Annotated in this window: 50 protein-coding genes, 3 tRNA genes and 1 pseudogene (2 of these 54 cut by a window edge); 29 read left to right on the top strand and 25 right to left on the bottom strand. The window is 74.5% G+C overall.

The window, feature by feature from the left end; all coding sequences use genetic code 11:
* The 5 genes from AUV08_RS04200 to AUV08_RS04180 form a co-directional block, all read right to left on the bottom strand.
* Positions 1-1,188, bottom strand: partial view of a TrkA C-terminal domain-containing protein gene (locus tag AUV08_RS04200; protein WP_061873110.1) — the 5' portion only. 378 nt of this gene lie to the left of the window's left edge; only the first 1,188 of its 1,566 coding nucleotides appear in the window; the start codon lies at positions 1,186-1,188; the stop codon falls past the left edge of the window.
* Between the two features lie 31 nt (positions 1,189-1,219).
* Positions 1,220-2,197, bottom strand: coding sequence for a 1,4-dihydroxy-2-naphthoyl-CoA synthase (locus AUV08_RS04195; RefSeq protein ID WP_061867152.1), 978 nt, complete (start codon positions 2,195-2,197; stop codon positions 1,220-1,222).
* A gap of 408 nt (positions 2,198-2,605) precedes the next feature.
* Positions 2,606-3,226 carry a hypothetical protein gene (locus tag AUV08_RS04190; protein ID WP_157554061.1) on the bottom strand — a complete coding sequence of 207 codons (621 nt, stop codon included), beginning with the start codon at positions 3,224-3,226 and terminating at the stop codon, positions 2,606-2,608.
* Positions 3,227-3,481: 255 nt separating this feature from the next.
* The gene (locus tag AUV08_RS04185; RefSeq protein WP_061867182.1) at positions 3,482-5,728 is read right to left on the bottom strand and encodes a S9 family peptidase; all 2,247 of its coding nucleotides are present in this window, start codon (positions 5,726-5,728) and stop codon (positions 3,482-3,484) included.
* Positions 5,729-5,830: 102 nt separating this feature from the next.
* Positions 5,831-7,321, bottom strand: coding sequence for an NCS2 family permease (locus AUV08_RS04180; RefSeq protein WP_061873109.1), 1,491 nt, complete (start codon positions 7,319-7,321; stop codon positions 5,831-5,833).
* Positions 7,322-7,386: 65 nt separating this feature from the next.
* Between AUV08_RS04180 and AUV08_RS12155 the strand changes: the two are divergent.
* Positions 7,387-8,244, top strand: a pseudogene (locus tag AUV08_RS12155) (MFS transporter); the annotation flags it as partial.
* 64 nt (positions 8,245-8,308) lie between these two features.
* Positions 8,309-8,686: an MFS transporter gene (locus AUV08_RS12150; RefSeq protein WP_061873107.1), complete on the top strand. Its 378-nt coding sequence runs from the start codon at positions 8,309-8,311 to the stop codon at positions 8,684-8,686.
* Between the two features lie 21 nt (positions 8,687-8,707).
* On the opposite strand, the gene AUV08_RS04165 is transcribed toward AUV08_RS12150, so the two are convergent.
* The gene (locus AUV08_RS04165; protein WP_036316705.1) at positions 8,708-9,181 is read right to left on the bottom strand and encodes an Lrp/AsnC family transcriptional regulator; all 474 of its coding nucleotides are present in this window, start codon (positions 9,179-9,181) and stop codon (positions 8,708-8,710) included.
* 188 nt (positions 9,182-9,369) lie between these two features.
* On the opposite strand from AUV08_RS04165, the gene AUV08_RS04160 reads away from it, so the two are divergent.
* Genes AUV08_RS04160 through AUV08_RS04150 form a run of 3 tightly spaced genes read left to right on the top strand, consistent with a single transcriptional unit; the run spans position 9,370 to position 13,108 of the window.
* Positions 9,370-10,572: a thiamine pyrophosphate-dependent enzyme gene (locus tag AUV08_RS04160; protein ID WP_036339448.1), complete on the top strand. Its 1,203-nt coding sequence runs from the start codon at positions 9,370-9,372 to the stop codon at positions 10,570-10,572.
* 2 nt (positions 10,573-10,574) lie between these two features.
* Positions 10,575-11,624 carry an alpha-ketoacid dehydrogenase subunit beta gene (locus tag AUV08_RS04155; RefSeq protein ID WP_061867147.1) on the top strand — a complete coding sequence of 350 codons (1,050 nt, stop codon included), beginning with the start codon at positions 10,575-10,577 and terminating at the stop codon, positions 11,622-11,624.
* The gene (locus tag AUV08_RS04150; protein WP_061867146.1) at positions 11,621-13,108 is read left to right on the top strand and encodes a dihydrolipoamide acetyltransferase family protein; all 1,488 of its coding nucleotides are present in this window, start codon (positions 11,621-11,623) and stop codon (positions 13,106-13,108) included. Before AUV08_RS04155 ends, AUV08_RS04150 begins: the two co-directional genes overlap by 4 nt.
* Positions 13,109-13,234: 126 nt before the next feature.
* Here AUV08_RS04150 and AUV08_RS04145 read toward each other — a convergent pair whose 3' ends face one another.
* Positions 13,235-14,095, bottom strand: coding sequence for a phosphatase PAP2 family protein (locus AUV08_RS04145; protein WP_061867145.1), 861 nt, complete (start codon positions 14,093-14,095; stop codon positions 13,235-13,237).
* Between the two features lie 110 nt (positions 14,096-14,205).
* Here AUV08_RS04145 and AUV08_RS04140 point away from each other — a divergent pair, with 110 nt between their 5' ends.
* The 6 genes from AUV08_RS04140 (at position 14,206) to AUV08_RS04115 (ending at position 22,942) form a co-directional block, all read left to right on the top strand.
* Positions 14,206-14,892, top strand: coding sequence for a hypothetical protein (locus AUV08_RS04140; protein ID WP_041104933.1), 687 nt, complete (start codon positions 14,206-14,208; stop codon positions 14,890-14,892).
* Between the two features lie 80 nt (positions 14,893-14,972).
* Positions 14,973-16,046, top strand: a complete 1,074-nt coding sequence (locus AUV08_RS04135) for an o-succinylbenzoate synthase (protein WP_036318002.1) — start codon at positions 14,973-14,975, stop codon at positions 16,044-16,046.
* 227 nt (positions 16,047-16,273) lie between these two features.
* Positions 16,274-18,430, top strand: a complete 2,157-nt coding sequence (locus AUV08_RS04130; protein WP_170721456.1) for a PhoX family phosphatase — start codon at positions 16,274-16,276, stop codon at positions 18,428-18,430.
* A gap of 116 nt (positions 18,431-18,546) precedes the next feature.
* Positions 18,547-20,484, top strand: coding sequence for a 2-succinyl-5-enolpyruvyl-6-hydroxy-3-cyclohexene-1-carboxylic-acid synthase (gene menD / locus AUV08_RS04125; protein WP_041104939.1), 1,938 nt, complete (start codon positions 18,547-18,549; stop codon positions 20,482-20,484).
* Positions 20,481-21,881 carry a geranylgeranyl reductase family protein gene (locus tag AUV08_RS04120; RefSeq protein ID WP_036318070.1) on the top strand — a complete coding sequence of 467 codons (1,401 nt, stop codon included), beginning with the start codon at positions 20,481-20,483 and terminating at the stop codon, positions 21,879-21,881. Before menD ends, AUV08_RS04120 begins: the two co-directional genes overlap by 4 nt.
* Positions 21,878-22,942 carry a polyprenyl synthetase family protein gene (locus tag AUV08_RS04115; protein WP_041104941.1) on the top strand — a complete coding sequence of 355 codons (1,065 nt, stop codon included), beginning with the start codon at positions 21,878-21,880 and terminating at the stop codon, positions 22,940-22,942. The genes AUV08_RS04120 and AUV08_RS04115 overlap by 4 nt, the downstream gene beginning before the upstream one ends.
* A 43-nt stretch (positions 22,943-22,985) precedes the next feature.
* Here the strand turns inward: AUV08_RS04115 and AUV08_RS04110 are convergent, their stop codons facing one another.
* From AUV08_RS04110 to rarD, 3 genes are read right to left on the bottom strand one after another with little or no spacing between them, the layout of a single operon-like run.
* Positions 22,986-23,483, bottom strand: a complete 498-nt coding sequence (locus AUV08_RS04110; protein WP_041104943.1) for an HIT family protein — start codon at positions 23,481-23,483, stop codon at positions 22,986-22,988.
* Positions 23,480-23,974 (bottom strand): hypothetical protein, encoded by a 495-nt coding sequence (locus AUV08_RS04105; protein WP_061867144.1) that lies wholly within the window; start codon positions 23,972-23,974, stop codon positions 23,480-23,482. The genes AUV08_RS04110 and AUV08_RS04105 overlap by 4 nt, the downstream gene beginning before the upstream one ends.
* A 9-nt stretch (positions 23,975-23,983) precedes the next feature.
* On the bottom strand, positions 23,984-25,003 hold the full coding sequence (rarD, locus tag AUV08_RS04100; RefSeq protein ID WP_061867143.1) for an EamA family transporter RarD: 1,020 nt from the start codon (positions 25,001-25,003) through the stop codon (positions 23,984-23,986).
* Positions 25,004-25,145: 142 nt separating this feature from the next.
* Here rarD and AUV08_RS04095 point away from each other — a divergent pair, with 142 nt between their 5' ends.
* Together AUV08_RS04095 and AUV08_RS04090 are read left to right on the top strand one after the other, a co-directional pair.
* The gene (locus AUV08_RS04095; RefSeq protein WP_061867142.1) at positions 25,146-26,564 is read left to right on the top strand and encodes an FAD-dependent oxidoreductase; all 1,419 of its coding nucleotides are present in this window, start codon (positions 25,146-25,148) and stop codon (positions 26,562-26,564) included.
* A gap of 41 nt (positions 26,565-26,605) precedes the next feature.
* A complete protein-coding gene (locus tag AUV08_RS04090) occupies positions 26,606-27,901 on the top strand; it encodes an MFS transporter (protein ID WP_061867141.1) in 1,296 nt (431 codons plus the stop codon).
* Positions 27,902-28,097: 196 nt separating this feature from the next.
* Here the strand turns inward: AUV08_RS04090 and AUV08_RS04085 are convergent, their stop codons facing one another.
* Positions 28,098-28,601, bottom strand: a complete 504-nt coding sequence (locus tag AUV08_RS04085; RefSeq protein WP_036317679.1) for a hypothetical protein — start codon at positions 28,599-28,601, stop codon at positions 28,098-28,100.
* A 40-nt stretch (positions 28,602-28,641) separates the two neighbouring features.
* Positions 28,642-29,130 (bottom strand): YajQ family cyclic di-GMP-binding protein, encoded by a 489-nt coding sequence (locus tag AUV08_RS04080; protein WP_002856881.1) that lies wholly within the window; start codon positions 29,128-29,130, stop codon positions 28,642-28,644.
* A 209-nt stretch (positions 29,131-29,339) separates the two neighbouring features.
* Between AUV08_RS04080 and AUV08_RS04075 the strand changes: the two genes are divergently transcribed.
* Positions 29,340-29,421, top strand: a tRNA-Tyr gene (locus AUV08_RS04075).
* A gap of 220 nt (positions 29,422-29,641) precedes the next feature.
* Complete coding sequence (locus tag AUV08_RS04070; protein ID WP_061867140.1) at positions 29,642-31,402, top strand: AMP-binding protein; 1,761 nt, start codon at positions 29,642-29,644, stop codon at positions 31,400-31,402.
* Positions 31,403-31,417: 15 nt separating this feature from the next.
* Here AUV08_RS04070 and AUV08_RS04065 read toward each other — a convergent pair whose 3' ends face one another.
* Together AUV08_RS04065 and AUV08_RS04060 are read right to left on the bottom strand one after the other, a co-directional pair.
* Positions 31,418-31,882, bottom strand: a complete 465-nt coding sequence (locus AUV08_RS04065) for a hypothetical protein (protein WP_041103583.1) — start codon at positions 31,880-31,882, stop codon at positions 31,418-31,420.
* Between the two features lie 205 nt (positions 31,883-32,087).
* Complete coding sequence (locus AUV08_RS04060; protein ID WP_044659543.1) at positions 32,088-33,116, bottom strand: DNA-3-methyladenine glycosylase; 1,029 nt, start codon at positions 33,114-33,116, stop codon at positions 32,088-32,090.
* Positions 33,117-33,278: 162 nt separating this feature from the next.
* Between AUV08_RS04060 and AUV08_RS04055 the strand changes: the two genes are divergently transcribed.
* The 3 genes from AUV08_RS04055 (at position 33,279) to AUV08_RS04045 (ending at position 37,440) form a co-directional block, all read left to right on the top strand.
* Positions 33,279-34,844 carry a pyridoxal-phosphate dependent enzyme gene (locus tag AUV08_RS04055; RefSeq protein WP_036317690.1) on the top strand — a complete coding sequence of 522 codons (1,566 nt, stop codon included), beginning with the start codon at positions 33,279-33,281 and terminating at the stop codon, positions 34,842-34,844.
* 61 nt (positions 34,845-34,905) lie between these two features.
* Positions 34,906-36,165: a cystathionine gamma-synthase gene (locus AUV08_RS04050; RefSeq protein ID WP_078025945.1), complete on the top strand. Its 1,260-nt coding sequence runs from the start codon at positions 34,906-34,908 to the stop codon at positions 36,163-36,165.
* A gap of 66 nt (positions 36,166-36,231) precedes the next feature.
* The gene (locus AUV08_RS04045; protein ID WP_061867139.1) at positions 36,232-37,440 is read left to right on the top strand and encodes an amidohydrolase; all 1,209 of its coding nucleotides are present in this window, start codon (positions 36,232-36,234) and stop codon (positions 37,438-37,440) included.
* A 40-nt stretch (positions 37,441-37,480) separates the two neighbouring features.
* Here AUV08_RS04045 and AUV08_RS04040 read toward each other — a convergent pair whose 3' ends face one another.
* Entirely contained in the window at positions 37,481-38,110 is a 630-nt protein-coding gene (locus AUV08_RS04040) for a hypothetical protein (RefSeq protein WP_060974118.1), read from the bottom strand.
* 309 nt (positions 38,111-38,419) lie between these two features.
* On the opposite strand from AUV08_RS04040, the gene AUV08_RS04035 reads away from it, so the two are divergent.
* From AUV08_RS04035 to AUV08_RS04005, 7 genes are all read left to right on the top strand, one after another.
* Positions 38,420-40,540 (top strand): DEAD/DEAH box helicase, encoded by a 2,121-nt coding sequence (locus tag AUV08_RS04035; RefSeq protein WP_061867138.1) that lies wholly within the window; start codon positions 38,420-38,422, stop codon positions 40,538-40,540.
* Between the two features lie 87 nt (positions 40,541-40,627).
* Positions 40,628-40,699 (top strand) — tRNA-Thr (locus AUV08_RS04030).
* Positions 40,700-40,759: 60 nt separating this feature from the next.
* Positions 40,760-40,833 (top strand) — tRNA-Met (locus AUV08_RS04025).
* A gap of 89 nt (positions 40,834-40,922) precedes the next feature.
* Positions 40,923-41,216 carry a hypothetical protein gene (locus tag AUV08_RS04020; protein WP_061867137.1) on the top strand — a complete coding sequence of 98 codons (294 nt, stop codon included), beginning with the start codon at positions 40,923-40,925 and terminating at the stop codon, positions 41,214-41,216.
* Between the two features lie 40 nt (positions 41,217-41,256).
* Complete coding sequence (locus AUV08_RS04015; RefSeq protein ID WP_061867136.1) at positions 41,257-41,706, top strand: MaoC family dehydratase N-terminal domain-containing protein; 450 nt, start codon at positions 41,257-41,259, stop codon at positions 41,704-41,706.
* Positions 41,706-42,197 (top strand): MaoC/PaaZ C-terminal domain-containing protein, encoded by a 492-nt coding sequence (locus AUV08_RS04010; RefSeq protein WP_061867135.1) that lies wholly within the window; start codon positions 41,706-41,708, stop codon positions 42,195-42,197. Before AUV08_RS04015 ends, AUV08_RS04010 begins: the two co-directional genes overlap by 1 nt.
* The gene (locus AUV08_RS04005; protein WP_061873106.1) at positions 42,194-43,393 is read left to right on the top strand and encodes a UDP-N-acetylmuramate dehydrogenase; all 1,200 of its coding nucleotides are present in this window, start codon (positions 42,194-42,196) and stop codon (positions 43,391-43,393) included. The genes AUV08_RS04010 and AUV08_RS04005 overlap by 4 nt, the downstream gene beginning before the upstream one ends.
* A 197-nt stretch (positions 43,394-43,590) precedes the next feature.
* Here AUV08_RS04005 and asd read toward each other — a convergent pair whose 3' ends face one another.
* From asd to mshD, 7 genes are all read right to left on the bottom strand, one after another.
* Positions 43,591-44,763: an aspartate-semialdehyde dehydrogenase gene (asd, locus tag AUV08_RS04000; RefSeq protein WP_061867133.1), complete on the bottom strand. Its 1,173-nt coding sequence runs from the start codon at positions 44,761-44,763 to the stop codon at positions 43,591-43,593.
* 10 nt (positions 44,764-44,773) lie between these two features.
* The gene (locus AUV08_RS03995) at positions 44,774-45,004 is read right to left on the bottom strand and encodes an NF038396 family protein (RefSeq protein WP_061867132.1); all 231 of its coding nucleotides are present in this window, start codon (positions 45,002-45,004) and stop codon (positions 44,774-44,776) included.
* Position 45,005: 1 nt separating this feature from the next.
* Positions 45,006-45,566, bottom strand: a complete 561-nt coding sequence (locus AUV08_RS03990) for a dihydrofolate reductase (RefSeq protein WP_061867131.1) — start codon at positions 45,564-45,566, stop codon at positions 45,006-45,008.
* A 22-nt stretch (positions 45,567-45,588) separates the two neighbouring features.
* A complete protein-coding gene (locus AUV08_RS03985) occupies positions 45,589-46,419 on the bottom strand; it encodes a thymidylate synthase (RefSeq protein ID WP_061867130.1) in 831 nt (276 codons plus the stop codon).
* A gap of 82 nt (positions 46,420-46,501) precedes the next feature.
* Complete coding sequence (locus AUV08_RS03980; RefSeq protein ID WP_036337891.1) at positions 46,502-46,858, bottom strand: GNAT family N-acetyltransferase; 357 nt, start codon at positions 46,856-46,858, stop codon at positions 46,502-46,504.
* A gap of 59 nt (positions 46,859-46,917) precedes the next feature.
* On the bottom strand, positions 46,918-47,928 hold the full coding sequence (locus AUV08_RS03975) for an NUDIX hydrolase (protein WP_061867129.1): 1,011 nt from the start codon (positions 47,926-47,928) through the stop codon (positions 46,918-46,920).
* Positions 47,929-48,065: 137 nt separating this feature from the next.
* Positions 48,066-49,019, bottom strand: coding sequence for a mycothiol synthase (mshD, locus tag AUV08_RS03970; RefSeq protein ID WP_061873105.1), 954 nt, complete (start codon positions 49,017-49,019; stop codon positions 48,066-48,068).
* A 101-nt stretch (positions 49,020-49,120) separates the two neighbouring features.
* On the opposite strand from mshD, the gene AUV08_RS03965 reads away from it, so the two are divergent.
* From AUV08_RS03965 to AUV08_RS03955, 3 genes are all read left to right on the top strand, one after another.
* The gene (locus AUV08_RS03965) at positions 49,121-49,927 is read left to right on the top strand and encodes a hypothetical protein (protein ID WP_223247462.1); all 807 of its coding nucleotides are present in this window, start codon (positions 49,121-49,123) and stop codon (positions 49,925-49,927) included.
* A gap of 187 nt (positions 49,928-50,114) precedes the next feature.
* A complete protein-coding gene (locus AUV08_RS03960; RefSeq protein WP_036337900.1) occupies positions 50,115-50,783 on the top strand; it encodes an FABP family protein in 669 nt (222 codons plus the stop codon).
* Positions 50,780-51,976 (top strand): folate-binding protein YgfZ, encoded by a 1,197-nt coding sequence (locus AUV08_RS03955; RefSeq protein ID WP_041103565.1) that lies wholly within the window; start codon positions 50,780-50,782, stop codon positions 51,974-51,976. Before AUV08_RS03960 ends, AUV08_RS03955 begins: the two co-directional genes overlap by 4 nt.
* 13 nt (positions 51,977-51,989) lie before the next feature.
* Here AUV08_RS03955 and AUV08_RS03950 read toward each other — a convergent pair whose 3' ends face one another.
* From AUV08_RS03950 to AUV08_RS03940, 3 genes are all read right to left on the bottom strand, one after another.
* Positions 51,990-52,742: a hypothetical protein gene (locus tag AUV08_RS03950; protein WP_041103564.1), complete on the bottom strand. Its 753-nt coding sequence runs from the start codon at positions 52,740-52,742 to the stop codon at positions 51,990-51,992.
* On the bottom strand, positions 52,739-53,770 hold the full coding sequence (locus AUV08_RS03945) for a 6-phosphofructokinase (protein WP_061867126.1): 1,032 nt from the start codon (positions 53,768-53,770) through the stop codon (positions 52,739-52,741). Before AUV08_RS03945 ends, AUV08_RS03950 begins: the two co-directional genes overlap by 4 nt.
* An 88-nt stretch (positions 53,771-53,858) precedes the next feature.
* Positions 53,859-54,923: a PspC domain-containing protein gene (locus tag AUV08_RS03940; RefSeq protein ID WP_061867125.1), complete on the bottom strand. Its 1,065-nt coding sequence runs from the start codon at positions 54,921-54,923 to the stop codon at positions 53,859-53,861.
* A gap of 96 nt (positions 54,924-55,019) precedes the next feature.
* Between AUV08_RS03940 and AUV08_RS03935 the strand changes: the two genes are divergently transcribed.
* Positions 55,020-56,170, top strand: the 5' portion of a protein-coding gene (locus AUV08_RS03935; protein WP_061867124.1) for an ATP-binding protein. It continues 109 nt past the right edge of the window; the window shows 1,151 of its 1,260 coding nt (coding positions 1-1,151); its start codon is at positions 55,020-55,022; its stop codon lies off the right edge, out of view.

The raw sequence follows: 56,170 nt of genomic DNA, 5'->3' as shown, positions 1-56,170 counted from the left end.
CGTTCGGCCGATCGCACCGAGGGCGAGGCCGACGAGGATGCACCCGGCCGCCGGGCCGAGGGAGAAGGAGGCCCCGCCCGGAAGCGGGATCGTCACCATGCCCAGCAGGTAGCCCAGCGCCATGCCCGTGCCCAGGGAGATCCAGTCCAGGTTCGAGAGCCCCCGGGTCGAGTTGCCGAAGAAGTCGCGCACCGCCTCCATCCGCGGCGCGGTGGTCACGATGAGCACCCGGTCGCCGACCTTGAGCTCGGTCTGCGGGGTGGCCAGCGACTCGACGTCGTCCCGCCGCAGCCGGGCGACGTCGGTGCCGAAGCGCTCGCGCAGGGACAGCGTGCCCAGGCGGCGGTCGGCCAGGGCGCGGGCCGTGACGATGACCATGGAGGTCTGCAGCGGGTTCATCACCTGCGCCGGGTCGGCGCCGGTGCGGCGGCCGAAGGCCTGCACGGCCGCGTCGATGTTCTTCTCCGTGCCGTCCAGGACGACCTCGTCCCCGGGTTCGATCCGGTCGGCGGAGCCGGCGATCCGGGCCACGCCGCCGTGGCGCAGCGCCACCACGCGCACCAGCCCCTCGGAGATCCCGGGGATCTCCCGCACGGCGAGCGCGGAGGTGGCGACCGCGGCGGTGAAGCGCAGCTTGCCGTCGGTCACCGGCGCCGGATCGCGCGGGGAACTGCTCCACGGGCGGGCGGCGAGCACGGTGATCGCGATGATGGTGCCGACCACGCCCACCAGGTAGGACAGCCCGTAGCCCACGGCGGGGGCCTGCCCGCCGGTGAGCTGGTTCGCCAGCGCCATCGCCGGCGTCGCGGTGAGCGAACCCGTCCACACGCCGATCGCCGTCGGCAGGTCCAGGTTGAGCAGCGCGGCCAGGGGGTGCACCGTGAAGGCGGTGAGGATCACCACGACGACGGCGGCCAGCATCAGGGGCAGGTTGCCGCGCAGGTCCCGGAAGAACACCTTGCCGGCGCCGAGCCCGATCAGGTAGGCGAACAGGGCCAGGCCGAAGCTCTGGAACAGGGCCAGCCGGTCGCCGACGTCGGGCAGCACCGCCCCGACGAGCAGGCCCACGAACAGTGCTCCCGAGGCGCCGAGGCGGATCTTGCCCAGGGGGATGGTGCCGACGGCGGCGCCCAGGGCGACCGTGGCCATGAGGACGAGGATGGGCTGGTCGTTGAGCAGTGCGAGCATGGGCGGGTCTCCGTCCTGCCGTGGTGGTCGGTCAGAAGTGGTACGGGAAGGCGGACCAGTCCGGGTCGCGCTTCTGCAGGAACGCGTCCCGGCCCTCCACGGCCTCGTCCGTCATGTACGCCATGCGGGTGGCCTCGCCGGCGAACACCTGCTGGCCTGCCATGCCGTCGTCGGGAAGGTTGAACGCGAACTTGAGCATGCGCAGGGCCTGCGGGGACTGACGGTTGATGTCCGCGGCGTACTCGAGGGCGACCTCCTCGAGGCGCTCGTGGTCCACGGCCTCGTTCACCGCGCCCATGGCCACCATCTCCTCGGCCGAGTACTCGCGGGCGGTGAAGAAGATCTCGCGGGCGCGCTTCTGGCCCACCTGCCGGGCGAGCAGGGCCGAGCCGTAGCCGGCGTCGAAGGAGCCCACGGTGGCGTCCGTCTGCTTGAACTTCCCGTGCTCGCGGGAGGCCAGGGTCAGGTCCGCGACCACGTGGAGCGAGTGGCCGCCGCCGGCCGCCCAGCCGTTCACGACGGCGATGATCGCCTTGGGGGAGGTGCGCATCAGGCGCTGGACCTCGAGGATGTGGAGGCGTCCGGCGCGGGCCGGGTCGATGGTCTCGGCCGTCTCCCCCTCGGCGTAGCGGTAGCCGTCGCGGCCGCGGATGCGCTGGTCCCCGCCGGAGCAGAACGCGTGGCCGCCGTCCTTGGGGGAGGGGCCGTTGCCGGTGAGCAGCACCGTGCCCACGTCCGGGGTCATGCGCGCATGGTCGAGGGCGCGGTAGAGCTCGTCCACGGTGCCGGGCCGGAACGCGTTGCGGACCTCGGGGCGGTCGAAGGCGATGCGCACCGTGGGCAGGTCGCGCACCCACCGGCCGTCGGCGTCGCGCTCCACCTGGCGGTGGTAGGTCAGGTCCTCGAAGTCGAAGCCCTCGACCACGCGCCAGCGCGTGGGGTCGAAGATGTCGGAGACCTGTTCGGGCAGGCGGTCGCGGTCCGGGTGCTCGGGGCTGTGCGGGGTCATGGCATCGAGTCTAGGTGTCCCCCGGACCCCCACCGCTCGAGGTGATGTGTGTCACCGTGGGGGACGGGGGCCGGCGACGGTGCCCGGACGCGGGCGGGCGCCGCCGTGGGCTCCTCGCTCAAAACGTCTGGGCGAACTCAGGAGAGAAACGCAGCACGCTTTTCCAGATTATTCCATCAAATCCTGTCGCATCCACCACTTCAACCTGCCCTTTAAAACACCCGTTTCCCGAATGAAAGTGTTCTGGGAAATTCCCAGTTCCCAAATAGAATCGGGGCTCGAGGGGAAATTGACTAAGCGCCCGGGTGTGCGAAGCCGACCAAGTGCTCGTGTGGCAACAGGCCATCGGCCAGCTTGTGTACCAGAGGCGCGAGGGCGGCTGGGGTCTCCTCCCTGAATCGGACGACCTCAGCAGGCAAAAAAGGTCAGGCCGGTGAGGAAGATCTGCTGGGCCGTCGTTCCATCGGTGGACGCGAAGTACAGAGTGAAGGAGTTGATCGGGCCGGCGTAGGTGACCACGGACCGGTTCGCCTCGGTGTCGGACCTGACCTCACTGGCTGACACGGCCCTCACGGGCGATCCGGTCGTCCCGTTGCCCTGCAGGGGGGGGCCGTTGGTCACGCTGGTGGGTTCGGGGTCGAGCACGATGGCGTCACGGTACTGATTGCGCAGCCAGTCGACGTCGGCAATCGTGAACTGGAGGTTGGTCACGGGGCGGCTGAACGTGATCGTGAGTCTCTGCCCGCCAGAGCCGGACTGCTGGAGCAGCAGACCGTCCGCCCTCAGGTCTCCGAGTCCGTTGTAGCCCTGGTTGATGCCGCCGGCCGAGGTGAGGTTCTCGGGCCTCAGAGACTTGCCGATGTCGGCGACGGTGTTCAGGGACAGGGTGATGGGAGTGCGGCCTGCGGCTGACCACGTGTAGGTGGACGGGGGCGTCCCATAAACGTTGGCCTGGGTGAACCTGCCCGTGAACGCGGCCGGGTTCGCGCATGAGACGGCGAAAGCCGGGGCTGCGGCGGCGGCTGCCACGGCCGGAACAGTCCAGGCCAGTCCGTGGGCCACGGTACGGCGGGACAGGGAAGGGGGCGAGGCGGGTGACTGAGGGTCCGTGAAGGACATGGGTTTCTCCGATGGCAGGGGAGCCGCCCGGCGGGCAGGTTGCCCAGCGTCAGCGCAGCGTTCGATTCACGGTGCTTCAAAGCATAGGGGTATCGCTGGCATCCTCGATAATCGGTGAGGGCTGCAGCTCCCCGGAGAGAGGGGCCGGATCGCCGGGCGGGCCGGTCAGTCCACCCGCTCCGTGGCCCCCAGCGCGGTCAGCAGGAACGCGTACTCCCACGCGGTGTCCTCCCAGCCCTGGTACCGGCCGGACGCGCCGCCGTGGCCGCCGTCCATCTCGGTGCGCAGCAGGATCGGGGCGCCGCCCTCGGCCAGGGGCGTGGCCTGGTCGCTCGTCACCGTCCGCCGCAGCTGGGCCACCCACTTGGCCGGCTCGACGTAGTGCACGCGGGTGTCGTTCAGGCTCGTCACGGCCGCGATCGCCGGGTAGTCCACCGCCCGCACGTTCTCGTACGGGGTGTAGGCGCGCATGGCCGCGTACACGGCCGCGTCCTCGATCGGGTTGCCCCACTCCTCCCACTCGAGCGCGGACAGCGGCAGCTCCGGGTCGAGGATGGTGGTGAGCGCGTCCACGAACGGCACCACGGCCAGGCACGCCCGGTACAGCTCCGGCGCGAGGTTCAGCACCGCGCCCATGAGCAGGCCGCCGGCCGAGCCGCCCATGCAGGCCACGCGCGCCGGGTCCGCCCAGCCGAGGTCCACGAGGTGCCGGGTGGCGTCCACGAAGTCCGTGAAGGAGTGCCGCTTGGCCAGCTTCTTGCCGTCCTCGTACCAGCGCCGGCCCAGTTCGCCGCCGCCGCGCACGTGCGCGACCGCGAACACCACGCCCCGGTCCAGCAGGGACAGCCGGGCCACACCCAGCACGGGGTCCATGGACATCTCGTAGGAGCCGTAGCCGTACACCACGCACGGGGCCGTCCCGTCCGCGGCCACGTCGCGGCGCCGGATCACGGTGACGGGGATCCGCATCGGCTCACCGGTGACGGAGCTCGGCTCGGACGCCGGCGCCCACACCCGCTCGGCCACGTAGCGCTCGGGGTCGTAGCCGGGCACCTCGGTCTCGCGGCGCAGGTGCACCTCGCCGGTCGCCGCCGAGACGTCCAGCACGCGCGCGGGCGTGATCCAGGACGTGTAGGCCAGGCGCAGGAACGGGGACTCGGCCGCCGTCGCGGACAGGTGGCACGCGTAGAGCTCCTCGTCGAACGCGGGCTCGCGCCAGTCGGCGCCCTCACCCGCCAGCACCGCCTCCAGCTCGGCGACGACGACGCGCGGGGTGGTCTCCCGGCGCACGGCCAGGGCGGCGTGGGTCAGGGTGACCATGACGCCGTCGACCTTCACGTCCTCGCGGTGGGGCACGACGGTGCGCCAGGCGCCGCGGTCGGCGACGTCCGCCTCGGCGACCACCGAGAGCATCCCGTTGGGCGCGGCGACGGGGGCGCCGTCGTCGTCCAGGGCGCGGTCGTGGACCACGAGCAGCCGGCGGACGCCGTCGGCGTCGGTGACGGGCTCGACGTCCGCGAGCATCCGCCACGCGCGGGGGATCAGCACGCGCGGGGCGGGCAGGGGCGCGGCGGGGTCCTCCGGCAGGTCGACCACGAGGGTCTCGGAGACCTCCGAGTTGCCGACGCCGATCAGCAGCTGGGTGCGGTCGGCCACGCCCTCGAAGCCGGTCCACATGCCCGGGTCGCCCTCCTCGTGCAGGAGCACGTCCTCGGCCGGGTCGGTGCCGAGCACGTGGGCCTTGACCTGGTACGGCCGCCACGAGTCGTCCCACACGGTGTAGAACACGCGGGTGCCCGAGCGGTCGAAGCGGACGCCGTGGGCCACGTTCTCGACCGCGTCCGGCAGGTCCTCGCCCGTGGCGATCTCGCGCACGCGCAGGGTGAAGCGCTCGTCGCCGGTGTGGTCCACGGCGTAGGCCACCCGGGTGGCGTCCGGGCTGATGTGCAGGCCGCCGAGCGCGAAGAACGGGTGGCCCTCGGCCTCGGCGTTGCCGTCCAGGATCACCTGCTCGCCCGGCAGGGCGGCGTCCGGGGTGATGACGGGCGGGGTCCAGTCGGCCTCGAGGTCGCCGGTGTCGCGTGCGGGCACGCGGCAGTGGATCTGATATTCGGCGCCCTCGCGGGTGCGCACGAAGTACCACCAGCCGTCCCGGCGGGCGGGCACGGAGCGGTCCGTCTCCACCGTGCGGGCCTTGATCTCGCCGACGATCGCCTCGCGCAGCGGCGCCTGGTCCGCGGTCACGGCCTCGGTGTACGCGTTCTCGGCGGCCAGGTGCTCGAGCACGCGGGGCTCCGCCTTGCCGCGCAGCCACTCGAAGTCGTCCTGGAACGTGTGGCCGTGGTGGCGGCGGGTCACGGGCTCGGCGGAGACGGGCGGCGGGACGGGGGTGTGCGACGTGGTCTGGGGCATGCGGCCCATCCCATCACGCCGCGCGGGGCGGGGCCGACACCCCGCGCCGCACACGACGACGGCGGTGCACCGGGCCGGTGCGCCGCCGTCGGGGGTGGCGGGTCAGTTCAGGCCGAGGGCCGCCCGGACCACGCCGAGCCCGAAGTACGCGACGAACGCGAGCGCCACGAACCACAGCAGCGGGTGCACCTCGCGGCCGCGGCCCTGGCCCGTGCGGATCACCGCGTAGGCCACCACGCCGGCGCCGATGCCGTTGACGATCGAGTAGGTGAACGGCATGAGGATGAACGTGAGGAACGCCGGGAAGGCCGCGCCCGGGTCGGACCAGTCGATCTGCACCACGTGCTGGCACATCATGAACCCGACCACCACGAGCGCGGGGGCCACGGCCTCGAACGGCACGAGGTGGATGAGCGGGGAGAGGAACACGGCCGCGAGGAAGAACAGGCCGGTGAACACGGAGGCCAGGCCGGTCCGGGCGCCCTCGCCGATGCCGGTGCCGGACTCCACGAAGATCTGGTGTGCCGAGCCGGAGGCGCCGCCGCCCACGGTGACCGCGAGCGCATCCGCGGCGAGCACCCGGTTCAGGTCGGGGATGGAGCCGTCCGGGTTCACGGTGCCGGCCTCGCGGGCCAGGCCCACGGAGACGCCCATCGCGTCGAAGAACACGGAGAGCAGGATCGCGAACACGAGCAGGGAGGCCATCAGCCCGCCCACGGAGGTGAAGGCGCCGAACAGGTCCACGCTGCCGAGCAGGTGCAGGTCCGGGGCGGTCCACTCGGGCAGGGAGGGGGCGATCAGGGACCAGCCGGTGGGCACGGCGTTCCCGTCGGCGTCCACGGAGGGGCCGATGTGGAACACGGCCTCCAGCACGTTGGCGAGGATCGTCGCCACGACGATGCCGATCAGGATCGCGCCGCGCACCTTGCGGATCACGAGGACCGCGGTCAGCAGCAGCCCGACGACGAAGACCAGCACGGGCCAGCCCTCGAGCTCGCCGCCCGTGCCCAGGCCCACCGGGACCGTGGTGTCGGCGGCGTCCGGCAGCCGCCGCACGAACCCGGCGTTGACGAGACCGATCAGCGCGATGAACAGGCCGATGCCCACCACGATGCCGGACTTCAGCGCCTCCGGGACCGCGTCGAACACGGCGCGGCGGAAGCCGGTGACCACGAGCAGCAGCATCACGAGACCGGCGAGGGTGACGAGGCCCATCAGCTGGGGCCAGGTGAGCCCCGGCGTCGTGGCGATGGTGATGGAGACGAACGCGGAGACGCCCAGGCCCGCGGCCACCGCGAACGGGTGCCGCGCCCACACGCCCATGACGATGGTCATGACGCCCGCCACGAGCGCGGTCACGGCGGCCACGGCGGGGATGCCCAGGGTGTTCCCGGCCGAGTCGGGCCCGGACAGGATCAGCGGGTTCAGCACCACGATGTAGCTCATCGCCAGGAACGTGGCGAGGCCGCCGCGGAACTCCTGGCCCACCGACGAGCCGCGCTCGGTGATGCGGAAGTACCGGTCCAGGGCGCCGCGGGCAGCGGCGGGGGACGGGGCGGACGAGGGCGGTGGAGAGGCGGTGCGGGAGGCCATGGCACCAGCGTAGTGACCCGGTCCCACGACGATCGCGCGCGTGCCGTCCCGCTACGCTCGCGGGCATGCGTCCCCGCTCCGCCTCCGCCGCCCGCACCCGGGAGGCGCTGCGCGACGCCGTGCAGATCTACGCCCCCTCCACCGTCTACGCCGTCGGCCTGGGCGCCATGACGCCCGCGCTCGCGGTGGCGGCGCTGGCCCTCGGCCTGGACGCGGCGCGGGCGGCCGCCGTCGTGCTGCTGGTGGGGCTCGGCTCGCTCGTGGCCAACGGGCCGGCCTCGGCGCTCGCGGCCCGGGCGGGGGAGCGGGTCACCATGGTCGTCTCCGCGGTGCTCGGCACGGCCGGCGCGGGCCTGGCCTGGGCGACGACCGCCGGGGTGTCCTCCGGGCCGTCGGCGGCCGGGGTGGCCGAGCCGGGGCGGCTGGCGCTGTTCCTGGCCGCGGTGCTCGCCGTGGGCATGGCCGGGGCCGGGTTCAACCTGGCCCGGCAGGCGTACCTGGCGGTGGCGGTGCCGGCCACGCACCGGGCCCGCGCGATGTCCACGCTCGGCGGGACCGTGCGGATCGGGACCTTCCTGGGCCCGTTCCTGGGTGCCGCCGCGCAGGCGCCGCTCGGGCTGGACGGCGCGTTCGCCGCGGCCGCCGCGGCCATGGGCGTCGGTGCCGGGCTGTGTCTGCGGATCCGGGATCTGCCGGTGCCGGCGCCCGGTCTGGCGGCGGGGGAGGAGCCCGGCCCGGCCGGACGACCTCGCCTGTTGGACGTGGCGCGCGCCCGGCGCGGGGCGTTGCTCACGGCCGGCTTCGGCGTCGTCGCCGTCTCCGCCGCCCGCGCGGCGCGCAACGCGGTCATCCCGCTGTGGGCCACGCACCTGGGCCTGGACGCGGCGACGGCGTCGGTCGTCTTCGGCCTGGCCGGCGCGGCGGACCTGCTGCTCTTCTACCCCTCGGGTCGGCTCATGGACCGCTTCGGCCGGCGCGCCGTGGCGGTTGCCGTGCCTGACCCTGCTGGGGGCGGGGTTCCTGGCGATCAGCCTCACCCGGGAACCGACGGCGTTCGCGGCGGCGGCGGTGCTGCTGGGCATCGGCAACGGCTTCGGCGCGGGGATCGTGATGACCCTCGGGGCGGACCACTCGCCGCCCAACGCGCGCGCCCCGTTCCTCGGCCTGTGGCGCTCGATGTCCGACGCGGGGATGCTCGCCGGGCCGCTGCTGCTCTCCGGGGCGACCGCCGCGGCCGGGCTGGCCGTCGGCGTCGGCTCCCTCGCGGTCGTCTGCGGGGTCGGAGCGGTGGTGTTCGCCGCGGTGCTGCCGCGCGGGCCGGGGGCCGTGGCGGACCCGCCGCCCGTCGTCGTGCGCTCCCGCTGACCGGGGCGCCGGACCGTCGACTCAGTCGGCGGTCTCGTCCGGGGGGATGGTCTGCCCGGAGGCCTGGTCGTCGAAGACCATGTACGTCTGCGTGTCGACGACGCTCGGCAGGGTCTGCAGTTCGTCGAAGATCACGCGGCGCAGGTCGGCGGTGTCCCGCGCGCGGACCAGCAGGATCACGTCCATGTTCCCGCCCACGAGGGAGACGTGGGAGACCTCGGGGATGGCCAGGAGCGTGGCGCGCAGCTCGCGCCAGTCGTGCTGACGCAGCTTCATGGTCACGTGGGCGGAGGCCCCGAAGCCGACCTTGACGGGGTCGACCCGCACGGTGAAGCCTGTGATCACGCCCGCGTCCTGCAGGCGGTTCAGGCGCGAGTAGCAGTGCGCGCGGGAGATGTGCACGCGCTCGGCCAGGGCCGCGACGGACATCCGCCCGTCCTGCGTCAGTTCGCGGACGATCGCGCGGTCCACGCGGTCCAGCGGCTCGGCGGCCATGGCTCCTCCTGGGGCGGGGCGGACGGGTCGGCCACGCGGCGGCGGACCGTCTACGTGGCACGAGTCACAATAGCAGTTCGTCCGATGGAGTGCCTGGTTCGCGCCCGATTGTCTCGTGATCCCGGGTGGGCGCGCGACACATTGACCCTCTTGGGCACACTGAAGGCCACAGATCGAGAGGACCCGCCATGAGTGACCCCACCCCCGCCGTGCCCGGGGCCGCCCGGACCGACGAGGCCGAGACCCGCCCGAACGCCGGCGCCGCCTTCGGCATCTCCCTCGAGGAGTACCTGCTCCCCGCCGCCCGCCGCATCCAGCTGATCGGCGAGGACGGCACTCTGCTGGCCCCGGAGGAGCAGGGCACCGAGCCCGGCCACGAGTACCCGCTGCCCTCCGACGAGGAGCTGCTGGCCGCCTACCGCCACCTCGTCATCGGCCGCCGCGTCAACGACCAGGCCTACGCCCTGGTGCGCCAGGGCCGCATGGCCGTCTATCCGTCCTCGCACGGCCAGGAGGCCTCCGAGGTCGCCGCCGCCGTCTGCCTGGGCGAGGACGACTGGCTGTTCCCGACCTACCGCGACACCGTGGCCGTGATCGCCCGCGGCGTCCCGCCGCTCGAGGTGATGGTGGCCTACCAGGGCACCTGGCATCAGGGCTACGACCCCCAGAGGCACCACGTCTCCATCCAGTCCACGCCCCTGACCACCCAGATGCTGCACGCCGTCGGGATGGCCAAGGCCGCCCGTCTGCGCGGCGAGGAGGTGGTGTGCCTGGCCATGGTCGGCGACGGCGGCACCTCCGAGGGCGACTTCCACGAGGCGCTGAACTTCGCGGCCGTGTTCAAGCTGCCGGTGATCTTCTTCGTGCAGAACAACAAGTTCGCCATCTCCGTGCCGTTCGCCAAGCAGTCGGCCGCCCCGTCCCTGGCCCACAAGGCCGTGGGCTACGGCCTGGCCGGCGAGCGCGTGGACGGCAACGACCTCGGCGCCCTGCTGGCCGTGCTGGGCCGCGCCGTGGACCTGTGCCGGCAGGGCCAGGGCCCCTTCCTCGTGGAGGCGGACACCTACCGCATGCAGGCGCACACCAACACGGACGACCCCTCGCGCTACCGCGACGACGCCGAGGTGAAGGAGTGGGAGGCGCGCGACCCGCTGCGCCGCATGACCGCCTACCTCGAGTCCACCGGCGCCCTCACCGAGGAGGTCTCGGCCCAGATCGCCCGCGACGCCGAGGACGTCGCGCAGCAGCTGCGCGACGCCATGAACGCCGAGACGGAGCTCGATCCGCTCGAGCTGTTCGACCACGTCTACTCCGTGCAGACCCCGCAGCTCGCCGCCCAGCGCGCGCAGCTGGCCGAGGAGCTGTCCCGTTCCGAGAACCAGGAGGCCTGAGCATGGCGACCCTGACCTTCGCCGCCGCGCTCAACGCGGCGCTGGCCGACGAGATGGCCGCCGACGACATGGTGGTGGTGTTCGGCGAGGACGTCGGCACCCTCGGCGGCGTCTTCCGCATCACGGACGGGCTGACCACGCGCTTCGGCGAGGAGCGCTGCTTCGACACCCCGCTGGCCGAGTCCGGCATCGCGGGCATGGCCGTGGGCATGGCCCTCGGCGGCGCCCGCCCCGTGATCGAGATGCAGTTCGACGCGTTCGCGTACCCGGCCTTCGAGCAGATCGCCTCGCACGTGGCCAAGATGCGCAACCGCACCAAGGGCGCCACGCCCATGCCGATCACCATCCGCATCCCCTACGGCGGCGGCATCGGCGGCGTGGAGCACCACTGCGACTCCTCCGAGTCCTACTACGCGCACACCCCGGGCCTGAAGGTGTACACCCCGGCCTCGGTGAAGGACGCGTACATGATGCTGCGCTCGGCCATCCGCCTGGACGATCCGGTGGTCTTCATGGAGCCCAAGAAGATGTACTGGACCAAGGCCGAGCTCGACCTCGACCAGCTGCGCGCCGAGTTCGAGGAGGGCTGGGCCCGCGTCGAGGACAAGAAGGAGCACGGCGAGGCCTGGGCGCGTGCCGCCGTCGTCCGTGAGGGCACGGACGTCACCCTCGTCTCCTACGGCCCCTCCGTGCCCACCTGCCTCGCCGCCGCCCACGCGGCCGCGGAGGAGGGGCTCTCGGTGGAGGTCGTGGACCTGCGCACCGTGAACCCGCTGGACGAGGACACGATGACCGCCTCGGTCGCCAAGACCGGCCGCGCCGTCGTCGTCGCCGAGCCGCAGGGCTTCGCGTCCGTGGCCTCCGAGCTGGTGGCCCGGATCCAGCAGCGCTGCTTCCATTCGCTGGCGGCGCCCGTGGGCCGCGTGACCGGCTTCGACATCCCGTTCCCCGCGCCGAAGCTCGAGGAGCACCACCTGCCGAACATCGACCGCATCCTGGACGCGATCGATGACCTGAACTGGGACCTGGACGCCGAGGAGGCCCGCGCATGAGCAACACCTTCCTGCTGCCCGACCTGGGCGAAGGCCTGACCGAGGCCGACATCGTCCGCTGGCTCGTCGCCGAGGGCGACACCGTGGCCGTCGACCAGCCCATGGTCGAGGTTGAGACCGCCAAGGCCCTCGTCGAGGTGCCGAGCCCGTACGCCGGCACCGTGCTGACCCTGCACGGCGCCGAGGGCGAGACCATGGACGTCGGCAGCCCGCTGATCACCATCGGCGCGGCCGGCGAGTCCGGTGAGGGCTCCGCGCCCGTCGCCGGCACCGAGTCCCTGGCCGTCCCGCCGGCCACCGGTGCGGACGCGGCCGAGGCCGCGCGCCCCGGCGCGCTGAGCTACCGCGAGGAGGAGATGGCCGGCGTCCAGCCGAAGCCGGACAAGGCCCGCGGCGGCGACGGCGACGTCGCCGGCTCCGACGACGAGGCCTCCGGCGCCGTGCTCATCGGCTACGGCACCTCCGGCCACAAGGCCACCTCCCGCAGCCGTCCGTCCAAGCGCGGCCGCGGCGCCGCCCGCCCGACGCCGGCCCCCGCTGCCGAGGCCGGCGCCCCGCGCGTGACCTCCCCGATCGTCCGCAAGCTCGCCCGCGAGAAGGGCGTGGACGTGGCCGCGCTGACCGGCACGGGCCCGGACGGCCTGATCACCCGCGCCGACGTGCTCGCCGCGGCCGAAGGATCCGCCCCGCAGACCGCCCCGACCCCGGCCCCGTCGGCCGCCGCCCCGGCGGCCGCGGCCACCGCGCAGCCGGGCGCCGTGGACGGGCGGACCGGCCTGGCCGTCGTCGCCCGCACCCCGATCACGGGGGTGCGCAAGGTGATCGCGGACCAGCTCTCCCGCTCGCGCCGCGAGGTCCCGGAGGTCACGGCGTGGCTGGACGTCGACGTCACCGCCCTGCTCGAGCTGCGGGCCGCGCTCAAGGCGAAGGACCCGGAGAACGCGCCCTCGCTGCTCGGCCTGATCGCCCGCTTCACCCTGGCCGGTCTGCGCCGGTACCCGGTGATGAACGCGCGCATCGAGGCCGGGGCGGACGGCAAGGACGAGATCGTGGAGGTCGACGGCGTCCACCTCGGCCTGGCCGTGCAGACCGACCGCGGCCTCATGGTGCCGTCCGTCGAGCACGCGGAGAAGCTGTCCGCGGACGAGCTCACCGCCGCGATCAACGACACCGTCAGCCGCGCCCGCGCGGGTCGGGCCGCCCCGGCCGAGCTCACCCGCGGCACGTTCACGCTGAACAACTACGGCCCGCTGGGCACGGACGGCGCCACGCCGATCATCAACGTGCCCGAGGTGGGGATGCTCGGCATCGGCCGGATCATCGACCGCCCGTGGGTCGTGGACGGGGAGATCGTGGTCCGCAAGGTCACCGAGATGACGGTGACCTTCGACCACCGCGTCACCGACGGCGCCACCGCGAGCGCGTTCCTCACGTTCGTGGCGGACTGCCTCCATGATCCGACGGCCGCCCTGGCGCGGATCTGATCCGGAGGATCCCGGCCCGCCTCAGCCCCTGACGAGCCCTGCGATGTGGCGGCCATTCCTCGCGGATGGCCGCCACATCGCAGGGCTCGTCGTCTGGTGGGGGTGCGGTGGGCGTGCGGGGAGGGGTCAGTCCGCGCGGCCGCGGCGGAAGGCCGTGCCGAGTGCGCCCCACAGCAGGACCGCGGGGGAGGCGCTGAGCAGGATCCCGGCCGGCTCGGCCGCCGGGTGGGGGCCGGCGCCGCTGGTCGCGGGGGTGTCGAGGGTGAGGGCGAGCAGCGTCAGTCCGGCCGCCAGGCCCGCGACGCCCAGGGACCAGAGCGTGGCCTCCACGCCGCGGGCGCCGCGCGGTGCGGGCCGCGGTGCGCCGTCGTACCGGACGAACGGCACGGCAAGCAGCCCCCAGGCGGCGGACACGAGCGACGCGGCGGCCATGTCCGACGGCCGGTGCCAGGCCTCCGTGTAGGCGACGGCGCCGGTGCAGGCGCTGACCACGGCGCCGAGGACGGTGGTGAGCGGTCGCCACCGGGCGGGCACGAGCAGCAGCGCGGCCACAGCGGCGCCCGTCGCGAGCGTCATGTGGCCCGAGGGCAGTGAGTTGCCGCCGGACCATGGGACCCCGTCGGCGTGCTCGGGCCGCGGAAGCGCCGCCTTGAGCAGCTGCGTGGTGAGGTTGGACCCGGCCAGGACGAGGAGGGCGAGCAGCCCCCGCCGCCGCCACCGGGCCACGGCGAGCGCGCCGAGCGAGGCCAGCGCCATGCCGGCCGCCAGCCCGAGCGGCAGGATCCGCACCACCTGGGAGGCTACGTCCGGAACGGTGTCCGCGTAGCGCTCCTCGACGGCGCGGAACACCTGGTACTCGAGCACCTGGCCGGCGGAGGACCACACCAGGGCGGCGTAGACCAGCACGACGCCGGCCACGCACGCGGCCAGCGCCAGCCACCACGTCCACGAGGGGAGGCGGCGGGGGGCGCGGGCGGTGGGGGGCATGGGTTCCATTGTGTCGGACGCGCAGCCGTCATGCAGGCTTCATCGGACGGTCACGCCCCCGTCGCCGTCCCGTCCTCCGCGCCCCTGAGCCGCCTGCCTAGCCTGGGGCCATGACCCGCGTGCCCCCCGCCCACGGACATCGCCCGGCCCTCCGCGACTCCACCGGCTCGGCTCACGGCCCGGGCGTCGAGCCGGGCGCCCGGCCCCGTCTCTCGGCCGAGGACCTGCTGGCCGCCCGGGACGCCCTGGCCCCCTTCGGCCGGCTGAGCCGGCAGGAGCCCATCGAGTGGGCCGCCGAGGAGCCCCTCGCCCCGGACCTGGCCGACTTCTACCGCTACGTGGGACCGGAGTGGCTGGAGATCGACACCCTCGGCCTGCCCGTGATGTTCTTCCCGCTGGACCGCCTGTGGGACGAGCAGGCCGGCTACCGGTGGAACCCCCGAACCGGTGCGCTGCTGGTGGACTGGAACGACGACTGGACCGTGGTGGCCAAGCAGGGCGCCGACCCGTTCATCCACGCGGCCTCCACCGGCCAGGTGCTCATGGCCCCGGGAGACGAGGGCTGGGAGGACCGCCTGGACGAGCCGCGACCGGTCTTCCAGGACCTCACCGAGATGACCCGCGCGCTCGCGGCCGTGGGCACGGCGTGGGCGCGCTTCGACGACCCGTTCACCGCCGACTGGCATCTCACCGAGGAGGTGACGGCCGCCGTCGTCGCCGGCCTGGAGGGGGTGCTCGGCGCCCACGACCGCGCCGTGGACCTGGCCCGAGCCCTCGGCTACCTCCGCGCCGTCTGAGCGTCGGCGCCGACACAGACAGTCCCACCCCGCCGGCGCCCGTCGGAACGGGAGCCGAGCGCCCTTCCTACACTGGCCGCATGAGCACCGCCCCCGCCCTGCCCCCGCTGCCCGGCGCGCCGGGCGGTCCCGCCCTGCCGAGCGTCGAGGAGCTGCTGGCCGACGCCGTCGCGGTCGCCCTGCCGATGCGCGTGCGGTTCCGCGGCACGGACCTCCGTCACGCTCTGCTGCTGCGCGGCCCGGCGGGCTGGGCCGAGTTCTCCCCGTTCCCGGAGTACGGTCCGCACGAGTGCGCCGCGTGGCTGGCCGCCGCGATCGAGGCCGGCTGGCAGGGCTGGCCCGGCCCGGTCCGCCAGACCGTCCCCGTCAACGCCACCGTGCCCGCGGTGGCCGCGGACGACGTCGAGGCCGTCCTGGCCCGCTACGGCGACGGCATCACCGCGGTCAAGGTCAAGGTGGCCGAGCACGGACCCGAGGGCGGTCTCGTCCCCGGCGGCCGCGAGGCCGACCTGGCCCGCGTGCGGCGGGTGCGCGCGCTGCTGCCCCACGCGCAGGTCCGCGTCGACGCCAACGCCGGCTGGACGCCCGCCGAGGCCGTCGACGTGCTCACCGCGCTGGCCGACGTCGGCCTCGAGTACGCGGAGCAGCCCGTGCCCGGCATCACCGCCCTCGCGGAGGTCCGCGCGGAGCTGCGCGCCCGGGGCGTCCCCACCCCGATCGCCGCGGACGAGGCGGTCCGCAAGGCCGAGGACCCGCTCGCCGTCGCGGCCGCCGGGGCCGCGGACCTGATCGTGGTGAAGGTCCAGCCGCTCGGGGGCGTGCGCCGCGCCGCGGCGATCGTGGCGGCCGCGGGGCTGCCCGCGGTGGTCTCCTCCGCGCTGGACACCTCCGTGGGCATCGCCGGCGGCGCCGCGCTCGCCGCCTGCCTGCCGTCCCTGCCGCACGCGTGCGGGCTCGGCACCGCGGCCCTCTTCGAGCACGACGTCGTCGCCCCGGCCTGGCGCCCGCGCGCGGGGGCCCTCCCGGCACCGGGGGAGCGGGCACCCGCCCCCGACCCGGAGCTGCTCGACCGCATCCGGGCGGACGGGACGCGGCAGGCGTGGTGGGCCGACCGCCTGCGCGCGGCCCACGCGGTGCTGGCCGCGCAGGGCTGACGAGCCCGCCCGGTCCCCGTCGACGCGGGGCATGTGAGCCGGATTACAGCATGTCGACGGGGCGAAATCCGGCGGCCGGGAAGAGTTCAACTCGCGGCCACCTGGGCGTGGCTCGCCGCTCGGAGCGAGGGGCCAAGGTGATGGCGGCCCCGGCCGGTCTCACCCCGGGGTCGTCTCCGGCCCGGCACCGGACCCCGGACCATCCCCACGACGCGAAGGACCCCGTCATGCTGAAGCGCCTCCTCCCCATGGCCGGCCACACCCGTGGCAACCGCTCCGCCGTCACGTGCGAGCTCAAGTGCGGCAACGCGTGCGCCCACCCGGTGCCCAACACCTCGGCGAACCCGACCTTCCAGCAGATCGCGGAGACCGCCATCTCGCGCCGCTCCGCCCTGGTCGGCGGCACCGGTCTCGCCGCCGCCGTCGTCATCGGCTCCCAGGTGGCCCAGGCCCCCGAGGCGCTCGCGGACAACGGCCGGCGCCCGACCGGCGGCGGCAAGCTCCCCTTCGAGCCCATCGCGCCGGTGAGCCGCACCGTGGACACCATGACCGTGCCGGAGGGCTACGACTGGGGCACCGTGATCCGCTGGGGCGACCCGCTGTTCGCCGACTCCCCGGAGTTCGACATCGAGCACCAGACCGGTGCGTCGCAGGCCGCCCAGTTCGGCTACAACAACGACTACCTGAACATCATCACCGACGGCGGCAACGACCGCTCCGGCTACCTCGTCTCCAACCACGAGTACACCAACGAGAACATCATGTTCTCCCCGGAGTACATCGCCTCGAACTTCGAGGACGTCGTCAACGTCGGCCTCCAGGCCCACGGCCTGTCCATCGTGGACCTCAAGCGCGCCAAGCGCGGCGCCCCGTGGGAGTACGTCCGCGGCGGCCGCCGCAACCGCCGCATCACCGGCACCACCGAGTTCGAGGTCCGCGGCCCGGCCGCCGGCCACGCGCTGCTCAAGACCGTCGAGGACCCGACCGGCACCCGCGTGCTGGGCACCCTGAACAACTGCGCCGGCGGCACCACCCCGTGGGGCACCGTGCTCTCCGGCGAGGAGAACTTCAACCAGTACTTCAAGGGCCGCGGCACGGCCGAGGAGAAGCGCTACGGCATCTCCGCCGCCGCCACCAGCCGCGGCTGGGAGAAGGTCCACGACCGCTTCGACCTGACCAAGCCCGGCTACGAGAACGAGGCCAACCGCTTCGGCTGGGTCGTCGAGATCGACCCCGAGGACCCGACCTCCACGCCCGTGAAGCACACCCTCCTGGGCCGCTTCAAGCACGAGGCCGGCACCGCCGTGATCTCCCCGTCCGGCCACGCCGTGGTCTACTCCGGCGACGACGAGCGCCACGACTACCTGTACAAGTTCGTCTCCGCCGAGAAGGTCCGCGAGGGCGACAAGAAGCACAACATGCGCCTGATGGACAAGGGCACCCTCTACGTGGCCAAGTTCTCCGGCGACTCCCCGGCCGCCCAGATCGACGGCAGGGGCACCCTGCCCTCGGACGGCGCCTTCGACGGCTCCGGCGAGTGGATCGCCCTGGCCGACGAGAAGACGTCCTTCGTCCCGGGCATGTCCCTGGCCGAGGTCCTCGTCTACACCCGCCTCGCGGCAGACAAGATGGGCGCCACCAAGATGGACCGCCCGGAGGACGTCGAGACCAACCCGGTCACCGGCAAGGTCTACGCGGCCCTGACCAACAACACCAAGCGCACCGCCGTGGACGAGGCCAACCCGGTCATCGGCAACCGCGACGGCCACGTCATCGAGATCACCGAGCGGGGCGGGGATCACACCTCCACCACCTTCACCTGGGTCATCCTGCTGCTCGCCGGCGACCCGGCGGTCTCCTCCTCGGCCTACTTCGCCGGCTACCCGAAGGAGAAGGTCTCCCCGATCTCCTGCCCGGACAACCTGGCGTTCGACTCCGAGGGCAACCTCTGGATCTCCACCGACGGCCAGCCCGGCACCATCGGCTACGCCGACGCGCTGCACAAGGTCACCCTCGACGGCGCCGAGCGCGGCCGCGTCCAGCAGTTCCTCGCCGTCCCCCGCGACGCCGAGACCTGCGGCCCCGTGATCCACGACCGCGACAACTCCGTGTTCGTCAACGTCCAGCACCCGGGCGAGGACGGCACCTGGGGCGCGCACACCTCCTCCTTCCCGGACTTCCTGAGCCCGACCGGCCCGGTCCAGGTGGGCGACAAGGTCGCGGCCCCGCGTCCGTGCGTCGTCCAGGTGTTCAACGCCACCGGGAACAACGGCATCGGCAAGGGCGCCGGCAAGGAGAAGGGCAACAAGGGCAAGGGCAACGGCAACGGCAACGGCAAGGGCAACGGCAAGGGCAACGGCAACGGCAAGGGCCCGAAGGGCTGACCCCCGCCTCCGCGAGGACCCTCGACGAGGCCGTCACGGCCGGCGCCACCGCGTCACCGTGGCGGCCTCGCCGCGTCCGGGGCCCGTCCGCGCCCGGGCCTAGACTGGTGGCCACCATGACCTCCGTCGACTCCCTCTCCGTGGCGCGCGCCGTCGCCACCGCCCTGATCGACGCCGGCATGCGGGACGCGGTGGTCTGCCCCGGCTCCCGCTCCGCCCCGCTGGCCTACGCGCTCGCGGCCCTCGAGCGCGCCGGCGAGGTCCGCCTGCACGTGCGGGTGGACGAGCGCTCGGCCGGCTTCCTCGCCCACGGGCTCTCGCTGGCCTCGGGGCGCCCGGTGGGCGTGCTGACCACCTCGGGCACCGCCGTCGGGAACCTGCTGCCCGCCCTGATGGAGTCCATCCACGCCGGCACGCGCGTGATCGCGCTGACCGCGGATCGTCCGCCCGAGCTGCACGGCACCGGCGCGAACCAGACCACGGACCAGAGGGGCGTGTTCGGCACGCACGTCCGCCATGCCGCCTCCCTCGGCTGCGACGCCGCCGACGGCGTGGATGCCGAGCAGCATCTGCGCCACGTGCGGGCCACCGTGCGCCGGGCCCTGCTGGCGGCCGAGGGGGTCGTCGCCGAGGCCGGTTCCGACGACGGCGCGCCCGGTCCGGTGACGATGGCAGAGGCCCCGGCCGGGCCGGTCCACCTGAACCTGCACTTCCGCGACCCGCTCGTGCCGAGTCCTGAGGAGGCGGCCGCCATGGGCGCCGCCGCGGCGCCGCACACCCCTGCTCCGGCCGTCGCCCCGACCGGCGCGAGCCCGGCCGCCGCCGCGTCGGCCTACCGGGCGCCCGGGGCGGTGCTCTCGGGGCTGCCCGAGCTGGACGTCGCCCGCCTGGACCAGCGGCGCACCGTCGTGCTGGCCTGCCACGGCGCCGGCCCCGTGGCCGCGGCCTTCGCGCTGTCCCTGGGCCTGCCCCTGCTGGCCGAGCCGTCGTCGAACGCGCGGTTCTCCGCCAACGCCATCGCCGCCTATCCGCTCCTGCTGGGCGCGGCCGGCGGGCGCGACGCGGACGCACACCCCCTTGCCGCCCGCATCGAACGGGTCGTGCTGTTCGGCCGGCCCACGCTCACCCGGACGGTCAACGCCCTGCTGGCCCGCCCCGACGTCGCCACGGCCCTGCACGCCCCCGAGCCCGCACCATGGTTCGAGCCGGGCCGGCGCCGGGAGACGCCCGTGGAGACCCTCGAGGAGCTCGCCGCCTTCGCCGGGCAGGGCGAGCCCGGCTGGCTCGCCGCGTGGCAGCACGCCTCGATGCGCGCCCAGGCCGCCGTGGAGGACGCGCTCGTCACCACCGACGCCGGCGACCGGCTCAGCCCGCAGACGGTGGCGCACGTGAGCGCCGCCATGGTCCGGGGTCCGCTCGTGCTGGGCTCGTCCTCGGTGATCCGGGACGTGGACCTGACCTGGCGGCCCCCCTCGGCGCCGGACGCGGAGGTGTACGCCAACCGCGGGCTCGCCGGGATCGACGGGACCGTCTCCACGGCCGCGGGCGTCGCACTGGCGCGCGGACGGCGGACCGTGGCCCTGCTCGGCGACCTCACCGCCCTGCACGAGGCGGGCGGCCTGCTCGTGGGCCCCACCGAGACCGAGCCGGACCTCGACCTCGTGGTCGTCAACGACGACGGCGGGGCGATCTTCGCGAGCCTCGAACACGGGGCCGTGGCCGAGGCGCCCGGCATGGCGGACCCCGTCGAACGGCTCTTCGGCACCCCGCACGGCGTGGACCTGGCCGCCCTGGCCGCCGCGTACGGCCTCCCGCACACGCGGGTCACCGACCGCGTCGACCTCGTCCGGGCCCTGTCCGACCCGGTGCGCGGCCGGCGTCTGCTCGAGGTCCGCTGCGACCGCGCCGACCGCCCGCGCGTCGCCGCCGCCCTGGCCGCGGCGGTGCGCGCCACGTTCCCGCCCGCGTGCCCCGTCCCGGACCCCGCGCCGGACGCCGGCCCGGCCCCCGCCCCGCCCACCGCCGAGCTCGCCGCCGAGGAGGCCCCCCAGTGACCGGCACGCCGACGTCGCCCGCGCCCGCCTCGACCCCCGCCGTCGTGCGCCGTGCCGACGTGCTGATCTCCGGCTGCGGCCCCGCCGGCGCCACCGCCGCCGCCCACCTCGCCGCGGCGGGGCTGGACGTGGTGGTGCTCGAGAAGACCGCGCACCCGCGTGAGAAGGTCTGCGGCGACGGCCTGACCCCGCAGGCGGTCCGGGAGCTGCAGCTGCTCGGCGTGCCCCACCGGGGTGAGCCCGGCGACGACGGCGGCTGGCGCGTCATCCGCGGCCTGCGGCTGCGCGCGGGCGAGCGCAGCGTGGACGTGCCGTGGGCGCCCACCCAGACGTGGCCGGACTACGCGCTCACGCGCACCCGACGCGATTTCGACGCCCTCCTGGCGGACCTGGCGCGCACCCGCGGCGCCGAGGTCCGCGAGCGGCACGCCGTCACCGGCGTCGTGCGGGACGAGGCCGGACGCGTGGTCGGGCTGGACGCGGAGCTGATCGCGCCGAACGGCCGCAAGACCGGGGAGACCGCCCGCTTCACCGCACCGATCGTGCTCGCGTGCGACGGCGTCTCCGCCCGCGCCGCCGTCTCCGCGGGCCTGCACCGCCGCGAGGACCGGCCCATGGGAGTGGCCGTGCGGGCCTACTACACCGCCGGCGCCGCCGTCGACGGGGCGATCCCCGCCCCGCCCGGCGACCGGGGGGAGTGGATGGAGTCCTGGCTGCGCCTGCCGGATGCCGAGGGCAACCCGCTGCCCGGCTACGGCTGGCTGTTCCCGCTCGCGGACGGCACCGTGAACGTGGGCCTGGGCATCCTGGACACCTCCCCGCAGTTCGGGAAGCTGGACTACCGCGGGCTGCTGAAGTCCTGGACCGGGGCGCTCACCGCGGACTGGGGGATCGCCGAGCAGACGCGCACCTCGCGGATCCTCGGCGCGGCCCTGCCGATGGCGTTCAACCGCACCCCGCAGCACGTGCCGGGCATGCTCCTGGTGGGCGACGCGGCCGGCATGGTGTCCCCGTTCAACGGCGAGGGCATCGGGTTCGCGATGGAGGCGGCCCGCCTCGCCGCGGAGCTGGCGGTGCAGGCGCACGCGGCCGGGACCGACGGCGCCGCGGACGCGATCCTGTCCCGTTACCCGGTGATCACCCAGCACCTGTGGGGCCGCCACTTCGCCCTCGGCGCCCGGTTCGCCCGCCTGATCGGCGATCCGCGCGTGATGAAGGCGGCGCTGGGCGCCGGGATGGCCGCACCCCCGCTGCTGCGGGCCGCGGTGAAGGTCATGGGCAACACGGTGGACGCGCGGGGCGGCGACGCCGTCGACCGGGCCGTCCGCGTGCTCGAGGCGCTCACCCCCGCGCTGACGACCGCGGGCGGCGCGCCGTTGGGTAGGCTTGCCCGGTGACCACCGCAGACCCCGGCTTCGCCCTGCCCTCCGGCTTCGAACCCCTCGCCGAGCATGGCCGTGTCCTGGAGGTCGTGCTGACCGCGCTCGAGCAGGTCGAGGAGCAGCTGGACAGCGCCCTCGGCTTCGACGACCTCTTCTCCGACACCGCCGCCCACCACCTGCTGGCCGCCGGCGGCAAGCGGGTCCGTCCGGTCCTGACGGTGCTCGCCTCCCTCCTGGGCGACCCCGCCCTGGCCTCCGGCGAGGTCGCCGACGTGGACGCGCCCGCCCGCCAGGCCGCCGTCGTGATGGAGCTGACGCACCTGGCCACGCTGTACCACGACGACGTGATGGACGAGGCCCCCGTGCGCCGCGGCGCCCCCGCCGCCCACCGACTGTGGGGAAACTCGGCGGCGATCCTGGCCGGCGACCTGATCTTCGCCCGCGCCTCCCAGCTCATGGCCGAGCTCGGCCCGCGGCCCGTGCAGATCCAGGCGGACACCTTCGAACGCCTCGTGCAGGGCCAGCTGTGGGAGACTCGCGGCCCGGCCGAGGGCGCGGATCCGATCGAGCACTACTACGCGGTGCTCTCCGGCAAGACCGGCTCGCTGATCGCCGCGGCCGGCATGCTCGGCGCGCTGCTGGGCGGGGCCGACGAGGCCGCCGTCCAGGTGATGCGCGCATACGGCGAGAAGGTGGGCCTGGCCTTCCAGCTCGCCGACGACCTGATCGACCTCACCGGCAACGCCGAGCGGATCGGCAAGGTCCCCGGCACGGACCTGCGCGAGCGCGTGCCCACCCTGACCACGCTGCTGCTGGCCCGCGCCGCGCAGGGCGAAGGGCCGGAGGCCGAGGACGCCCGCCGGGTGCGCGCGCTCGTGGACGGGCCGCTCGACACCGACGAGCAGCTGGCCGCCGCCGTCGCCGCGCTCACGGGCCACCCCGCCATCGACGAGGCGTGGGCGATCACCCGCGGCTGGGCGGAGCAGGCCAAGCAGGCGCTCGACCCGTTGCCGGACTCCGCCGTGAAGGCGGCGCTCGAGGCGTTCGCCGACTACGTGGTCGGGCGCTCGGCCTGACGCCGCGGTCGGCGGCGTCGCCGCCTCGATCCGGGGAGGCCGCTCAGTCCAGGCGGGTCGGGGCGGGGTCCAGCGCGGCCGCGAGCTCCCGCGCCTTGCCGGCGCGGACCTCCGGGGCCACCGGGTGGCGCAGCTGCCGGTAGAGCATGTCCCCCTCGAAGCGGGGGAACACGTGCAGGTGGTAGTGCCACACGTGCTGGTTGCCGGCGGGCTCGTTGTGCTGGCGCGTGGAGACCCCGTCCGGGGCCCACGCGCGCTTCATGGCCAGCGCCACCTGCTGGGCCATCAGGGCGATGCGCTGCAGCACGCGCGGGGGCAGGTCGTAGAGGTTCTCGTAGTGCTCGGCCGGGCAGACCATGGCGTGGCCCTCGTGGTCGCCGAACCCGTCCACGGCGATCAGCACGATCAGGTCCTCGTCCTGGTAGACGGTGTCCCCGAGCTCGCAGCGGTTGCCCGGGTCGGAGACGTCGCCGGCCACGAGCCCGCAGAACGGGCAGACGTAGCCGTCCGGGGCGTGGGAGACCGGGGCGGGCGCGGTCACCGGTCCGGCCCCTCGTCGTCGTCCTCGGGGTCCTCGAAGGTCCACGCGAGCAGGTCCGTCAGGAACTCGCTGAAGGTGCCGCCCTCGTCCTGCCACTCGCCCTCGGGCGCGTCGGCACCGGCGGAGCGCCGCCACACCAGCGGGTCCGGCAACGCCAGGTTGTCCACCGGCAGGCCCCACACGACCGTCTCGTCCGCATCCTCCAGGAACATGAGGAAGCCGTCCCGCACCTCGAGGTCCTCGGGGTCCCACACGTAGTGGTCCGTCTCCACGAGGTCGCCGCAGTTGCCCAGGGCGAGGTAGAACTCGCGGAGAGCAGCCGGGATCATGAGCCCGGCGCCGAGCTGCTCCGCCGCGGGGGACTGGGCCAGCCGGGCGTCGACGTCGGCGGGGGCGAGGCCGTCGTCCTCGGCCCAGGCGTCGCCCAGCAGGTCCGGGACGAGCCGCTGGAAGGCCGGGAGGTACACGGGGGCGGGGGGCTTGGCGGGCATGCCGCCAGTCTAGGCGTGCGCGCCCTGCCCGGCCCGGACCGCCCGACGCTGCAGGCGGGAGGCGTTCAGCTGGTCCACGGTGAACACCGCCAGGGACAGCCAGATCAGCCCGAAGCCCGCCCAGCGGGCCGCGGGCATCTGCTCGCCGAGCACCGTGACCGCCACGAGGAACTGCAGGATGGGCGCCGTGTACTGCAGCATCCCGAGCGTGGTCAGCGTCAGGGAGCGGGCCGCCGCCGAGAACAGGATGAGCGGAACGGCGGTGAGCACGCCGAGCCCGGCCATGAGCCAGAAGTGGCCGGGCCCCTCGGTGACCGTGGTGAGCAGCCCGGCCTGCGCCAGCAGCACGCTGCCCACCACGAACACGGGGATCAGCACCACGGTCTCGGCGGTCATCGCGGTCACTGCGTGCACGGGGGAGGGGAAGCGCTTCTTCACGAAGCCGTAGAGCCCGAACGAGGTGGCCAGCCCGAGCGCGATCCACGGCACCTGCCCCATCGCCGCGGACATGACGACGACGGCGGCCACCGCGATCCCGACGGCCACCCACTGGCCCCGCCGCAGCCGCTCCCCGAGGAAGAGCACGCCGAGCAGGACGTTCACCAGCGGGTTCATGAAGTAGCCCAGCGAGGCCTGGAGCACGTTGCCCGTGGTGACCGAGACCGCGTACAGCAGCCAGTTCACCGCGATGATCCCGGCGGCCAGACCCGTGGTGCCCCAGCGGCCGGGCGTGGCCAGTGCCGTCCCCAGCTCGCCCAGGCGGCGCATGAGGCCGAGCAGCACGAGGCAGAAGATCAGGGCGAACCCGATGCGCACCACCACGATCTCCAGGGCCCCGGCAGGTGCGAGCACCGCCATGTAGAGCGGCAGCAGGCCCCACACGAAGTAGGCGGTGAAGCCGAGGGCCAGCCCACGCGGGTCATCGGCCGGGGCGGGGGAGACGGTGGGCAGGGCGCCGGTGTCGGGGGCGGCGCCGTCGGGGGTCACGCCGGGCCGGACAGCGGGGGAGGAGGGGCTCACGCGGACCACTGTACGGTCCGGGTGAGCACTCTCACCCAGGTTCCTCCCGGTCACGGCGGTAGACTGGGGGGTCGATCCCGCGCGCCGGTGCCGGGCCTTGCCCCGCGCTCCGCCGGCGTGCCCCGCCGTCGTCGAAAAGGACCCACCCACCGTGACCGTTCGCCCTGACCGCCCGTTGCGCATCGCCATCATCGGTGCCGGACCCGCCGGGGTGTACACGGCGGACATCCTGACCAAGGAGGAACGGGACTTCCGTGTCAGCATCGACCTGTTCGACCGGTACCCGGCCCCGTTCGGTCTGATCCGCTACGGGGTGGCCCCGGACCATCCGCGTATCAAGGGCATCGTCACCGCGCTGCACAAGGTCATGGACCGCGGGGACATCCGTTTCCTGGGGAACGTGGACTACGGCACGGACCTGAGCCTGGCGGATCTGCGTCGGCACTATGACGCGATCGTGTTCTCCACCGGGGCCGTGCGCGACGCGGCCCTGGATGTGCCGGGGGTGGAGTTGGCCGGCTCGTTCGGTGGCGCGGATTTCGCGTCCTGGTATGACGGGCACCCGGATGTGCCGCGGCATTGGCCGTTGGAGGCCACGCAGGTGGCGGTGATCGGCAACGGGAACGTGGCCCTGGATGTGGCCCGGATCCTGTCCAAGCATGCCGAGGACCTGTTGCCCACCGAGATCCCGGACAACGTGTACCGGGACCTGGCCGCCTCCCCGGTCACGGATGTGCATGTGTTCGGTCGGCGTGGGCCGGCGCAGGTGAAGTTCACCCCGTTGGAGCTGCGGGAGCTGGCGCATTCCCGGGATGTGGACATCGTGCTGTACGAGGAGGACTTCGACTTCGATGAGGCCTCGGAGAAGGCGATCGAGGAGAACAACCAGGTCCGCACGATGGTGGGGACGCTGACGAACTGGCTGATGGAGCAGGAGGACCGTCAGCAGAGTGCCTCGCGTCGGCTGCACCTGCATTTCCTGCAGGCTCCGGAGCAGTTCCTGGACGAGGACGGGGACGGCCGGGTGGACGGTCTGCGGATGCGTCGGATGGAGTTGGACGGTTCCGGTGGGGTCCGTCCGACGGGGGAGACCGTGGACTATCCGGTGCAGGCGGTCTACCGGGCCGTGGGGTATTTCGGGTCGCCCGTGGAGGGGGTGGAGTTCGATGAGGTGCGTGGGGTGATCCCGAACGCGGAGGGTCGGGTGCTGGACGCGGACGGCGCCCCGGTGCCGGGTCTGTACGCCTCCGGCTGGATCAAGCGCGGCCCCGTGGGCCTGATCGGGCACACCAAGGGTGACTCCCTGGAGACGATCAAGCATCTGATCGAGGACGAGCCGGGGCTGTGGACGGCCCAGGAGCCCTCCGAGGAGTCGGTGATCGAGCTGCTCGAGTCCCGTGAGGTCCCGTACACCACGTGGGCCGGTTGGCATGCTCTGGATGAGCATGAGAAGTCCCTGGGCGTGCAGGCCACGGAGGCCGGGCCGGTGGCGCGGGAGCGGGTGAAGGTCGTGGACCGGGAGGAGATGACCCGCATCTCCCGCGACGGGGCCTCCATCCCGTCCGTCTGATCCGGGGCGGGCCCTGGCCGCCCCGGCGCTAGGCTTCCGGGGTGGCCCGCCTCCTCGTCGACATCACCCCGCTGCGGGTCTCACCCGCCTACCGGCGGCTGTGGCTCGGCAACACGCTCGCGTACGTGGGCACGCAGCTCACGCTCGTGGCGGTGTCCCTCGAGGTGTTCGCCCTGACCGGCTCCTCGTTCGCGGTGGGCCTGCTCGGCCTCGCCGCGCTCGTGCCGCTCGTGGTCGCGGGCCTGTACGGCGGCGCGATCGCGGACCGGCACGACCGCCGCCGCGTCGCACTGACCTCGTCGGCCGTCATGTGGCTGACCACGGTCGGCATCGCCGCGCAGGCCTGGGCCGGGCTCGAGTCGGTGCCGGTGCTGTACGCCCTCGTGGCCCTGCACTCCGGCGCGTCCGGCATCAACCAGCCCACCCGCGGCGCGATCATCCCCGCGCTCGTGGGCCTGCCGCTCGTGCCGGCGGCGAACGCGCTGAACATGATGACGTTCTCCGTGGCCCTGATGGTCGGCCCCGTGCTGGGCGGCGTGCTCGTGGCGGCGGTCGGCTACGCGTGGACCTACTCGATCGACGTCGTCACCTTCCTCGCCGCCCTGTACGCCGTGTGGCGGCTGCCGTCCCTGCCGCCTCAGCGGGCCGAGGCCGCGGCCGCCTCGGGGCCGCGCGGGGGCCTGGCCTCGGTGGTCGAGGGCCTGCGCTTCCTCGGCTCGCGACCGAACCTGCGGATGACCTTCCTCGCGGACATCGTGGCCATGACGACGGCGTTCCCGCGCGCCCTGCTGCCCGCCATCGGCGCCATGGTGCTCGGCGGCGGTGAGGCCGCCGTCGGCGTGCTGCTGGCCGCGATGGCGGCGGGCGCGTTCCTCGCGGGACTGTTCTCCGCGCCGTTCACACGCCTGCATGCGCAGGGCTGGGGCGTGTACGTCTCGATCCTCGTGTGGGGCGCGGCGGTGGCCGCGTTCGGCGGCGTGGTGTGGTGGGCGCAGTCCCTGCCCGACGGCGATCCCCGCCTCACGCTCGCGTTCGCCCTCGCCGCGCTGTGCATGGCGGTGGGCGGGGCCGCGGACTCGCTCTCCGGCGTCTTCCGCGGCTCGATCCTGCAGTCCGCGACCCCGGACCACCTGCGCGGCCGGCTGCAGGGCGTGTTCGTCGTCGTGGTGGCGGGCGGGCCGCGCCTGGGCGAGCTGATCACCGGCGGCGCGTCCGTGGGCCTGGGGGAGGGGCCGACTCTGCTGGCCGGCGGTGTGCTGTGCATGCTCGGCGTGAGCGCGCTGATGCGGTGGCAGCCCGGCTTCCTGCGCTACGACGCACGGAACCCCACGCCCTGAGCGGGCGCGGGGTTCCATGGCGGGAGGCTGCGAGCCCGCGACCGCGAGGAGCGCCGAGGAGCGCCGAGCCAGACGTTTCTGCCCGTGAGCCAGATGATTCTGCTGCAGATCGGGCCGCGAAACCGCCGAAACGTCTGGCTCGCGGCAGCCTGAGCCGCCGTCCACGGGAGCCACCACGACGACGGCGGCCGGCGGGTCAGCGGTCGCGGTCGGCCTGGAGCGTGGCCGGCACCGCGCCGCCCAGGCGCGTCCAGTGGCGGACGAGGTCCTCGTCCGGGGCCGCCTGGAGCGTCTCGCGGGCCGCCTCCTCCGCCTTCTTGATGCGGCGCTCCAGATCCTGGTCCGCGCCCTCGTAGGCGGCCGCGTGCCGGTGGGAGCGCAGCGATCCGACGTCCTCCGTGCGACGCTCCACCACCGCGAGCTGCTCGGCGATCGCGTCCTGGTTGGCGCGCTGGGCCTTCAGGTTCGCGGGGGCGAGCACCTGGGCCACGAACCCGTGGTCGAGGAGGAGGCCGCGCGGGGCGGCGATGCCGTGACGCAGCGCGAGGTCCACATGGTCCTCGAAGGTCAGGAGCATGGCGGCCTTGGTGAACTTCAGGTCGTCGACCGGGCGGCCGTCCACGCGGGCCCGGGCCCGCGCCCGGCCGATCGTGGTGTCGGCGGACCACACGGCCCCGCGAGGGTCGATCAGGTACAGCATGGGGACTCCTGGTGGGCTCGGAGGGGAGACGGCGTGCGGATCAGCGGAAGTTCACGAACTGCAGGTCCGCGTCCTCGAAGTCCTTGAGCATCGCGATGACCGACTGCAGGTCGTCGCGGGACTTGGAGGACACGCGCAGCTCGTCCCCCTGGATCTGGGCCTTGACGGACTTGGGGCCCTCGTCGCGGATCAGCTTGGTGATCTTCTTCGCGGTGGGCTGGTCGATGCCCTCCTTCATGGTCGCCTCGATGCGGTACTCCTTGCCGGAGGCGAACGGGGCGCCGGCGTCGAGGGACTTGAGGGAGATGCCGCGCTTGACGAGCTTGGACTCGAACACGTCCTTGACGGCCTTGACGCGCTCCTCGGAGGAGGCCTTCATGAGGATCTTCTCGCCGGAGAAGTCGATCTCGGCGCCGACGCCCTTGAAGTCGTAGCGCTGGGCGATCTCCTTCTGCGCCTGGTTCAGGGCGTTGGACACCTCCTGGCTGTCCACCTTGCTGACGACGTCGAACGTGGAATCGCTGGCCACGGGTGCTCTCCTTCAGGGTCTGCGGACGGGGCGCGCCCGTCGTCGACGGCCACTGCGGGGCCGCGCGGAGCGCTCTGCGGGCCAGCCTACCGGGGACGACGGACGCGGTCCCGGGCCGATTGGCGGCGTGGCGCGGAGATGCTGTACAGTGGACTCTCGCCCGACCGGTGCGGTCGTCCTCGAGACGTCCGGCAGCCGCCGGGTGGCACGGCAGATTTCCCGAGCGGCCAAAGGGGGCTGACTGTAAATCAGCTGGCACTGCCTTCACTGGTTCGAATCCAGTATCTGCCACCGGAACGAAGACCCCGGGACCGTACGGTCCCGGGGTCTTCTGCCGTCCGGGGCCGTGGCACACCCCGCGTCCCCGCCCCGGGAGGTGGCGGCCTCCCGCCAGGCGACGTAGCCTGCCTGTGGTCCGTGTCACACCCGATGCCCTCCGCGGTCCGGCGGCGGCACGGCCGTGCATCGTGACGCCGTGCGGCGTCGCCCGACCGTCCGCGAGGAGCGCCCGATGACCGAGTCCACCGCCCCCGAGTCCTTCACCCAGGGACCGACCGACGTCGAGCTGCTCGAGCAGACCCTGGCCCAGAACCTCGACGACACCGCCCGCCGGTTCGCCGACCGCGCTGCCCTCCTGGAGTGTGGACCGGACGGGGACCCTGCCACCGGACGCACCTGGACCTACGGGCAGCTGCGGGAGGAGTCCGTGACGGTGGCCAAGGCGCTCATGGCTGCGGGCTACGAGGCGGGGGACCGGATCGGGATGTGGAGCCCCAACGTCGCCGAGTGGGTCTCGCTGCTCTACGGCGCGGCACGCGCCGGCGTCATCCTCGTGAACCTCAACCCGGCGTACCGCGCCCACGAGCTGACGTACGTGGTCGAGCAGTGCGACATGCGCGGGCTGGTGGTGGCCTGCGCGGACGCACGCATGGACCCGCCCGCCACCGCGCGGGCCGTGGCCCGTGAGTCGGCGCCGCACCTGCGGCAGCTGATCATGCTGCCGGCCGGGAGCGGCGAGGACGCCTACGCCCACGTGCAGGACGGTGACGTGGCCGGCCGGCACGCCGCCGATCCCGTGGCCGAGGGCACGTGGGCCGCCTTCCTGGCCGGGGCCGCGCGGGTCTCGGACGAGGACCTGGCCGCGCGCGAGGCCGCCACCCGGCCGGCGGACCCCGTGAACCTGCAGTACACCTCGGGCACCACCGGCTTCCCCAAGGGCGTCACGCTGACGCATCGCAACGTGCTGAACAACGGCTTCCACATCGGCGAGCTGCTGGGCTACACGGAGGAGGACACCGTGGTGATCCCGGTGCCGTTCTTCCACTGCTTCGGCATGGTGATCGGCGTGATCGCCACCGTCTCCCATGGCTCGCTCGCCGTCATCCCGGCGCGCAGCTTCGAGCCGGTCTCGGCGCTGCGGGCCGTGGCCGCCACCGGCGCGACGAGCCTGTACGGCGTGCCGGCGATGTTCATCGCCATGCTCGCCCGGCCCGAGGCGGACGAGCTGGACCTGACGACGCTGCGCACCGGCGTGATGGCCGGCTCCACGTGCCCCGTCGAGGTGATGAAGAAGGTCATCGACCGGTTCCACATGTCCGAGGTCGCCATCTGCTACGGCATGACGGAGACCGCGCCCGTGTCCACCATGACCCGCCGCGACGACTCCCTGGAGGTGCGCACCCAGACCGTCGGCCGCACCATGCCCCACGTGGAGACGAAGATCGTGGACCCCGCCACCGGTGAGGTCGTCCCGCGCGGGGCCACGGGCGAGCTGTGCACCCGCGGCTACTCCGTGATGCTCGGCTACTGGGACGCCCCCGAGAAGACCGCCGAGGTGCTGGACGCCGACGGCTGGATGCACTCCGGCGACCTCGCCTCCATGGACGAGGACGGCTCCGTGCGCATCGAGGGCCGCATCAAGGACCTCGTGATCCGCGGCGGCGAGAACATCTCCCCGCGCGAGGTGGAGGAGTTCCTCTACACCCACCCGGACATCCAGGACGTCCAGGTGGTGGGCGTGCCGGACGAGAAGTACGGCGAGCAGCTCATGGCCTGCGTGATCATGAAGGACGGCGTCGAGCCGCTCACCGTGGACGCCGTCCGCGAGTTCGCCACGGGCCGGATCGCGCACTTCAAGATCCCGGCCTACGTCCGCGTGCTCGACGCCTTCCCCATGACCGTCTCCGGCAAGGTCCGCAAGGTCGAGCTGCGCGAAGAGGGCGCGAAGGTCGTCCAGGCCCAGGCCCAGGCCCACGCCCAGGGTGCGGGCTGACGACGACCGTCACCCTCAGGCGGCGGGCAGCGGGAACACGTCCCAGATGGTGCAGACCGCCTCGGGGGCGGCGCCCAGGATCGTGGCACGGTACGTGGTCGACCACGCCCGCGGGTCGGCGTCGCGCAGGCGCCACGTGCCGTCCGCGAGCACCGCGTCCACGAACGCGGAGGTGTCGGCGGGGCTGCCGTCCTCGTGGACCAGGGGGCCGCGACGCAGGGCTTCACCCAGGTCGCCCGCTCGGCCGACGGCGTAGAGCGCGGTCTCGTCCGTGTCCAGCACGAGGCCGCAGTCCTCCTCGAAGGCGGTGATCCAGGCCATCGCGTGCCGCATGGCCTCGTCCGGGTCGGGGTGGCGGGTCACGATGAGCACGGAGCCGCGCTCGCCCGGACGCAGGGAGCCGGGCGTGCCGGGGCCGTGCGGGTCGGGTTCGCGCGGGGCGGCGGCGGTGTGCGGGCGGGGCTCGAAGGCGGTGGTCATGGCGGTCTCCTCCCGGGTGGGGACTCATCAGGGTCCCGGCGGCGCCGCACCGGTCGGAGCGGCATCGCCCACGCTAGGAACCCGGGGCGGGCGGCCGGCCGGACCCGGCCGGGGCTGGGGAGGACACGCCGGGAGCAGCGGCCTGTGCAGGAGCGGAGGGGTCGCGCGGACGCGCCGGCACGGCCTCGGCCGGCCCGGCGTCGCGTCAGTGGGCGCGGTGGTCGGCCGGGGCGAGCTTGGGCCCGAACGCCTGCTTGCGCTCTCCGGAGAGCCCGATCATCCGCACCACCCGCTGCCGGTGCCCGGCCCATGGCGCGAGCAGGCGGAGCATCCCGGCGTCGTCGGTCCGGCGTCCCGTGAGGACCTGCCCCACGTACTGCGCCAGGTGGTAGTCGCCCACGGAGACGAGGTCCGCCGCCCCGTGGCTGCGCTGCAGCGCCTCGGCCGTGGTCCACGGCCCGATCCCGGGCACCGACTCCAGGCGCCGGGCCAGCGCGGCCACCCCGGCCGTGTCCCCGGGGGCGACCGCGTCGCCGAGCCGGTCGATGCTCGCGGCCCGCCGGGCGACCTCCAGCATGGTCCGCGACTGGGAGGGCTGCACCCAGGCCCGCGCATGCCAGTCCCACGAGGGGATCCGCAGGACGGCGGCCGGGGTCGGCGGCGGCAGCATCCCCGGCGGCACCGGGCCGGGGGCGGGCCCGTCGTCGTCGATCCGGGCGGCCAGCCGCACGAGGGTGCGCCAGCCGTGCCGCGCCTGGTCGTGGGTGACCTTCTGCTCGAGCACGGCGGTGAGCAGCTGCCGGGACAGCGCGCCCGCCGCTGGCAGCCGCAGCCCGGCCCGCATCCGCCGCGCCTCGCGCACGTGCGGCGGCAGCGCGGGCGCGCCGGAGTCCGGCCGCAGCAGGGCGTCGAAGGCGTCCCAGCCGTCGTCGTGCAGGCCGAGCAGGCGTTCCACGCCGGCGACGGCGGCGCTCGCGCCCGCGCCCCACGCGCGGGCCGTCACCGCGGTGCCGCCCCCTGCGGCCTCCCGGACGCCGGAGACCAGCAACGACGTCGGCCGGCCCGGGCCGCCCGACGCCACGTCCGGGGCGGGGGAGCGCAGAGTGAGCCAGACGCCCTGCGGTGTGGCGCGGACCGTGGGGTCGGCCGCACCGCGCTGCAGGGGGCGCAGGGTGAGCGCGACGTCCACGGGGACGGGCACGCGCACGCGGCGCTCGGCGTCCGGGGCGGTCATGCCCGCACCGTACACCCGGGCCCGGACAGGACGACGTCGGCCGTGACGGCGCGCACGCCGGGCGTTGCCCCGCGTGTCCGGAGCCCTCCTTCGGCGTCCGGCCCCTGGCGTAGCGTGGGGTGCGTGAGTGAAAAGACCCCCGCGCCCACCCCTGCGCAGCCCATGCAGTACGCCGAGAACGTCCTCGAGCTGATCGGGCACACCCCGCTCGTGAAGCTGCACTCCGTGACGGAGGGCATCGAGGCCACCGTCCTGGTGAAGGTCGAGTACCTGAACCCCGGCGGCTCCGTGAAGGACCGCATCGCGCTGAAGATGATCGAGGAGGCCGAGCGCGAGGGCCTGCTCGGCCCGGGCGGCACCGTCGTGGAGCCCACCTCGGGCAACACGGGCGTGGGGCTGGCCCTGGTCTCGCAGCTCAAGGGCTACCGCACCGTGTTCGTCACCCCGGACAAGGTGGGTCAGGAGAAGCGGGACGTGCTCAGCGCGTACGGCGCCGAGCTCGTCGTCACGCCCACCGCCGTGGACCCGACGTCCGAGGAGTCCTACTACGGGGTCGCCGACCGCCTCGTGCGGGAGATCCCCGGGGCCTATCAGCCCAACCAGTTCTTCAACCCCGCCGCCCCGGCCTCCCACTACGAGACCACCGGCCCCGAGATCTGGGAGGACACGGCCGGCCGCGTCACCCACGTCGTGATGGGCGCCGGCACGGGCGGCACCATCACGGGCACCGGCCGCTACCTCAAGGAGGTCTCGGCGGACCGCCCGTCCGGTCCGGTCCGCGTGATCGGCGCGGACCCCAGCGGCTCGGTGTACTCCGGCGGCGCCGGCCGGCCCTACTTCGTCGAGGGTGTCGGCGAGGACATGTGGGTGGACAACTACGACCCCGCGGTCCCGGACGAGGTCATCGCCGTCGAGGACGCCGAGGCCCTGGCCATGACCCGCCGCCTCGCCGCCGAGGAGGGCCTGCTCGTGGGCGGCTCCTCCGGTCTGGCCGTCGTCGCCGGCCTGCGCGCCGCCCGCGAGCTCGGCCCGGAGGACGTCATGGTGATCGTGCTGCCCGACTCGGGCCGCGGCTACCTCGCCAAGATCTTCAACGACCCGTGGATGGACGAGCGCGGCTTCGACTACGACGTCCGCGAGACCGTGCTGCCGGCGTGGGCGCGCGGGCGCACCCGCTCGGCGGTCCCGCAGATGGACGACGACGGCGCCACGGGGGCCGCCGGCGGGGCCGGCACGCCCGTCGAGGTGCTCGAGCACGCCGACGCCGAGCCGGCGACCCGCGCGGGCGCCCCCGCCGAGGCCGACCGCTGGTCCGCGACGGCGGGGGAGCTGCTGACCGAGAAGGCCGACCTGTTCCCGGGCTCCGTGCCCACCCTCGTCACCGCGGCCCCGACCACCTCGGTGGCGGACGCCGTGGCGACCATGAACCGGTACGGCGTCGACGCCCTGCCCGTGATCCTCGAGCCCCGGCACGACCTGCGGATCGGCGAGGTCCGCGGCACCGTCTCCTCCGCCGCGCTCGCGGACGCCCTCGCTGAGGGGCGGGCCACCGCGCAGACCCCCGTGGCCGACGTCATGGGCCCCGTGCTGCCCTGCCTGGGGGCGCGCACCCCGCTGCGCGCCGTGGCCCGGCGCCTCGCCCAGGACCCCGTGCTGCTGGTGCTCGAGGCCGGCCGCGTCCAGGGCGTCGTCACCCTGCACGACGTCCTCGCCCACGTCACCGCCTGAGGCCGGCCGCACCGGCCGCGCCCGCCCCACCCGACCCGATCTCTCCGAGGAGGCTCCCGAGATGACCGAGCAGAACGTCCACGAGGACCCGCACGCCACCACCCCCGACACCGGCGCCGAAGACGCCGCCGCCCACCCCCAGGGGGGAGGCTTCGGCACGCGCGCCGTGCACGCGGGCCAGCACCTGGACGAGGTGTTCGGCGCCGTCGTCCCGCCGATCCACCTCTCGAGCACCTACGCGCCCACGGCCGTCGGCGAGCTGCGGCGCGGCTACGACTACGGCCGCGGCACCAACCCCACCCGGGACGCGCTGCAGGAGCAGCTGGCCGCGCTCGAGGCCGGCGTCGACGAGTCCGGCGCCCCCCGGGCCACCGGCCTCACGTTCGCCTCCGGCCTGGCCGCGGAGACCGCGCTGATCATGGGCGCGGGCCGGCCGGGCATGACGATCGTGCTCGGCAACGACGTGTACGGCGGCTCCTACCGCCTCATCTCCCGCGTGCTCGCCCCGTGGGGCGTGGAGCACGTCGTCGTGGACATGGGGGACGCCGAGCAGGTCGCCGCCGCCGTCGAGCGCGCCGCCGCCGCGGGGCCGGTCATGGTGTGGCTGGAGACCCCGTCGAACCCGATGATGAAGATCTCCGACGTCGCCGCGGTCGCCGAGGCGGCCCACGCGCACGGCGCCCTGCTCGTGGTGGACAACACCTTCGCGACGCCGTACCTGCAGTCCCCGATCGCCCTCGGCGCGGACGTGGTGGTGCACTCCACCACGAAGTACATCGGCGGCCACTCGGACGTGATCGGCGGGGCGCTCGTGATCCCGGACGCCGCACTCGCCGAGCAGGTGAAGTTCCAGCAGTTCGCGGCGGGGGCCGTGAACGGGCCCATGGACGCGTACCTGACCACGCGCGGCCTCAAGACGCTCGGGGTGCGCATGGACCGTCACCAGGCCAACGCCCAGGCGGTCGCCGAGTGGCTCACCGGCCGCGCCGAGGTCTCCCAGGTGCTCTACCCGGGGCTGCCGGACCACCCCGGCCATGAGCTCGCGCAGCGGCAGATGCGCGGTTTCGGCGGCATGGTCTCGCTGCGCCTGTCCGGCGGCGCCGCGGCGGCCCGCCGCGTGGCCGAGTCGACCCGCCTGTTCCAGCTCGCCGAGTCCCTGGGCGGCATCGAGTCGCTGATGAACTACCCGGCGGAGATGACCCACGCCTCCGTGGCCGGCACCGAGCTGGCCGTGCCGGACGACCTGCTGCGCCTGTCGGTGGGCATCGAGGACGCCGAGGACCTCGTGGCGGACCTGGAGCGGGCTCTGGGCAGCCTCTGACCCGCCGACGTCCGCCAGAGGTCTAGCGCACGGGTGGGGAGCACGGGGCGGCGTAGTGTGACGGGCATGACCCTCACCGCCTTCGTCAACGCCCATGTCGTCCCCGTCGCCGCCGAGCCGTTCGACGGCGCCCTGCTCGTCGAGGACGGCCGGATCACCGCGCTCGGCCCCGACGTCGAGGCGCCCGACGGCGCCGAGGTGGTGGACTGCGAGGGGCGCTGGCTGCTGCCCGGCTTCGTGGATGCCCACGTCCACCTCGGCATGCACGCCGAGGGCGAGGTCGGTGCGACCGCGGACGTCAACGAGATGACGGACCCGGTGATGGCCGGGGTGCGGGCGATCGACGCCGTCGACCCGAACGAGCCGGGCTGGAAGGACGCCCTGGCCGGCGGGGTGACCACCGTGAACGTGAACCCCGGCTCGGGCAACCCGATCGGCGGCCAGGCGGTGGCGCTGCACACCCACGGACGCACCGTGGACGAGATGGTGCTGCGCAGTCCCTCGGGCGTGAAGTCCGCCCTCGGCGAGAACCCCAAGAACGTCTACAAGGAGAAGGGCCGCACCCCGTCCACGCGGCTGGGCACCGCCCTCGTGATCCGCGAGGCGTTCCTGCGGGCGCAGGGCTACATGGCCCGCCGCGCGGAGGCCGAGCGCGAGGACAAGCCCTTCACCCGCGACCCCCACCTCGACGCCCTCGCCCTCGTCCTGGAGCGCACGATCCCCTGGCGCCAGCACTGCCACCGCACCGACGACGTCGCCACCGCCCTGCGCCTGGCCGACGAGTTCGGCTACGACCTCGTCCTGGACCACGGCACCGAGGCGCACCCGCTGGCCGACCAGCTCGCGGCCCGCGGCGTGCCGGTGCTGATCGGCCCGCTGTTCACCACCAAGTCCAAGCCGGAGCTGCGGGGCCGCTCGATGCGCAACCCGGTCCGTCTGGCGCGGGCCGGCGTCGAGATCAGCATCATCACCGACCACCCGGTGGTGCCCATCGACTTCCTCGTCTACCAGGCGGCGCTGTCGGTGAAGGAGGGCCTGGACCGGGAGACCGCCCTGCGCGCCATCACCCTGCATCCCGCGCGCGTGCTGGGGCTGGACGACCGCATCGGCTCCCTCGAGGTGGGCAAGGATGCCGACCTGGTGCTCTGGTCCGGCGACCCGCTCGATGTCATGCAGCGGGCCCTGCGCGTGTGGATCGGCGGCCGTCAGGTCATGGAGTACGACCTCGCCACGGCCCGGCCCGTCGTCGCCTCCGCCCGTCCCGTGGAGGACTGAGCGGCGCCGCCGCCCGGCGGCGGGGGCGGGACGCGCGGGCTCAGCGCCGCACGCGCGAGCGCACGGGCGGCAGCCAGACGAGCGCGGCGCCCAGGAGCATCACGACGGCGAGGATGATCAGCAGGCCGTTGGCCCGCAGGAACGCGGGGGCGGCCAGCAGGACGGCGATGAACGTCAGGGTCCCGATCGCCGAACGACGGCGGCGCAGCAGACCGATCCAGCCCCACAGGGACGCCGCGGCCAGCAGGGCGACGGCGGTGCCCATCGTGAACTGCCCCGTCGCGCCGCCCAGCACGCCCACCGACTCCATGCCGGTGAGCGGATCGATGACGGGCTCGCCGCTGTCCTGTGCGCGGGCCCCGTTCCAGAGGAACGCGCCCGCGATGCCGATCAGCACCACGGTGACCGCGAGCCAGTAGAGGCGCGCGACCTTCAGGAGCGGGTGGACGAGGCCGGCGTCGGACTCGGCCGCGTCCCGCGCGACCAGGTCGCGCTCGCGGTCCGCGCGGCGCCGTTCCAGGCGCTCCTCGTCCTCGGCGGTGAGGCGGGCGCGCTCGGCGCGCAGCCGTGCGTCGTCGGCCCGCTGATTCTCCCGGAAGGACTGGGCGGCGCGGCCGGCGGCCCGGCCGAGCCCGCGGGCGAGGGGGCGGTCTTCGCTGTTCTGGGGCACCTGCCGAGCCTATCGCCCCGGCCGGTGAGCGACCGGGGTGTCCGAGGGCGCAGCCCGGCCCGGGATCCGGTGGCGTAGACTGGGCGGACCGGATCCGGTCTCTCCCCCTGTGATGAATGAGCGTGGACGCGTGTGCCACGCCGGACTGCAGATGTCTGTGCAGATGTGTGTGCGGGTCACGAACGTCGTGGCCCTCGGGGGCTGCCGGGTGGACGGAATCATCTGACCCAGCTGGCCCCTGCGCCCCACGACGTCGACCCGCGACCGACGTCCTCCGGCGTGCGCCCGCGCATCCCCACAGGAGGACCCATGTCCGACATCCTCGATCCCCAGACCACCGCCGAGGTCGCCCCCGAGCTCGCCGAGGCGGAGCAGGAGGCCACCGGGACCGTCCCGCAGGTCGACGCCGCCGAGCCCGCCGCCCCCGAGGCTCCCGCCGAGCCGGCCGGCCCCACCTTCCTGGACCTCGGCCTGGATGCCCGCGTCCTGGCCGCCGTCGAGGACCTGGGCTACACCGCGCCCTCGCCCATCCAGGAGGCGACCATCCCCCTGCTGCTCGCGGGCCGCGACGTCGTGGGCCTGGCCCAGACCGGCACCGGCAAGACCGGCGCGTTCGCGCTGCCGGCGCTCTCCCGCCTGGCGGAGGCCTCGGACGTCAACGGGCGCGCCAACGCCCCGCAGATCCTCGCCCTGGCCCCCACGCGCGAGCTCGCGCTCCAGCTCGCCGAGGCCTTCGACGCGTACGCCAAGCATCTCGGCGACGTGTCCGTGCTGGCCGTCTACGGCGGCTCGCCCTACGGCCCCCAGCTCTCCGCGCTGCGCCGCGGCGCCCAGGTCGTCGTCGGCACGCCGGGCCGCGTGATCGACCACCTCGAGCGCGGCTCGCTGGACCTCTCCGACCTGCAGACCCTCGTGCTGGACGAGGCGGACGAGATGCTGCGCATGGGCTTCGCGGAGGAGGTGGACCGCATCCTCGCCTCCACCCCGGACACGAAGCAGACCGCGCTGTTCTCCGCCACCATGCCCCCGGCCATCCGCCGCATCTCCGCCCAGTACCTGAACGCCCCGGAGGAGGTGGCCGTCGCCCGTCAGTCGACGACGTCCGCCACGATCCGCCAGCGCTACCTGCAGGTGGGTCACCAGTGGAAGTTCGAGGCCCTGAGCCGGATCCTCGAGACCGAGGAGCACGACGGCGTCATCGCCTTCGTGCGCACCCGTGCCGGCACCGAGGAGCTCGCCCAGAAGCTCACGCGCGCCGGGTTCAAGGCCGTGGCCATCTCCGGCGACATCGCCCAGAAGCAGCGCGAGAAGACCGTCGAGGACCTGAAGGCCGGCCGCGTGGACATCCTCGTGGCCACCGACGTCGCCGCCCGCGGCCTGGACGTCGAGCGCATCTCGCACGTGGTCAACTACGACATCCCGCAGGACGCCGAGTCCTACGTGCACCGCATCGGCCGCACCGGCCGCGCCGGCCGACAGGGCGACGCCGTGCTCTTCATGACCCCGCGTGAGCGCTTCCTGCTCAAGCAGATCGAGCGGACCACCCGCCAGCAGGTCGAGGAGATGGCCGTGCCCTCCGTCGCCGACGTCAACGCGGCCCGCAAGCGCCGCTTCGCCGACGGCATCACCCGCACCCTCGAGCGCGCCTCGGAGGAGGAGCTGGCGGTGTTCGGCGAGATCGTCGCCGCGTACGTCGACGAGCACGAGGTCGAGCCGGCGCGTGTGGCCGTCGCGCTGGGCATGATGGCCCAGGGCGGCCGCCCGCTGCTGGCCCGCGAACAGGAGATCCCGTCCGGCGGCGGCCGGGGCCGCAAGGACCGCGACGGCGGTCGCGAGGGTGGGCGCGACGGCGGCCGTGAGCGCGGCGCGAGCGACGGCCGCGGCTCGCGTGGCCCGGCCCGGGAGCCCGCGGCCGGCAACGCGACGTACTGGATCGCCGTCGGCCACCAGGACCGTGTGCGGCCGGGCAACATCGTGGGCGCGCTGGCGAACGAGGTGGGCCTGCCCGCCTCGGCCATCGGCGCGATCGACCTGCGCGGCAACCACTCGCTCGTCGAGTTGCCGGCGGACCTGACCGCGGCCCAGCTCGAGGCCGCGGCCAACGCGGAGATCAACGGCCGTCGCCTCGGCCTGCGCAAGGACACCGGTCGCCCGACCCGCGCCGAGCGCGACGGCGAGGACCGCGGTGAGCGCCGCGGCGGCTTCCGCAAGGACCGCGGCGAGCGCGGCGGCTTCCGCGGGGACCGCGACGGCGGCCAGCGCGGCGGGTACCGCAAGGACCGGGACGACCGCGGCTCCCGCGAGGATCGCGGCGGCTTCCGCAAGGACCGGGACGACCGCGGCTTCCGTGGCGACCGCGGGGGACGCCCCGGCGGCCGCAAGCCCCGCTGGGGCGCCCAGGAGCGCTCGGATCGGGGCGCCCGCCGCTGATCCGGCCGGGGTGCGGACCCCGCCGGAGGCCGTGACCGGGGCCGATTTTGCATCGGCCCCGGGGCCCTGGTAGAGTCTCACCTCGTTGCCCCGATAGCTCAGTGGTAGAGCGCCATCTTGGTAAGATGGAGGTCCCGGGATCGATTCCCGGTCGGGGCTCTGACATGAGAGCCCGCCCTCGCGGCGTGAAAACCGTGAGTGCGGGCGTTCTCGTGTCGTGGCGGCGTAGCTCAGCTGGTTAGAGCGCACGACTCATAATCGTGAGGTCGGGGGATCGAGTCCCCCCGCCGCTACGGAATCGGACGGACCCGGTCACCTCCTCGGAGGGGCCGGGTCCTTTCGCGTTCCGGGGCCCGTCCGTCGCCCCGGTAGCCTGGCGGGCATGTCCACGCGTCGCCCCGCCCCCCAGCCCGCCCGCGGCACCACCGCGCCCCGCGGCTTCGTCTCCCCGTGGGAGCACGGCTCCCGGCTGTACCGGACCCTCGTGCTGACCGGCTCCGCGCTGTTCCTCGTGGGCATCGTGCTGGCGGTCGTCGGCGGGACCACCGGACGCCTCGCCGTCTCCGGGACCGCCCTGGGCGTGCTCGGCGCGGGCGTCGCCGCGCACCTGTCCGCCCAGCTCGTGCGCTTCCGCCAGGCCGCCCGCCGGCAGGGGGAGCGGCGCCCCGGCCGTTAGGCTGGACGGCAGTCGAGAACCGTCCCGCAGGAGGCCCGAGTTGAGCGTGAACCCCGACGTCGCCGGGCGGAGCTATCCGCCCGCGCCCCCCTTCCAGGTCGGTCGTGAGGCGGTCCGCGGCTTCGCCGAGGCCGTGCAGGCCCACCATCCCGTGCACCACGACGTCGCGGCCGCCCGGGCCCTGGGACACGCCGACCTGGTCGCCCCGCCGACCTTCGCCGTCGTCATCGCCCAGCGAGCCGAGGCCGCCGTCGTCGCCGATCCCGAGCTGGGGATCGACTTCTCGCGCGTGGTCCACGCGGACGAGCGTTTCGTCCACCACCGCCCACTGGTGGCCGGGGACGAGGTCGTGGCGACCGTGCGGGTCGAGGCCGTGAAGTCCCTCGGCGGCAACCGCATGGTCACCACCGTCACCGAGATCGCGGATCTGGACGGCGCGGCCGTCTCCACCGTCACGTCCCCCCTGCTGGTCCGGGGAGAGGAGTCCTGATGAGCACCGCCCCCCGCCTGTCCGACCTCGCCCGGGGCGAGGTGGTCGGCACGCGCACCGTCACGTTCACCCGCGCCGACCTCGTCGCCTACGCGGGTGCCTCCGGCGACCGCAACCCGATCCACTGGTCCCCGACGTTCGCCGAGCACGTCGGCCTGCCCGGCGTGATCGCCCACGGGATGCTCACCATGGGCGCGGCCGTGCAGCTCGTCTCGGACTGGGTGGGCGACCCGGGCGCCGTCGTCGACTACCAGACCCGCTTCACCGGCATGGTGCCCGTCGCGGACACCACGGGGCGCACGGACGACGACGGCGCGCCCGTCCCCGGCGCCACGCTCGAGGTCGTCGGCACGGTCGGCGCCGTGGACGAGGCCGCCGGGACGGTGCGGATCGACCTGAACGTCACCAACCCGGACGCGGCGAAGCCGCGCGTGCTGACCAAGGCGCAGGCCGTGGTGCGCCTGGCCGACCCTGCGGGAGAGACCGCGTGAGCGAGCGGCTGGCGGATCACACCACCACCCGCGTCGGCGGGCCCGCGCGCGCGTGGGTCACCGCGCGCACCGAGGCCGAGGCGATCGAGGCCGTGCGCGCCGCCGACGCGGCGGGCGAGCCCCTGTTCGTCCTCGGCGGCGGCTCCAACACCCTCATGGCGGACGCCGGCTTCCCCGGCACCGTCGTGCGGCTGGCCTTCGAGGGCATCCGCGTGCTGGACGGGCCGGTGCCCGGCGAGGGCGAGACGCCGCCCGCCGGCGACGGGGCCCGGCCCGCGGGCCACGAGGGGGAAGCCGTCGTCGTGCGGATCGCGGCGGGCCACCCGTGGGACGACGCCGTCGCATGGACCGTGGCGCACGGGCTCGGCGGGATCGAGGCGCTCTCGGGCATCCCGGGCTCGGCCGGCGCGACGCCCGTGCAGAACGTCGGCGCCTACGGCGCGGACGTCTCGCAGGTGCTCGTCGCCCTGCGCGCGTGGGATCGGGAGGCGGGCGACGTCGTCGAGCTGACGCCCGCGGACCTGCGCTTCGGCTACCGCGACTCCGTGATCAAGCGCTCCATGCTGGAGACCGGCGCGCCGAGTCCTCGGTGGATCGTGCTCTCGATCGACCTGCGGCTGCGCCGCGCCTCCTCCGACGCCGAGCCGACGGCCCCGGTCCGCTACGGGCAGCTGGCGGCTGCGCTCGACGTCGAGGAGGGCGCCCATGCCCCGCTCGCGGTGGTCCGCCGCGAGGTGCTGGCCCTGCGCGCCGCCAAGGGGATGGTGTCCGACCCGCCGGACCCGGACACGTGGTCCACGGGCAGCTACTTCACGAACCCGATCGTGCCTGCGTCCGTGCGGGCCTCCCTGCCCGAGGGCGCCCCGGCGTTCGCCGCCGGGGAGGCCGAGGACGGGACGCCGCTCGTGAAGCTCTCGGCGGCCTGGCTGATCGATCGCGCGGGCTTCGCGAAGGGCTTCGGGCTGCCCGAGGTCGCCCCCCGCGAGGGCGGTCCGGACGGCCGCGGAGCCGACGGCACCGGCCTGGCCGGGGGCCGCGCGTCGGTGTCCACGAAGCACACCCTCGCCATGACCAACCGCGGCGACGCGACCACCGAGGACGTCCTGACGATCGCGCGCACCGTGCGCGACGGCGTGCGCGAACGCTTCGGCGTCGAGCTGCACCCCGAGCCGATGATCATCGGCACCAGCCTCTGACCCCTCACTTTCGTTCGGGAAACGGCGCCCTCAGGAGTGCTTTCGTTCGGGAAACGGCGCCCCTTGGCGGGGCGGGCGCCGTTTCCCGAACGACAACGCGCGAACACCCGCCGTTTCCCGAACGAAAACGGGGGCCGGGGTCCGGGGTCCGGTGCGGGGCCGGGTCCCCGCGCGCGCCGCGGCGCCGGCGTCGCGGCTCAGAGGTTGCCGGTGGCGATCATCAGCATGCGACGCACGGGCTCGGCCGCACCCCACAGCAGCTGGTCGCCGACGGTGAACGCCGAGAGGTACTCGGGACCCATGTTGAGCTTGCGCAGCCGGCCGACGGGGATCTGCAGGGTGCCGGTCGCGGCGATCGGGGTCAGGTCGGTGACCGTGGCCTCCTTGGTGTTCGGCACCACCTGCACCCACTCGTTGTCCGCGGCGATGATCTGCTCGACCTCGTCCAGCGGCACGTCCCGGGTGAGCTTGAGGGTGAGGGCCTGCGAGTGGGAGCGCATCGCGCCGATCCGCACGCACAGCGAGTCGAACGGGATCCGGTCCGCCCCGGTCAGTCCGAGCACCTTGTTGGTCTCGTCGTAGGCCTTGCGCTCCTCGCGGGAGACGCCGTCGCCCAGGTCGGAGTCGATCCAGGGGATCAGCGAGCCACCCAGCGGCACGCCGAACTGCGTCGAGTCCAGGCCGCCGCGCTGCAGCTCGATCACCTTGCGGTCGATCTCGAGGATCGCCGACGCCGGATCGGCCAGCTCGGCCCGCACCGCGCCGCCCAGCTCGGCGTACTGGGTGAGCAGCTCGCGCATGTGCCGGGCGCCGCCGCCGGAGGCCGCCTGGTAGGTCATGGCGGTGCCCCACTCGACCAGGCCCGCCTTGAACAGGCCCCCCAGGCCCATGAGCATGCAGGAGACGGTGCAGTTGCCGCCGATGAAGTCCTTCGTCCCGTTCGCCAGGGCGGCGTCGATCACGCCGCGGTTCACGGGGTCCAGTGCGATCACGGAGGTGTCCGCCATGCGCAGGGTGGAGGCGGCGTCGATCCAGATGCCGTCCCAGCCGGCGGCGCGCAGCTTCGGGTACACGGCCTGCGTGTAGTCCCCGCCCTGCGCGGTGAGGATCACGGGCAGGGCCTTGAGCGCGTCCACGTCGTACGCGTCCTGGAGCACGCCCGGGTCACCGGCCATGCCCTCGAGCACGGGCGCGGGACCGCCGGCGTTGGACGTGGAGAAGAAGACGGGATGGATACGGGCGAAGTCGCCCTCCTCGGCCATGCGCTGCAGGAGGACGGACCCCACCATGCCGCGCCAGCCGACCAGGCCCACGGTGGGCACGGCGGCCGCGTCGGGGGCGTTCACAGATGCGGGGGCAGCGGAAGTCATGCCCTCCAGGCTAGCGGCCCTGCTGCGCGCGCTTCCGCTTGTTCCACGCGATGAGACCGCCCACGGCGAACACCTGGGTCAGCACGAGCAGGAACACCAGCCCGGCGATGGTCTTGCCCTGCAGCACGAGGATCAGCCCGAACACGGCGCACACGAACGCCAGCACGGGCAGGGCGACGAGCGCGAGGAACGAGACCGCCTGCGGGGAGAGCAGACGCTGGTCGGAGTCGGTCGGGGCCATGTCAGTCGCGTTCCCATCGTTCGAAGCGGTGGCGCGGGCCGGAGGCGGAGTCCAGCCACGCGTCGGGGGCGGGCTCGACGGCGGTGCGCCGCCAGCGGGCGTCGAGCAGCGGGGCGTGCGTGTCGCCGTCGACGTCCGCGTCGATCACGGTCACCTCGGCGCGCGAGGCCACGTCGAGGGCCTGCTCGTAGAGCGTCGCCCCGCCGATCACCCACACGGTGTCACAGCCGTCGGCCTCGGCCGCGGCGGACAGGGCCGCCCCGAAGTCCGGCACGACGACGGCACCCGCGGCCCGCAGCTCCGCGCCGGCCTCCTCGGTGGCCGTCAGGGTGCGGGAGACCACGATGTTCGTGCGCCCGGGCAGCGGGCGGAACCGCGCCGGGAACGACTCCCACGTGCGCCGGCCCATGATCACGGGGTGGCCGTGCGTGTGGGCCCGGAAGTGGGCGAGGTCCTCGGGCACGTGCCACGGCATGGTGCCGTCGCGGCCGATGACGCGCTCGGGGGTCTGGGCCCAGATCATGGCGATCACGGGCTCGGTGGGACGGGTGGCCCGGCTCATGGGGTCGCTGCGCATCCTCGGCTCAGACGGCGATCGGCGCCGTGATGGTGGGGTGGTGACGGTAGTCGAGGACCTCGAAGTCGTCGTAGTCGTAGTCGAAGATCGACGCGGGGGTGCGCCGCAGCCGCAGCCGCGGGTACGGGTACGGCTCGCGGGAGAGCTGCTCGCGCACCTGCTCCTCGTGGTTCGCGTAGATGTGCGCGTCCCCACCGGTCCACACGAACTCGCCGGGCGTCAACCCGGTCTGCTGCGCGACCATCACCGTGAGCAGCGCGTACGAGGCGATGTTGAACGGCACGCCGAGGAACAGGTCCGCCGAGCGCTGGTAGAGCTGGCACGAGAGCCGCCCGGGGGCGCCGTCCTGACCGGGGGAGACGTAGAACTGGAACAGCGCGTGGCACGGCGGCAGCGCCATCTCGTCCACCTCGGCGGGGTTCCACGCGGTGACGATGTGCCGGCGCGAGTCGGGGTTCGTCCGGATCTGCTCCACGACCTTGGCGATCTGGTCGATGTGGCCCCCGTCCGGGGTGGGCCACGAGCGCCACTGCACGCCGTAGACGGGGCCGAGCTCGCCGTCCTCGTCCGCCCACTCGTTCCAGATCCGCACGCCGCGCTCCTGGAGCCACCGCACGTTCGAGTCCCCGCGCAGGAACCACAGCAGCTCGAGCGCGACCGACTTGAAGTGCACGCGCTTGGTGGTGATCAGCGGGAAGGACTCGGCCAGGTCGAAGCGCAGCTGGCGACCGAACACGCTGCGCGTGCCCGTGCCGGTCCGGTCCGTCTTGACGACCCCGTGGGCCATCACGTCGGCGAGGAGGTCCTCGTAGGGGGTGGGGATGCTCACCTGGCCCACTCTAGCGATCCGAGCGGACGCGCTGAGCGTCGTCGACGGCCCGGCGGAGGCGGGTACCGGCAGGGCAGGGCCCCGCCCCCGGTCAGCCGTGGAAGACCATGTCCTGGTACTCGGGGTAGCGGCGCAGGTAGTCCTCCACGTAGGAGCACTCGGGCACGATCCGGTCACCCTCCGCGCGCAGCCGGTCCAGGACCATGGTCACGAGGGCGCGGGCGAAGCCGCGGCGGCCGAACTGCTCGTCGATGATGGTGTGCTGCAGGCGCAGGACCACGGTGTCCTCGCCGTCCGCGCCGCGCACGGTCTCCTGGTCGTAGCCGAGGAACCCGATGAAAGTCCCGTCCTGGCGCAGCTCGAAGCGCTGACGGTCCGGGTCCCGGGTCACCGTGAGGCGCTCGTGGACGATCTTCTCGGGCTGGCTCTGGGCGGCGGTGTTCTCCATGACCCGAGCCTAGGGCCGGGGGCGGGCCCGCTCAACGGTGGCCCGGTCGCGCGGGCGGCTCAGTCGTCCCAGGGGTCGTAGACCTCGACGGCCACCACGTCGCCGTCGAGGTCGAGCGCGCGGTGCGCCACGAGCACAGCGCCGGGCCGCAGCCACGGGTCCTCGGTCGGCAGGGCCCGCAGCACGCGGTCCGCCTGGCCGGCGGCCGCGTCCTCGACCACCTCGAACAGCGTCGGCAGCACCGGCCGGTGCGTGCACACGACCAGCGGCCGGGAGCGGCCCATGAGCTCGGCCATCACCTTGCGGGTCTTCTTGGGCTTCTCCCGGGCCGTGGTCTCCGTGAACGCGCCCTTGGTCTTCAGCGGCAGCCGGCTGGACTTCACGAGCGGGGCCAGCGTCTCCACGCAGCGGCGCCACGGGGAGGAGACCAGCCGCTCCGGCCGCCAGGCCGACACGAGGCCCTCGACAGCGAGCGCCTGCCGCCGGCCCGTCGCCGCCAGCGGGCGCTCCTGCTCGGCGCGGGACCACGAGGAGCGGGGCTTGGCCTTGGCGTGGCGCAGCACCAGCAGCGGCACGGTCCGCAGGCGCCCCCGGGAGGCGGCACGCAGCAGCAGCTCGAGCGGTTCGCGATCCGAGTCGTTCGTCAGCAGCCGCCGGGCCTCGTCCGGCCCGACCCAGCGGACCTCGTCCACCTCGTCGCCGTCGGGCAGGGCGCGCTGGCCGTCGACCTCGGCGGCCCAGTACCAGACCTCCTTGCTCAGACGTGCGCCCCGCTTGCCGGGCACCTCGTACGCGGTCACGCACAGCGGGATGCCCGGCCGCAGCTCCAGGCCGACCTCCTCGCGCAGCTCGCGCACCGCGCACTCCGGCAGCGTCTCACCCGGATCGAGCTTGCCCTTGGGCCACGACCAGTCGTCGTAGCGCGGCCGGTGGATCACCATCACCTCGAGGCCGCCGGGCACGCGGCGCCACGGCAGCATGCCGGCGGCCAGCACCTCGGCGCGGGGGCCTTCCGAGACACGGTCCTCCGTGGACCAGCGGGCGACGCGGTCGGCGTGGGACGAGGGCATGGGGCGGGTTCCTCTCGGGTGCGGCGGCCGCGACGACTGCTGGGGCAGGGCACGGGGCGTGGCCGACCCCGCGGGGGCCGGCCCCACCAGGATACGAGGCCGCCGGGATGTGCCCGGCCGGTCCCCGCCCGAGGGTCTCAGGGGCGGCGGTACTGGGCGTCGGCGGCGAACAGCTCGAAGCCGAGGGACGCGTAGAGCGTGACGGCGGCCGTGTTGTCCGCGTCCACGTACAGGTCCACGACGTCGACCCCCTGCTCCGCCATCCGGTGCAGCCCCGCCAGGGTGAGGGCCCGACCGAGGCCGAGGCCCTGGGCGTCGGGGGAGACGCCCACGGCGTACACCTCCCCGACGCGCGGGCCGTCGGCTCCGGCATCCGGCTCCACCTTCGTCCAGTGGAAGCCGAGCAGCCGCCCGTCCGCCTCGCGGGCGGCGAGCAGGAGGCCGTCGGCGTCGAACCAGTCCTCCGCCATGCGGTCGTCGAGGTCGGCGCGGGTCAGGCTGCCCTGTTCGGGGTGGTCCGCGAAGGCGGCGGCGTTCACGTCCAGCCAGGCCTGCTCGTCCTGGCCGGGGACGAAGCCGCGCAGGGTGACCCCGTCGGCGAGCCGCACCTCCGGCAGGGCGGCGAGCGCCGCGTGCGACAGGCGCATCCGGCGCAGCTCGCGGACGGGCTCGAGGCCGTGCCGCCGGGCGAGCCGGACCGCCCCCGGGAGCATGCCGTGGGCCCAGACGCTCGTGGTGTCCTCCCGCGCCAGGTCTCGGACCGCGGCGGCCGCGGCGTCGGCCAGGGCCGTCCCCCGGCCGATGCGGCGTGCCGCCGGGTCGACGACGAGCTCGAGCACGGCCGCCGTGCCCTCGGGCACGAGCACGGCCGCCCCGTCGATCGCCCCGTCCGGGCCCCGGGTGGCCCCCCACCAGAGCTGCCCGCCGCGGGCGAGCAGCACGCGCGTCTGGTCCGACAGCGGGGGATGGCCGTCCGCCGCCCCGGCGCGGTCGGCCAGGTCCAGGACGGCGCTCGCCTCCTCCGGGCGCGGGGTGACGACGCGCGGCATGCCGTCGGCGTCGGAGGTCGTGGGGGTGGGGTGTTCGGCCATGCCGGCCACCCTACGGAAGGAGGACGGTGGCCCGCGAGGTGCGCCCCGCCGTCGCCCGCCCAGGGCCGAGCCGGTGCGCACCTGGCAGGATGGGGCAGGTGATGCGCTTGTCCATGGCCCTGAGTGCGGCCGTCGCCGCCCTCGTCCTGGGCGGTGCCGCGTTGCTGGGCCCGGTCCCCGCCGCCCTCGCCGCCGCCGTCGTGATCCTGGTCATCGCCTGGGGCTGGCCGCGGCAGATGGGGGCGCCCGCGCGCCTCTCGCTCAGCGTCACCCTGGCCGTCGCCGGGGGCGCCGCGGTGCTGCTCATGCTGCTGTGGCCGCCGCTCGAGGACGGCCACAGCGGGGCCTGGACGCTCTTCGAGCCGCTCGCCGTCGTCGTCGCCTGGAGCACCATGGCCTCGTTCGTCGTCCAGCTGGTGCGCGGGACCGGCCGGCCGCTGCGCCTCGAGTCCACCGTCGCCACGATGGGCGGGGCGTTCATGGCCGTCGTGACGGCGTGCTGGGTGGCCGTCTCACGCTGGACCGACACCCCCGCGGTCGCCGGGCTGGTCATCACGCTGGCGGTCACGGTGGCCGCGGTCTCCCTCGTCGGCCTCACCCCGTGGATGCAGGGCCGGCCGGGAGTCCTGGCGCTCGTCGTCATCCCCCTCGGCACGGTGCTCGCCTGGCCCGTCTCGGCGCTGGCCGGCGTGGGCGCCCGGGACCGGCCGGCCGTCACGGCCGCGGCGCTCGCGGTGGCCGTGCTGGTGTCCCTGACCGCCGCCACGGCGCCGTCGTCGCGGCCGCGACCCGAGGACCGGCCGGTGGGCACCACCCTGCGCCCGCGCCGGGCGGGCTACGCCCTCGCGTTGGCGCCCGTGGGCGCGGCCGGCGTCGTGGCGCACGTCATGGTGGGCTTCCTGGCCTGACAGGTCGGGCCCGCTCGGTAGGATGTCCCGCATGGATACCCTTCTTGCGCTCGAGATCTTCTTCCTGGCCCTCGTGGTCCTGGCCGGCCTGGGCATGGCCGCCGTCGCCGCGGTCGTCATCAGCGGCCTCTTCAAGGGCCAGCGCTGAGGACGCGCGGCCCGCTGTCGGGCCGCGCCGTGATCTGCCATGGCGACTGAACTCCCGTACGACCTCACCCCCGAGCTCGCGCCCCTGTCCTGGCTCATCGGCAGCTGGGAGGGCCAGGGCCGCCTCGGCGACGGCTCCGCCGGGACCGAGATCTTCTATCAGCGGGTGGACTTCACCGAGCACGGTCTGCCGTTCGTGGAGTACCGCGCCGAGTCGTGGCTGTGCGAGGCGGACGGCACGCTGCTGCGTCCGCTGACCGTGGAGTCCGGCTTCTGGCAGGTGGACCGGGCGCGGCGCGACGGCGACGTCGGCCCCGGCATGCGCCCGGCGGACATCGTCCCCGCGTTCCGCTCCGCCGAGGACGTCGAGCGGCTGCGCGCCGGTGACGAGGGCTTCGGCCTGACCGCCACCATCACGCATCCGGGCTCGCTGTCCGAGCTGTACTACGGCCGCATCAAGGGCCCGCAGCTGCAGCTGGCCACGGACGCGGTCCTGCGTGGCTCCGCCGCCGGCCCGTACCACCGGGCCACCCGCATGGCCGGTCTCGTGAACGGGCAGCTGTTCTGGCGCTGGGACGTCGCGGACGCCGCGGGCGCCGAGCTCGAGGCGCACGCCTCCGCCATCCTGGACCGCATGCCGAGCGCGGCCGAGGGTCGGCTCGCTCCGGGGGCCGAGCGTCCTCGCGGGGCTCGCGGGGAGCAGTCGTGACGACCTCCCGCAGCCCGCTGCTGGACCTGGCCGTGGCCGAGCCGCAGGGGCCGGCCGGCGGCGCCGTCGAGGGCCGCGGCCCGGACGCCGGCGTCGCCGCGCACTACGGTCGCCCCCTGCCAGAGCAGCGCGCCCTCGCCCGGGGCCGCGCCCTGGTCGACCTCTCCCACCGGGCCGTGCTCTCCGTGTCCGGCCCGGACCGGCTGAGCTGGCTGCACACGCTCGGCACGCAGCACGTCGAGACGCTGCCCCCCGGCACGAGCACCGAGATCCTCTTCCTCGACGTGCAGGGGCGGATCGAGCACGCCGCCCACCTGCTCGAGGACGGTACCGCGGCCTGGCTCGTCACGGACCGCGAGGACGGCCCGGGCCTGGCCGCGTGGCTCACCTCGATGCGCTTCTCCCACGACGTCACGCTGCGGGACCACACCGGGGCGGTCGCCGTCGTGGGCGCCACCGCGCCCGTGCCCGGCTGGGAGGACCGCACCGTGTGGCTGGACCCGTGGCCGCGCGTCGGGGCGGGCGGCTGGGCCTACACGGCCGATCCGGATCCGGCGACCCACCCGGGTGCGGACTGGTCCTGGCGCGAGTACCTCATCACCCGGGCCGACCTCGAGGCCACCGTCCGCGCGCTCGGCACGGGCGTGCTCGCGGGCTGGTCCCTGGCGGGCACGACGGCGGCCGAGGCGCTGCGCATCGAGGCCGGCCGCCCCCGCCGGGCCCTCGACGTGGACGACCGCGCGATCCCGCACGAGCTGGACCTGCTGCGCACCGCCGTGCACCTCGAGAAGGGCTGCTACCGCGGTCAGGAGACCGTGGCGCGCGTGCACAACCTGGGCCGCCCGCCCCGCCGCCTCACCCGCCTGCTCCTGGACGGCTCCGTCCACGCGCTCCCCGAGCACGGTGCCCCCGTGATCCTCCGGCCGGCCGAGGACACGCCCGAGGCCCGCGCCGCCGCCCGTCCGGTGGGGACGGTCACCGCCGCGGCCCAGCACCATGAGGCGGGCGCCGTCGCCCTGGCGCTGCTCAAGCGCACGGTGCCCGTGGACGCCGAGCTGCTGGTCCGCGAGGACGCTCCCGGCGAGGACGGTGCCGCCGAGGGCGGCTGGATCGCCGCGAGCCAGGAGCCGCTCGTGTCCCCGGACGCCGGGCAGGTCGTCGGCCGACCGCGCGGCGTGGGCCGCCTGCGCTGACCGACTCGCCGGCTCAGTCCAGCGCGAGGACGGTCCGCGTGCCCGCCGCCTCCAGCCCGACGGCGATCGCCACGTGGTGCGCGGCTGTGTGGCCCGCCAGCACCTCGGCGAACGGCAGCAGCCCCTCCAGCGCCGCCCGGTCCATCGCCACGGCCACCGCGTAGCGGCCGAGCCCACGACCGCGCAGCCGCGGTGGGGTGAGGGTGCCCAGCGAGGCCAGCACGCCGCCCGTCACGCGATGCCCCGCCGCCGCCACCGCGGCTTCGATCGCCCGTCCCGCGCCGTCGTCGGGAACGAGCGCGACCGAGGACTCCCAGGAGGGGACACCCGCCTCGGCCATGTCGTCTGCGGGGGCCTGCGCGACCACGGCGTGGACGTGGGCGGGGTCGTCGGACACGGCGACGGTGCGCGAGGGGTCGACCGGCGGCGGTTCCTCGGTCGCGTAGAGCGTGAACTCGCCACGCGAGCGCACCGCCTCCCCGGCGGCGGCCCGCACCGCCGTCCGCAGCAGGGCCGACTCCACGCCCAGCGCCTCGGCGGGCACGCCGCGGCAGGCACGCGTGAACCACGCCGGCCCCGCCACGACGGTGGCCCAGGGCAGGGCCAGCACCTCCGCCTCGGCCCCATCCGGCCGGACCACCTCGATGCGGCGCGGCTCGGCGCCCGCCGCCGGGGCGTCGCCGGGCAGCAGCGCGGTGTCGGGCAGGCCGAGCCGACGCGCCAGCCCGAGGGCCAGCACGCCGACGGCGGGGTGGTCGGGTCTCACCGGCCGAACAGGATCTTCGCCTCGTCGTAGCGCGAGACCGGCACCTTCTTGAGGCCCTTGAGGGCGGCGCTCATGGGGATGGAGATGATCTCCGTGCCGTTGGCCGCCACCATCTGTCCCCAGCGGCGCTGCGCGACGAGGTCGACGGCGCCCATGCCGAAGCGCGTGGAGAGCACGCGGTCCGTGGCGGTGGGGGCGCCGCCGCGCTGGATGTGGCCCAGGATGGTGCTGCGCGTCTCGATGCCCGTCATCTCCTCGATCTCGCGGGTCACCCACTCGCCGATGCCGCCCAGACGCGGCCGGCCGGACGCCTCGACGCCGGCCTCGGCCAGCGGGTCGTCGTGGCCCTCGGGGACGAAGCCCTCCGCCACCACGACCAGCGGGGAGCGACCGCGGTCGTGGACCTGCTGCACCCACTCGGCGACCTGGGACATCGGGGTGCGGACCTCGGGGATGAGGATCGCGTGGGCGCCGGCGGCCATGCCCGAGTGCAGGGCGATCCAGCCGACGTGGCGGCCCATGACCTCGGCGACCATGCAGCGGTGGTGGGACTCGCCCGTGGTGCGCAGCCGGTCCATGGCGTCCGTGGCGATCTGCACGGCCGTGTCGAAGCCGAACGTGTAGTCGGTGCCCTGCAGGTCGTTGTCGATCGTCTTGGGCACGCCCACGATCGGCAGCCCGTCCGCGGCCAGGCGGTTCGCGCCGGCCAGGGTGCCCTCGCCGCCGATGGCGATGACGGCGTCGATGTCCAGCTCGCGCAGGTTGCGGAGCATGTTCTCCGGGCCGCCGCCCTCCGCGTCGTAGGGGTGCGTGCGCGAGGTGCCGAGGATGGTGCCGCCGGTGCGGGCCAGGCCGCGCACGCGGGAGCGGGGCAGGTCCTCGACGTCCTTCTCGATCAGGCCGGACCATCCGTTGCGGATGCCCACCATCTCCATGTCGTACGACTTGATGCCGTGCAGGACGGCGGAGCGGATGACGGCGTTCAGGCCGGGGCAGTCGCCTCCGGAGGTGAGCATTCCGACGCGCATGGGGTCCTCTCGGGCGTTCTCGTGGGGGTCGGCACTACCCTAGGCGTGCCCGCCGCGTCGCGTCAGGGGACGGGCGACGGGCGGCGGGTCAGCCGAGGGCCACGAGGACGGCGACCTGGAGGGCCGTCGCACCCACGAGGATGCCGCTCGCCGGGCCGAGGGTGCCGGGACGACGGCCGCTGAGCAGAGTGCCCAGCATGACGGGGGCGATCACCGCGAGCGCGGCCACGAGCATCGGCACGGCCAGCAGCGTGGGGGTCGGACCGACGCCGAGCAGCAGGCTGATCCCGAGGGCGGCGAGCGCGGCGAGGACGGCCCCGACGTAGGTGGCGGCCTGCGCGATCGGCCCGAGGCGCGGCTTCGCGGCCGTGGCTGCGGACCCCGAGCCGGTCGGGGTGGTGGCCGCCCGCGGGGCCTCGTCGGCCAGACGCGCCGCGGCCCGCCGCTCGCGAGAGTGGACGGGCTCGCGCCACGCGCCGGTCGCGGGGTCGATCCATTCGGGGCGGAAGCCGTGCGGGTCGGCGACCTCGGCTGCCCGCTCGCCCGGGCCTCCGCCGACGTACCAGGCCGGGCGCGGCACGGCGTGGGTGGGCTGGTCGGCGTCGGGGGCCCGGCCCGGGGCCACGCGGGCCTGCGCCCGGCCGTCCCAACGGGTCACGAGCCACCAGACGAGCACGGCCAGCGCGCCCAGGCCCACGAGGGAGCCGGGGCCGCCCACGGCTGGGGCGATGAGGGTGAACCCGGCGCCGAGCAGCAGGTTGAGGGCGCCGATCGCCCCGATCACGCCGATGGCCACGGTGGCGTCCTGCCACTCCCCGCGGCGCAGGCGGCCGAACTGCACGCGTCCGTCGGCGTCGGGGAGGACGGCCCAGGCGGCCGCGTAGGCCAGCAGGCCCAGGCCCGCGGAGACCATGCACACGGCGACGAACACGCCGCGGGCGAGCAGCGGGTCGATGCGGTAGCGCTCGGCCACGCCGCCGAGCACCCCGCCGACCCACGAGGCCGGCGAGCGGCGCACGCCCCAGCCCAGGACGGCGCGGCGCAACCAGCCCGGCAGGGCGTCCAGTCCGTCGGGGCCGGTCTCGCCCGCAGTGGCTCCGTCGGGGGCGACGTGGGGGCCGGGGCCGGTGAACGGGTCGTGTGTGCTCGTCATGTCTCCATCCTCGTCCGCCCGCGGCCCCCGCCCATCCGGGAACTCCCGGAATCCTCCCCGGATGTGTCACCCCGTCCGACGCGGCAGGATGGGGGCATGCCCACCCCGTCCGCGCCCGCGCAGGCCCCACGTCCGCCGTTGATGCGGCACGGGGCCGACCGTCCGGTGTCCGGCGTCGCCGCGGGGCTCGCCCGGCATCTCGGGGTGCCCGTCGGCCGTGTCCGCGCGGCCCTGGCGCTGCTGAGCCTGATGGGCGGCGCGGGCCTGGCCCTGTACGTGTGGCTCTGGCTGCTCATGCCGGAGGAGGGCCCGGACGGCGCTCCCGCCGCCGACGCCCCCACCCTGCGTGGTCGCGCCCCCGAGGTGCTCGAGCGGGTGCGCGAGGGCGGCTGGCCGGTCCTGCTGGCCGCCGTGGTGCTCGGCGTGGGCGTGCTGACCGTCGCGGACGGCCTCGGCCTCGCCGTCGACTGGGCGCTCGTGGGCCCGGTGGCCGTCCTCGTGATCGGCCTCGGCCTGGCCTGGATGCAGCTCGACCTGGCGGGCGGGCCCCGGGCCGGGCGGAGCGGACGACTGGTCCGCCTCGTGCTCGGCACGGCCCTCGTGCTGCTGGCGGTGCTGGCCATCGTCCTGGGCGCCGTGAGCTCGGGCGAGCTGTGGCGGGCCCTGCTGGCCGCCGTCGCGATGCTCGCCGGCGCGGCGCTGGTGGCCATGCCCTACGTCCTGGCCTGGCTGCGCCGACGCGACGCGGAGCGGACCGCGTTCGCGGTGCAGGTCCAGCGCGCCGAGATCGCGGCGCACCTGCACGACTCGGTGCTGCAGTCCCTCGCCCTCATCCAGCGGCGCGCCCAGGACGCAGACGCGGTGGCCCGGGTGGCCCGCGCCCAGGAGCGTGAGCTGCGTCAGTTCCTCGCCCTGGACTCCCGTGGCGGCCCGCGCTCCCTGGCGGAGGCGCTCGAAGAGCACGCCGCCGCCGTCGAGGACGCACACGGGTCCCGGGTGGAGGTCGTGGCCGTGGGGCGGGCCGCGGGGGCGTGGCTCGAGCCGCTCGCGGCCGCGGCGCGCGAGGCCATGCAGAACGCGGCCCGGCACGCCGGCGACGCGCAGGTCTTCGCGGAGGCCGGTGAGGACGACCGCGGCCGCACCGTCGCGGAGGTGTTCGTCCGGGACCGCGGCCCCGGCTTCGACCTGCCCACGGTCCCGGCCGACCGGCTCGGCGTGCGGGAGTCGATCCTCGGCCGCATGGAGCG

The organism is Micrococcus sp. CH7 (assembly GCF_001595485.1).
Taxonomy (GTDB): Bacteria; Actinomycetota; Actinomycetes; order Actinomycetales; family Micrococcaceae; genus Micrococcus; species Micrococcus luteus.
Note: the sequence above shows the minus strand (reverse complement) of the source record. Positions and strands in the feature narration are given on the sequence as shown.

What these genes read in the sequence shown, in the direction of transcription:
- AUV08_RS04105 (WP_061867144.1), bottom strand. Translation starts at nt 23,974, where the DNA reads ATGCCCGCCAAGCCCCCCGCCCCCGTGTACCTCCCGGCCTTCCAGCGG.
- AUV08_RS04130 (WP_170721456.1), top strand. Translation starts at nt 16,274, where the DNA reads ATGCTGAAGCGCCTCCTCCCCATGGCCGGCCACACCCGTGGCAACCGC.
- menD (WP_041104939.1), top strand. Translation starts at nt 18,547, where the DNA reads ATGACCTCCGTCGACTCCCTCTCCGTGGCGCGCGCCGTCGCCACCGCC.
- AUV08_RS04180 (WP_061873109.1), bottom strand. Translation starts at nt 7,321, where the DNA reads ATGGCCTCCCGCACCGCCTCTCCACCGCCCTCGTCCGCCCCGTCCCCC.
- AUV08_RS03940 (WP_061867125.1), bottom strand. Translation starts at nt 54,923, where the DNA reads ATGACGAGCACACACGACCCGTTCACCGGCCCCGGCCCCCACGTCGCC.
- AUV08_RS04195 (WP_061867152.1), bottom strand. Translation starts at nt 2,197, where the DNA reads ATGACCCCGCACAGCCCCGAGCACCCGGACCGCGACCGCCTGCCCGAA.
- mshD (WP_061873105.1), bottom strand. Translation starts at nt 49,019, where the DNA reads ATGGCCGAACACCCCACCCCCACGACCTCCGACGCCGACGGCATGCCG.
- AUV08_RS04160 (WP_036339448.1), top strand. Translation starts at nt 9,370, where the DNA reads ATGAGTGACCCCACCCCCGCCGTGCCCGGGGCCGCCCGGACCGACGAG.
- AUV08_RS03995 (WP_061867132.1), bottom strand. Translation starts at nt 45,004, where the DNA reads ATGGCCCCGACCGACTCCGACCAGCGTCTGCTCTCCCCGCAGGCGGTC.
- AUV08_RS04035 (WP_061867138.1), top strand. Translation starts at nt 38,420, where the DNA reads ATGTCCGACATCCTCGATCCCCAGACCACCGCCGAGGTCGCCCCCGAG.
- AUV08_RS03965 (WP_223247462.1), top strand. Translation starts at nt 49,121, where the DNA reads ATGCGCTTGTCCATGGCCCTGAGTGCGGCCGTCGCCGCCCTCGTCCTG.
- AUV08_RS04065 (WP_041103583.1), bottom strand. Translation starts at nt 31,882, where the DNA reads ATGACCACCGCCTTCGAGCCCCGCCCGCACACCGCCGCCGCCCCGCGC.
- AUV08_RS04185 (WP_061867182.1), bottom strand. Translation starts at nt 5,728, where the DNA reads ATGCCCCAGACCACGTCGCACACCCCCGTCCCGCCGCCCGTCTCCGCC.
- AUV08_RS04010 (WP_061867135.1), top strand. Translation starts at nt 41,706, where the DNA reads ATGAGCACCGCCCCCCGCCTGTCCGACCTCGCCCGGGGCGAGGTGGTC.
- AUV08_RS04165 (WP_036316705.1), bottom strand. Translation starts at nt 9,181, where the DNA reads ATGGCCGCCGAGCCGCTGGACCGCGTGGACCGCGCGATCGTCCGCGAA.
- asd (WP_061867133.1), bottom strand. Translation starts at nt 44,763, where the DNA reads ATGACTTCCGCTGCCCCCGCATCTGTGAACGCCCCCGACGCGGCCGCC.
- AUV08_RS04020 (WP_061867137.1), top strand. Translation starts at nt 40,923, where the DNA reads ATGTCCACGCGTCGCCCCGCCCCCCAGCCCGCCCGCGGCACCACCGCG.
- AUV08_RS04050 (WP_078025945.1), top strand. Translation starts at nt 34,906, where the DNA reads ATGACCGAGCAGAACGTCCACGAGGACCCGCACGCCACCACCCCCGAC.
- AUV08_RS04140 (WP_041104933.1), top strand. Translation starts at nt 14,206, where the DNA reads ATGACCCGCGTGCCCCCCGCCCACGGACATCGCCCGGCCCTCCGCGAC.
- AUV08_RS03960 (WP_036337900.1), top strand. Translation starts at nt 50,115, where the DNA reads ATGGCGACTGAACTCCCGTACGACCTCACCCCCGAGCTCGCGCCCCTG.
- AUV08_RS03975 (WP_061867129.1), bottom strand. Translation starts at nt 47,928, where the DNA reads ATGCCCTCGTCCCACGCCGACCGCGTCGCCCGCTGGTCCACGGAGGAC.
- AUV08_RS04045 (WP_061867139.1), top strand. Translation starts at nt 36,232, where the DNA reads ATGACCCTCACCGCCTTCGTCAACGCCCATGTCGTCCCCGTCGCCGCC.
- AUV08_RS04070 (WP_061867140.1), top strand. Translation starts at nt 29,642, where the DNA reads ATGACCGAGTCCACCGCCCCCGAGTCCTTCACCCAGGGACCGACCGAC.
- AUV08_RS03990 (WP_061867131.1), bottom strand. Translation starts at nt 45,566, where the DNA reads ATGAGCCGGGCCACCCGTCCCACCGAGCCCGTGATCGCCATGATCTGG.
- AUV08_RS04055 (WP_036317690.1), top strand. Translation starts at nt 33,279, where the DNA reads ATGCAGTACGCCGAGAACGTCCTCGAGCTGATCGGGCACACCCCGCTC.
- AUV08_RS04085 (WP_036317679.1), bottom strand. Translation starts at nt 28,601, where the DNA reads ATGCTGTACCTGATCGACCCTCGCGGGGCCGTGTGGTCCGCCGACACC.
- AUV08_RS04155 (WP_061867147.1), top strand. Translation starts at nt 10,575, where the DNA reads ATGGCGACCCTGACCTTCGCCGCCGCGCTCAACGCGGCGCTGGCCGAC.
- AUV08_RS03945 (WP_061867126.1), bottom strand. Translation starts at nt 53,770, where the DNA reads ATGCGCGTCGGAATGCTCACCTCCGGAGGCGACTGCCCCGGCCTGAAC.
- AUV08_RS04135 (WP_036318002.1), top strand. Translation starts at nt 14,973, where the DNA reads ATGAGCACCGCCCCCGCCCTGCCCCCGCTGCCCGGCGCGCCGGGCGGT.
- AUV08_RS04060 (WP_044659543.1), bottom strand. Translation starts at nt 33,116, where the DNA reads ATGACCGCCCCGGACGCCGAGCGCCGCGTGCGCGTGCCCGTCCCCGTG.
- AUV08_RS03980 (WP_036337891.1), bottom strand. Translation starts at nt 46,858, where the DNA reads ATGGAGAACACCGCCGCCCAGAGCCAGCCCGAGAAGATCGTCCACGAG.
- AUV08_RS04145 (WP_061867145.1), bottom strand. Translation starts at nt 14,095, where the DNA reads ATGCCCCCCACCGCCCGCGCCCCCCGCCGCCTCCCCTCGTGGACGTGG.
- AUV08_RS04150 (WP_061867146.1), top strand. Translation starts at nt 11,621, where the DNA reads ATGAGCAACACCTTCCTGCTGCCCGACCTGGGCGAAGGCCTGACCGAG.